The following is a 43,133-nucleotide window of genomic DNA, read 5'->3' as shown; positions in this document are numbered from 1 at the left end:
AAAGACATGAAATCATAGGAACAACATCAGGGGAATCCTGAATCTGGTCAGAGGCGACATGCTCTAGGATCTCAGATCAGCAACCCTGCCGCGCCCTCATGGCGCAGCAGGGATACTTTTGTTTCGACCCCACCCTGCCCAGAAAACCCGCCAAGCCCGCTGCCACCCAGCACCCGATGACAGGGGATGATGATCGGAATGGGATTAGCGCCGCAAGCATTGCCTACCGCCTGCGCCGAACTGCCAAGAGTCTGCGCCAGCTGACCGTAGGTGCGCGTCTCGCCAAAGGGAATGGCGGCGATTTCCGCGCAAACCGCCTGCTGATAGGCGGACCCTGCCACATCCAGCGGCAGGCTGAAGGTCTCTAACTCTCCCGCGAAATAGGCACGCAGCTGCGCCACTGCCCGGCTCAGCACCTCCTCCGTTGCGGCATCTCCGGCAGGCGCCTGCGTAGGTTCTGCGGGAGTTTCCTGCCAGCGCAGCCGGGTGATCGCCCCATCCTGCGCGGTCACGACCACCCGCCCGACCGGGGTTTTCAGATGCGCGCTCGGCTGCTGCATGCGTTCTGTCCTCTTGCGGTTGTTCACTTTGGGCATTCCCACCCTGCGGCGGGCCGAAGCGGGCCGCAAGCCCGGGCGAGCCGCTCAAGGTGCGAAATGCGCACTTTGGTATAGGTGCCTTATCCCTCTGCCGCTCTCCCCTGCCCAAGCGGGCAGGTGCCAAGCAGTTTAATTAATATGTATTAATGAAGGCACGCAGAGCGGGGTGCCTGCGTCGTGCTGCAATATCCCGGCCTCTGCCACGGACAGCCTTTCGGCCACCTGGAGGAGCAATGACAGGACAGACCAGCTGCACGTCTCGGTAAAGTAAAGGTGGGAACAAGGACATGATTCGACTGGATGCGGCCAACCTGGCCTGGAAACAAAGCTGGTCAGCCAATCAGCCGGTCATGGTCGGCCCAGTGCAGGCTGAAAAGGAGAACGCCAGCCTGTCCGAAAAGATGGGCCTCTCCGAACAATCGGCCTATCGCCTGAAAGCATTGCCCGAGAAGGAAAAGGTTCAAGCCGCGACCGAACAGGTCGATGGCAGCCAGCAGGGTCTGGCCTTCCGGCAGCAGCGCGAAGAGGCCCTGCAAAATTCGTCAAACATGCAGAATAGCAGTGTGAACTCGGTCTTCACTGGTCCGGCCAAGCCGTCCCTGGTGGTACGCGACGCGCAGCAGATGCCGGGGCAACCGGATGCATCACCCTGGGAAAAGGCGCAGGACGACATGCGCCGGGAACGTGTGACGGGCTCTGCCTACGGTGCCCAATCCGAGATTTCCGCCGCTGCCAAGGCACTGTGGCGGCAGTATATTGCGCTGCTGGCCGGCCACCCGGTTGGGCCGCTGCCGATGAACGTCATCAACGCCTGTGCCAATTACAAGGCCGCGCAAAAGGTCGTTGCTGCCTGATTCCCGCTCGCCTACCCCCTCTCCAAAGACCCGGATGTCCGACGAAAAAGCGCCGCCGTTACCCTCAGAAGGCAACGGCGGCGCAATCTGTTTTGGACCCACCCCCGCAAAAGGAGGCGGTACGTCTTAGCTCAGCGCGCTGTCGCAGCGACCGCAGACACCGGCATGGGCATGGGTGCCCACATCCGGCAGGATCTTCCAGCAGCGCTGGCACTTCTCGCCTTCGGCCTTTTCAAACACAACCGAGATGCCGTCGATCTCTGGCATGCGGAAGGCTTCGGCTGGGGCCGGATCGCCAGTCAGAACCACATCCGAAGTGATGCAGATATCGGCAAAATTCACCGATTTCAGCGCCTCCAGAACCTCCGGGACGCGCAGATGCACCACCGGCGCGGCTTCAAGCGAGGCACCGATCACCTTGTCGGTACGCTGGATTTCCAGTGCCGAGGTCACCACCCGGCGGGCCTGACGGATCGCGGCCCATTTCGCGGCCAGCGGCTCGTTCAGCCAGTCGGCCGGCGTTTCGGGGATGTCCACCAGATGCACCGAGCTGTCCTCGCCCGGGAAGCGTTCCAGCCAGACTTCTTCCATGGTGAAGACCAGGATCGGCGCCAGCCAGGTGGTCAGGCGATGGAACAGGATGTCCAGAACGGTGCGCGCGGCGCGGGCATTCAGCGTATCGCCATCGCAATAGAGCGCATCCTTGCGCACGTCGAAATAGAAGGCCGACAGATCGACGGTGGCAAAGGTGAAGACCGCCGAGAACACGCCCTGGAAGTCGAAGGCGGCATAGCCGGAGCGCACCTTGTGATCCAGTTCCGCAAGACGGTGCAGCACCCATTGCTCCAGCTCGGGCATATCGGCGGGATCAACGCGCTGGTCTTCGGTGAAATCGCCAAGGCTGCCCAGCATATACCGCATGGTGTTGCGCAAGCGGCGATAGCTGTCGGCGGTGCCTTTCAGGATCTCCGGACCGATCCGCTGGTCGGCGGTGTAATCGGTCTGGGCCACCCACAGACGCAGGATATCGGCGCCGTATTGCTGCACGACCTTTTCCGGCACGATTGTGTTGCCCAGCGATTTGGACATCTTCATGCCCTTCTCATCCAGCGTAAAGCCGTGGGTCACCACATTGCGGTAAGGCGCGCGGCCCAGGGTGCCACAGGCCTCCAGCAGGGAGGAGTGGAACCAGCCGCGGTGCTGGTCGGTGCCTTCCATGTAGACATCGGCGATACCGTCCTCGGTGCCATCTTCGCGGTCACGCAGCACGAAGGCATGGGTGGAGCCGGAATCGAACCACACGTCGAGAACGTCAAAGACCTGATCATAGGCGTCGGGATCAACGATACCGTCCAGCACCTGCGCCTTGAAGCCGTCCTCGTACCAGACATCGGCGCCATTTTCGTCAAAGGCGGCGACGATACGGGCGTTGACCTCATCGTTGCGCAGCAGGAAATCATCGTCGGTGGGCAGGGCGCCCTTCTTGGTGAAGCAGGTAAGCGGCACGCCCCAGGCGCGCTGGCGCGACAGCACCCAGTCGGGGCGCGCTTCGATCATCGAATAGAGGCGGTTACGCCCGGTCTGCGGCGTCCATTTCACCAGCTGGTCGATCGAGGTCAGCGCCCGCTCACGGATGGTCTTGCCATAGGTATCGAGCCCGTCGCCCAGTTCTTTGTCCACGGCTGCAAACCACTGCGGCGTGTTGCGATAGATGATCGGCGCCTTGGAACGCCAGGAATGCGGGTAGCTGTGCTTGATCTTGCCACGCGCCATCAGCCCGCCAACCTCGACCAGCTTGTCGATGACGGTCTTGTTCGCGTCGCCCTCGCCGCCCTTGCGGTTCAGGATGTATTTGCCGCCAAAGAACGGCAGATCGGCACGGAAGGAACCGTCGTCCATCACGTTGTAGGTGATGACCTGCTTCAGCATGCCAAGGTCACGGTAGAGTTCGAATTCCTCCATCCCGTGGCTGGGCGCGCAGTGCACGAAACCGGTGCCTTCGGTGTCGGTTACGAAATCGGCCGCGCGGAAATCGCGGATATCGTCCCATTCGCCATTGCCACCTTCGGCGCCCGCCAGCGGGTGGGTCAGACCGATGCCTTCGAGATCGGACACCGGTACATCGGCAACGCGGGTATACTGGTCTTCCTCCAGCCGCGCGCGCTTCATGACGTCGGCGGCCAGGTTATCGGCCAGAACGTATTTGTCGCCCACCTTGACCCAGGATTCCTCTGGCGTGCCGGTCACCTCATAAAGGCCATAGGCAATGTCTTCGCCGTAAACCACGGCCTTGTTCGACGGCATGGTCCAGGGGGTGGTGGTCCAGATCACCACATAGGCACCTGCCAGTTTGTGATCGGCAGGCTCGGCCACCTTGAACTTCACCCAGATGGTGAAGCTTTCCTTGTCGTGGTATTCGACCTCGGCCTCGGCCAGCGCGGTTTTTTCCACCGGCGACCACATCACGGGTTTGGAGCCCTGATACAGCGTGCCGTTCATCAGGAACTTCTGGAATTCGCCCGCGATCACCGCTTCGGCGTGGTAATCCATCGTAAGGTACGGATTCGCCCAGTTGCCAGTGATGCCAAGGCGTTTGAACTCTTCCCGCTGGATATCGACCCATTCATCGGCAAAGGCGCGGCACTCCTGGCGGAACTCGATGACCGGCACCGCGTCCTTGTTCTTGCCCTTCTTGCGGTACTGTTCCTCGATCTTCCATTCGATCGGCAGACCGTGGCAGTCCCAGCCCGGCACGTAACGCGCATCATAGCCCATCATCTGGTGCGAGCGCACGATCATGTCCTTGATGGTCTTGTTCAGCGCGTGACCGATGTGCAGGTGGCCGTTGGCATAGGGTGGGCCATCATGCAGCGTGAACGGCTCGCGGCCTTCGTTGTTTTCGCGCAGCCGGTCATAGACACCGATCTTTGCCCAGCGCTCCAGCCATGCGGGTTCCCGCTTGGGCAGGCCCGCGCGCATGGGGAAATCGGTCTTGGGCAGGTTCAGGGTGTCTTTATAGTCGGGGGTCTGAGGCGTGTCGGCGCACATCGGTGGCGTCCTTTGAATAGCTGGTCGTCGTCAGGATTATCTGTGGGATATTCGGTTCGGTGCGATGGCTCAAGCACCTTTGCCCGGCGGCTCTTAGGATTCCGTGTTCGGATCAGAGCGCCGGGTACGTAATTCGAATAATGATGGCCGCACGGTGGGACATGCGGGCCTTATAGGGCGCTGCATCAGGAGGGTAAAGCACACAACGTCGCGACACCCTGCGCTGCTGCGCAACATTCTTGCGCCTCAACAGTTGCCGGACACACCCATGCGCTGTATTTACGGAGGAATAATCAATTAAAAAAACACAACACAGGACCCTTTTTAGTGAAAACCTACATTCTACCCGCGCTGCTTTCCGCCAGCGTCACGCTTTCGGCTTGCGACACAGCAGAATCCCCCAGCGAAACCTACGCCAGCAGGCTGCAAACCGCAGAACAGCTGCCTGTCTCAAAGAATATCTCGCTGACCGCGGCCGGGAAAAGGCTGCCATTGCAAACGGCGACACAGACCCGGATCAGCTTTGCGCAAAACGAGTTGAACGAAGCCAATCCCCCCATGACCCAAGCGGACTGTACACTGACCAGCTCCGCCTTTTCGGGCGCCCTGCGGGTTCCGGGCAAGGTGAACCTGCCCAGCTTTGGTCGCGCCACACCGCCGATGACGATCGCCTGCACAGATGGCAAAAAGACTGTCACTCAAACCATAGAGGTGACGAACCTCACCAAGCTCAAGGCCCAGGAAAATGCCGCCGCGCAGGTTCTTTGGGGTGGTGGTCTGCTGGGGGCGGCTGTGCTGGCCGGAATGTCCAGTGAACGTGACAAGTCTCTGGACCTCTACGGCTACCCTCCGAAAATCCAGGTCAAGTGATCCGCGTTGCGGATCCGTCAGAAGCAAAGGTTCTGCGGCCCCCGTTGCGGGGCCTCAGCGCGCCATAAAAATGGACTGTCAGGATAACCTGACAAGGTCTTAAACCGTTTCGCACGCGAAACATTTTCCCCCGCCGGGCAGACACCGCGCCTCAAGCGTGGAACATCAACCCCACGCCGTAGGCCATGGCCGCCGCCGCGCCGCCGATCACCAGCGTTTCCCCGCCCGAGCGCCACCAGGGCGCCAGCGACCAGCGGCTTTTGAGGGCGCCAATGGCAAAGAAACAGCCCATGGTCATCCAGGACGACACGGTAAAGGCGTTGGAAAGGCCGAAGAGGAAGGGCAGCAGCGGCACCATCCCCGCCACCAGAAAGGCAGCAAAGGTAGCGATGGCGGCCTTCATCGGGTGCGGGTCCACCCCGGCCAGCCCGTATTCGCCCTCAATCATCAGATCGACCCAGGTTTCGCGGTTCTTGCAGATCTCGTCTGTTGCCTCGTCCAGCACACGACCGCTCAGCCCCTTGAGCCGCAGGATCTCCCGCACCTCCTCGCGCTCCCCATCCGGGTAGTGATCGATATGGTGGTTCTCGACCTGGCGCAGTCGGCGGGCGTCGTCCAGTTCGGCCTTGGTGCCCGAATAGTTGCCTGCCGCCATGGAGAACCCATCGGCCAGCACATTGGCCAGCCCCAGCGCCACGATCACAAAGGGCGACAGCCCCGCGCCCGCCACCCCCGCCACGATGGCAAAGGTGGTGACGGATCCGTCGATGCCGCCATAGACCACATCGCGCAGCACCCCCCGCCCCGGCGGTGCGCCGATCCGGTCCTTGATCTCCTGCGGGCTGTGGCCGTGGTCTGTCATTGTGGGGTCTCCGGGCAGGGCATTTACGCCACCCTATCGCGGCAAAAGAAGGGGCGCAGCCCTCAAATAGAAGACCGCGCCCCGTCGTTGTTTTGCCCTCAACAGCAGGGATCAGAAGATGAAATCGCTTTGGTCCAGCTGATCCGCCATGACGCCTTCGAGCAGGATCGAGGTATTGCCAAATTCCACCCGCGCGCCGCGCCCCGCATCGCTGATGCTGAGATCGGCAAAATCCATGCCCAGGGTATTGAGGCTGATCAGGTCGATCCCGTCCTCGAAATCGGTGATCCGGTCGCGCCCTTCGCGCATATCGGTATAGACGAACTCATCCCAGCCTGCGCCACCGGTCAGCACGTCGCGGCCATTGCCGCCAGTCAGGACATCATCGCCGCTGTGTCCCTTCAGCATGTCGCGTCCGGCGCCGCCCTCCAGCATGTCATCGCCGCGGTGGCCTTTCAGCATGTCATTGCCAGAGCCGCCGTTCAGATCATCGCCGCCACCGTGGCCCTTCAGGTGGTCATCCCCCTCATCACCGAACAACCGGTCGCTGCCCTTGTTGCCGAAAAGATGATCGTCGCCACCATCGCCGCGCAGCACATCGTTCTGGCTACGTCCCCAGAGCCAGTCATCATCGGCGCCGCCATCGATCCGGTCGGTCCCCTTGCCACCATAAATCCGGTCATTGCCAAGACCGCCATCAAAGACATCATCCCCCGCGCCCAGACGCACGGTTTCCGAAGCCCGCTGGAACTGGTCCTCAAGGATGTCGAGCGCCTGCGCCCGGTTGGTGCCTTCGATCTCACCCGCGGCCACGGGCAGCAGGCCGACATAGCCATCCTGCGATCCGTTGATCTCGCCGCCGGTCCCGGCGCCAAAGCCCGACCCCACATTTTGCCCATGAATAACGATTTCCCGGTTTTCCATCGGCATCAGATCCGCCGCGGTATAGTCATTACCGCTGACCGGGCTGAAGAAATTGCTGTCGTCACCCAGCTCATAGCTCTGGATGAAATTCATTGTGCCGTCCGACCGGGTCATCGGCAGCACCCCATCGCCATCGGTCAGCGGCAACAGGATGTCGCCATAGGCGGCCAGCCCTTCCAGAACTTCGACAAATCCGTCCTGATCCGCATCATCCGCAATCACCGGCATGCGGGCATCCGAGGGGTTCCCTTCGTCATCAAAGGTGCCATGCACATGCTGGGCGTGGCGCACATTCGGGGTCAGGCCCGCCGCCGAGATCGAGATATTCAGATAGCGGGTACCGTCCTCTTCGGTATTGACCGACAGCAGCGCATCGCCGGTGACGCCCGAATTATTCATCGCCCCCAGGTCTACCGACCAGAAGGCGTCGGCGCCGCGCGGGAACGTCTCGTAGGATGCATAGGATGAAGCCAGATGGGCCATAGGTATCTCTCCCTTTGTTTGAACCTCTGCCCACAGCCACGAAGCCCCCGCGCAAAAAGTTTCATGCCCGATGCGATTTTTTTTCAAACGGCTTTGGCCAGCCTAGGTCAGCCCCCTTTTTCCGCGCCTCTGGCCCGGCTATTGCTGTCCTTCGAAACCAAAGTCAGGAGCTCCCGTGACCTCCCCCGATCTGCCCACACCCCCCGCACAAAACGCCCCGCTGCGCCGCTTTGACATCAGCGGCGCCGAGATCGACGAGGTCGTGCGTGTTTTTTATGGCAAGATACGGCAGCACCCCGTGCTAGGGCCGGTGTTCGGCGCCCATGTGACCGACTGGCCGGAACACGAGGAAAAGATCGCCCGGTTCTGGCGCAACGCAATCCTGCGCGAGAAGTGCTACAACGGCAATCCGATGCGGGTGCATGTCTCTCGCCCCGATATCAAGGCCGAGCATTTCCCACTCTGGCTTGATCTGTTTCACAGCGTTCTGAAGGCTAAGCTGCCCGCACAAACCGCGCAAAGCTGGGGCGCCCTTGCCGACCGGATCGGCGAAGGTTTCAGAACCGGCGTAACCGCCATGCGCCAGCCCAAGGATGCGCCGCCCAAACTGTTCTGAGGTGCGGGTCTAGCGGTCTGCGTCCACCTTTGACTTGGATCTTGAAAACAGACCGGACAGCGCCCGCTGCACGACCCTGCGGGTCGAAGGGCGGTGGCGCGGGGAAAACGGCATCGGGCGGCAGACCTCCATCGCGGCGATGCCAACCCGCGCCGACAGTGCCCCATTGACCACGCCTTCGCCAAACCGCCGCGACAATTTCGACAGGACCGATCCGCCCAGCACGGATTCCAGCAGATCGTCCCCCGCCGCAACCGCGCCGGTGGCCACCAGATGCGCCAGCACCGCCCGCGTCAGCCGCCAGGAGCCGAGCAGGCCCGAGCGTCCGCCGTAGATCTCGGCCACCCGCCGGATCATCCGCACCGAGGCAACAAGCGCCGTCACAACATCGGCCAGCGCCAGCGGCACCAGCGCCGTCACCGTCGCCACCTGCCGCGCGGCGCCTTCGACCTCCTGCAGGGCGCGCGCATCCAGCGGCGCCAGCAACTCGTCCTCGGCCAGCTGCAACAAGGCATCGGCATCCATCACCTCGGGGCTGCGTTCCGCCAGTCGCGCGCGATGCCAGGCCAGATCCGCACGATCTCCATAAAACCGCTCCAGCCGCGCCACATAGGCGCGCGCCGCCGTAGGATCCTCCACCGCCGGGATCGCGGCCTGTCGCAGATCGTCAACCCGCTTCAGCCGCGCCAGCGCCAGCCCTTCGCGCAGCAGCATCAGCGCCGCCAGCACCAGCGCCAGCAGCAAAGCGGCAGAGATCGCCCAGCCCAGAACCGGCACCCGTGCAATCAGCCCGGTGGCAAAATCCCAGGCCGCGACGGACACCATCGCGCCGAGCAGTGCCAGAACCGTGCCCCAGAACCAGCGCGACAGCCGCGAAGGTGGCCGCGTCGCCAGCGCCGCAGCCCGCTGCATGGCAGCCGGAGGCGGCCCGCCCGGCACCTCCGGCCCAAGATCGGGAACCGGCGGCGCATCGCTGACAGCGGGGGCCGGTTTCTGGTCTTCCTCCAGATCAAAGACAACGGGTCCCTGGCTCATCACGCGGCCTCCTGTTTCGCGGCCTGCCAGGCATAGGAAATATCCGGCAGCCCTTCGTCATTGCGCGCGCCATCGCTGCGCGCCGTCTCAGTAAACCCTTCGCGCAGGTAGAACCGCTGCGCCCCGGAATTGGCCTCAAAGGTCCAGAGGTGCAGATGCCCGCTGGTCCTCTTGGCCGCGTCCAGAAGGCGTTTACCTATGCCCTGCCCGCGCGCCTCGGGCGCCAGATAGAGGGCGCAGATTTCCGCACCATCACGGGCCAAAAACCCCAGCACCCTGGCGCCCTCCTCGGCCACGGTGACCCATCCCCGGTCGATCATCACCCCGCAAAAGGAAATCGCCTCGGCCCCGGAATACAGCTCTGGCATCCAGGGCGTTTCTGCCGCAAACCGGTGCAGGATATCGCCAATCGTGCCCGCATCCGTCGGGCGCGCCGGGCGCAATTCAAGGCTCATAGACGATCTCCGATCAGGAATTCGGCGGCCCGGTCCAGTCGGATATGCGGCAGGCCATCCCCAGGTCTGAGGCTCAGGGGCGCAGGCGCAAAGGCCATGCTCTGATAGTCTCCCTCCAGCCACCTCTCCGCCCCTTGTCGCGCCGGGGTCAGCAGCTTGCCCGGATCCTCGGGCAAAGCGCCGGGGTAGAAGGCCGCTTGCCGTCCACCCTCCAGCAATGTGCCGCGCACGCAGGGCAGCTCCTGTCCCTGATGGGCGCGCATTTCCTCGGTCGTGGTCCGCAAAGAGGCCAGCGACAGAGCCGCCGTTTCCGCCCCGGCAAAGCGGGCGCGGTCCTGCGCCTCGCGAGTCAACGCCTCGATGATCGCGGTCAGCTGCGGATGCTGGACGTGGTGCAAATGGTCCGCCTTGGTGGCGGCGAACAGGATCTTCTCCACCCTTTTGCCGCCCAGGATCCGGGTCAGGAACCGGTTACGCCCGGGCCGGAAGGCGCCCAGGATATCCGCCATCGACTGGCGTAGATCCTCGACCGCGGGCGGGCCGGAATGGATCGCCCCCAGCGCATCGACCAGCACCACCTGCCGGTCGATGCGGGAAAAGTGATCGCGAAAGAACGGCTTCACCACCCGCGTCTTATAGGCCTCGTAGCGGCGCGCCATTTCCCGCCGCAGACTGCCACGCGGCGCGCTGCCCTCCCCGGCGGCAAGCGGTGCAAAGGTCAGCACCGGTGAGCCTGCGAGATCACCCGGCAGCAGGAACCGGCCCGGCGTGCAGTCATAGAACCCGGCATTGCGCGCGGCGTTGAGGTATTCGGTGAAGGAGGCCGCCAGCGCCTGTGCCTGCCCCTCGTCATGGGCGGCATGCGCATCGGTGGCCCCTGCGGCCGCGAGGAACCCCTGCGCCTCTTCCCGCCCTGCGATCCGGGCCAGCACTTCGCCGGACCACTGATCAAAGCTCTTGTCCAGCAGCGCCAGATCCAGCAGCCATTCTCCCGGATAATCCACGATATCCAAATGCAGCACCCGGGGGCCCTGCAACCCGGCAAGCAGCCCCGAGGGCCGCACCTTCAGGCTGAGGCGCAGTTCGGAAACGGCGCGGGTGCTGTCCGGCCAATGCGGATCAGCCCCGGTGAGGGCGGCCAAATGGGATTCATAGTCGAACCGCGGCACGGTGTCGTCGGGCTGGGGTTGCAGATAGGCGGTCTCGATCCGCCCATCCCGCGCCGCCGATAGCTGCACCATGCGGCCCCGGTTCATCAGATTGGCCACCAAAGAGGTGATAAAGACGGTCTTGCCCGCCCGCGCCAGACCGGTGACGCCGAGCCTCAGGCTCGGTTCCAGAAAAGTCTCCGACAGGCTGCTGCCCAGGGCCTCGACCCGGCGGGCTGCGCTGTCGGCTAGGGATGTCAGTACCACGCGCCTGCCTTTGTCCTGTTCTGCTGTACTCTGCTCTGCTTGGTCGCTCCGGCGGCCCGGCCGCTCAGCCCAAGATAGGCAGGCTCCGATCAGGATACCAGTGCCCGATGCAGCTGGCAAAGGCCCGTCGGGGCAAAGGACTTGCCTTGCGTCCAACACCGCGCTACTGCCGCGCCATGCCGCGTTTTGCTCTCAAAGTCGAATATCATGGGGCGCCTTTTGCCGGCTGGCAAAGGCAGAAGGAACACCCCTCTGTGCAGGGGGCGATCGAGGCTGCGCTGGCGCGACTGGAGCCTGGGGATCACACCATCGCAGCCGCCGGACGTACCGATGCCGGAGTGCACGGGCTGGGCCAGGTGGCGCATTGCGATCTGCAGAAAAACTGGGACCCCTTCCGCCTGTCAGAGGCGCTGAACTTCCACCTGAAGCCCAATCCGGTCGCCATCACCGCCTGCGCAAGGGTCGCCGATGACTGGCACGCGCGGTTCTCGGCGGTAGAGCGGCAATACCTCTTCCGCATCCTGATGCGCCGCGCCCCAGCCACCCATGAGGCAGGCCAGGTCTGGCAGGTGCCGCATGAACTTGATGCCGAGGCAATGCAGCAGGCCGCAGATCACCTGATCGGGCACCACGATTTCACCACCTTCCGCTCCACCATCTGCCAGGCCGCCAGCCCGGTCAAAACCCTGGACGAGCTGACGGTGGAACGGGTCGCGGGCTTCACCGGGCCGGAAATCCATTTCCACGTGCGCGCCCGCAGCTTTCTGCACAATCAGGTGCGCAGCTTCGTCGGCACGCTGGAACGGGTCGGCGCAGGCAGCTGGTCCCCCGCCGACGTAAAGGCGGCGCTTGAAGCCCGCGATCGCGCCGCCTGTGGCCCGGTCTGCCCCGGACATGGCCTCTATCTGGCCCGCGTCGGTTACCCCGATCCGGTCTTTACCGCCGAATAACCAAAACGCCCCACCATGGCACGAGGGGGCGGGCTCCCGCGCCTTTTCCCTGCATCACAGATGCGAAGCAAAGCCTTGGGCCGGGCGCCGCTGACGCGGCGCGGTTCCGAGCCGCACGCGCCGGGTCAAGGGCGGCCCTGCCGCCGCGCGGCACGCGCGGTTTACCCTTGAGGCGGCATTTCAAAAACACAATCGAAGGCGCGCGTTCAGGGCAGACCTGCCCCTGAACCGCTTCCCCAGCAGCCCTGCGCCGCGCCAGCGGCGCCACGCCCAACTGTGCGGAGCATTCGCAGAATGCTGCAAACAGGCGGGAGAGCCCCTGCCCCACCGCAACCTCAGGCGGGCGGGTGCAGCACCAAAGTCTGCAAGGCGGTTGCGACCGGCCCTTTGGTGTCCTGCAGGACCGACTGCGACATGCCGATGCCGGTGCCGTGCCAATGCGACACGGAATCGGAGGCCAGCCAGTCGCTTTCCGGGGCGCGGTGCACATGCAGGGTCAGGTCGGTGTTCATGAAACCCATCTCGGCCGGACGCGCGTTCCAGGAAATGCCATTGCCGCAATCGGCAAGCGCGCAGAGCGACTGGATCGGCGACTGCTCCTCTCCCTCCAGCAGGGTCGTCGTGCGCATCCACATCGCCTTAGGGCCAGGGCCAAAGCCCGCCCCCGGTGGGTAGGCAACATCCAGAAACTGCCCGAAATAGGGCCTGTCGTGCAGCCCGGCGCCGACGGTGAAATCGCCAGGCGTGGCCTCCTCCAGCCGCAAGGGCGTGACCGGCGCCGTCGGCACCTGCCCCAGATCCTTCTCGACCAGATGCATCGAAGAGGCCCGCACGCAGAGCGTTCCGCCGTCATCGTGGACCGTCACCGAAGTGGTTGCCAGCGTCCGGGTGTGGCGGGTGGTTTCCGCCGCCACCCAAAGCCCCGCCAGCGGCAGAGGGCGCAGGATGTCGAGGGTGAGCCGGGTCAGCATCTTGCCCGGCCCCACCGCCTGCTCTGCCGCCCGCGCCACCAGCCCGGTGACCGGACCGGCGTGGCAATGATCCGGGGACCAGGGCCCCCGGGCCGGGTCATTGCCGACAAAAGCGCCATCGGTGCGCTGGGAAAAGAACGGCGCCGCCGACAGGGCGTTCGGCGACTGCGCCTTTGACATCAGGTTCAGACCTTTTCCTGCGTGTATTTCTTCAGTTCGGTCCGTGCCACCTGACGGCGGTGCACCGCATCCGGCCCATCGGCAAAGCGTAGCGCCCGCTGCCAGGTCCAGCCCATGGCCAGCGGCGTGTCCTGGGAAATGCCCTGACCGCCATGCATCTGCATCGCCTCGTCCAGCACCTTCAGCGCGACGCGCGGGGCAACCACCTTGATCTGCGAGATATGCGGCGCGGCAGCGCGCGCATCGCCCTGATCCATCATCCAGGCGGCCTTGAGGCACAGAAGCCGCGCCATCTCGATCTCCATGCGGCATTCGGCAATGATGTCGTAGTTGGCCCCCAGCTGCGCCAGCTTCTTGCCAAAGGCTTCTTTCTCGAGCGAGCGGCGGCACATCAGCTCCAGCGCCGACTCGGCCTGACCGATCGAGCGCATGCAGTGGTGAATGCGGCCCGGCCCAAGGCGCCCTTGGGCGATCTCGAAGCCGCGTCCTTCGCCGACCAGCAGGTTCTCGGCTGGAACGCGCACATTGGTAAAGCGCAGATGCATGTGGCCATGGGGTGCATCATCGTGGCCAAAGACCTCCATCGGGCGCAGGATCTCGATGCCCGGCGCATCGGCAGGCACCACGATCATCGAATGGCGCCCGTGCTTGGGCAGATCATCACCGCCGGTGCGCACCATTACGATATAGACCTTGCAGCGCGGATCGCCCGCACCCGAGGCCCAGTATTTTTCACCATTCAGGACATAATCATCGCCATCGCGTACGCAGGACATGTCGATATTGGTGGCATCGGAAGATGCAACTTCCGGCTCGGTCATCAGGTAGGCGGAGCGGATTTCCCCCTCCAGAAGCGGCGCCAGCCATTCCTTCTTCATCTTTTCGGTACCGTAGCGCTCAAAGACTTCCATATTGCCGGTATCGGGCGCAGAACAGTTGAACACTTCGGAGCCCAGCGGCGTCTTGCCCATTTCCTCGGCAAAGTGGGCATATTCCACGGTGGTGAGGCCAAAGCCACGGTCGCTGTCGGTCAGCCAGAAGTTCCACAGACCGGCAGCTTTCGCCTTGGCCTTCAGCCCTTCAAGGATCTCGGCCTGACGTTCGGTATAGGCCCAGCGGTCGCCCTTGCCGATCTCAGCCCGGTATTCGGCTTCCAGCGGCATGATCTCATCGCGCACCATCGCTGCGACCCGATCCAGCAGCTTGCGGTTCTCGTCCCGCATCCCAAAATTCATATCCATGACCTTCCTCCCTGCGCCTTTCGCTTTGGCTGAAATCATGGCTTAGTCGCGCGAACGCTGTCCAGCACTGTGACGGAACGTAACAGGCTGACGGTACGGAAGTAACGGAAGGAAACAGAGCGAATGGCACTACTTATCAGCATCGGACATGGCGGCTGGTTCACCGAAGAAGAGCTGGCAGAAGAGCTGCGCGCGCTCAGCCCCGGCGCGGATATCCGCCCGGCCTCAAACCCTGGCAACCTGGATGAGATCACCATGCTGGCCGTTTCTTCGCTGAAAACCGACATCGCCGCACAGCTGCCCAATCTGCAACTGGTGCAGAAACTGGGCGCCGGGGTCGAAACCATCGTCAATCACCCCACCGTGGCGCCGCATGTGCGCGTGGCACGGCTGAAGCCGGAAGAACCCGCGCGCGAAATCGCGGAATACTGCCTCGCCTATATTTTGCGCGAACAGCGCAATCTCCTGCATCACGCGGCGGCGCAGGCCCGGGCTGAATGGGATTCGGTGGCCCCGAAACGCACCCATGTGACAACGGTCGGCGTTCTTGGCCTCGGCCATATCGGCGGGTTGACCGCACGGCTGATGGCGAGCCTTGGCTTTCAGGTTCACGGCTGGAGCCGCTCCCCCAAGGAGATTGAAGGCATCACCTGTCACCACGGCGCAGAGGCACTGCCGCAGATGCTGGGCCAATGCGATTATGTCTGCGCCATCCTGCCCTCGACCGCCGATACGCGCGGGCTGATGGATGCGGAACTGCTGGCGGCGATGAAGCCCGGCGCGGTGCTGATCAATGCCGGGCGCGGCGATCTGATCGACGAGGCCGCCCTGATCGCAGCGCTGGATCGCGGCACGCCCGGTCATGCGGTGCTGGATGTCCTGTGCACGGAACCCCTGCCCCAAGATGATCCGCTGTGGCGCCACCCGCGTGTGACCATCACCCCGCATGTGTCGGGCTGGCATCTGGGGGATGCACTGGGGGATGTGGTGGAGAACCTGCGCCGCCTTGGCACCGGTCAGGCGCTGCTGCACGAGGTGGACCGGGCGCGCGGTTACTGACGCGCCCGGAAACCGGTCTTCAGATCGGGGCGAGGCACTGGAACCCCGACCGTTCATACAGCAGCGGCTCGCCATCGCCGTGGGCGATATCGGTGATCTCACCGATGAATACCGTATGGCTGCCCGCCTCGGTCGCTTCGCGTACCTCGCAGGAAAAACACAATAGCGCAGAGGTAAGGCGTGGCAGGCCGCGGGAGTCCTCCTGCCAATCGCCCTCGGCGAATTTCTCTTCGCCGGTGACCCCGCCCTGCCCCGCGAATTGCAAGGCCAGCAGGCCATCGGGTTTGGCCAGCAAGTTGACATTGAACCGCCCGGTGTCCCGGATCGCGGCGCCAGTGCCGGTGGCGCGGTTGACGCAGACCAGAAGGCTGGGCGGCTCGGCCGAAACCGAACAAACGGCGGTGGCGGTGATGCCCCGACGTTCCCGGCCCGCATCTGGCCCCGACAGGGCGGTGATCACCGTCACCGCCCCCGGGAACCGCGCCATCGCCGAACGGAAGCTGGCTGGATCGACGCTCATGCCCATGCCTCAGGCCGCCTGCAATTGCGACAGATAGGCCTCTGCCGCCTGCGGATCGGCAAACCACGGGAAGAAGTCGCGCGGATCGTCGAACCCGTTGGTGATCCGGTTGGCCAGACGCGGCTCGGCGCAGGCGGTGCCCATGATATTGAGCACATGCGGCGGCGGCGGCAGCAGCATCATGTTGGTCCAGTTCACCACCCATTGCGCATAGTCCCAATAGGCGTTGAAGGTGCCCTGCATCCAGGCCTCGTCAAAGGGCAGATCATCCCGCGCGAGGATCCGGTCCATATAGACCTTGGCCGCCTTGGAGGCGTTGTTGGAGCCCTGCCCGGTGATCGGATCGTTGAGGCAGACCGCATCGCCGATGCCCAGCACCTTGGCGCCCGAGGGCAGCGTCGCCACCGGTTTGCGCACCGTCGGCGGGAAGCGGCCCGCGAGGATGCCGTTGTCGTCGGTCAGCTCGATATTGGTGCACCGCTCGGCCTCCCAGGGCAGGAAGGTCGACAGGATTTCCTTGGATTTCGCCAGATGCTGCTCGGGGGATTTCACGTCGCCCCAGCAATCCATCGGACCACCCGGCACGCCTTCAAACACCATGATCTCGCAAGGGCCGGTGGTGGTCAGCGCCGGGAAGACGAAATATTCGCCAACGCCCGGGATCAGGTTGAAACAGACCGCCGAATGATCGGGGCGCGGGGTCATGCCGGTGACATAGGTCAGCGCCAGCGCGCGCATCGGCTTGTCATAGGGGGATTTTTCCGCGTCGCGTTCGAACAGCCGACCCACGTCGCCCTTACCCGAGGCGACCAGCACTAGATCGTCTTCACGCGCATAAAGCTCCAGATCGCTGATGCCGGCTTCCTTGATGACCAGCTGGCCGCCGAGGCGTTCGAACTCCTCCAGCCAGACCGGGATCTTGACCCGCTGGTCCACCGAATAGGCAAAGCGGTCCAGCCGCCCGGTCCAATCGATTGCCTTGGCGCCTGCCTCTTCGGGGTGCGGCACGGCAAAGGAAATGCCTTCGACCGGGGGGCACTGGTCCTCGGTCCAGAAATCGATACCGAGATCGCGCTCGTTCTGTACCGATTCGCCAAACATGCACTGGCTGGACATGACGCGGCCGGTCTTGATGTCTTCGGCGGTGCGGTTCTGCACGATGCGGACCTTGTAGCCCTGTTTCAACAGGCCAAGCCCCAGTTGCAGTCCGGACTGGCCGCCACCGATGATGGTGATCTTTCTCATGGTTGTTACTCCCTGTCGGTTTGTTTTTATGCGCAGGCTCAGGCCATCAGCTGGGCGATGGCTTCTTCGTCGCGTTCCGGACCCATCGCGGTATAGCCGCCGTCGACGCGGATATCGGTGCCGGTGATGAAGCCCGCCTCGTCCGAGCAGAGGAACAGCACCGAATTGGCGACTTCCTCGGGGTTGCCGGTGCGCCCCAGCAGGTGGAACGGCTTGGCCACGCTGTCGGTCTTCTCCCGGTCGCCGCCGGTCAGCTCATCCATGATGTTCGACCAGGTCCAGCCGGGGCTGACCGCGTTGACGCGAATGCCATCGGGCGCCAGATCCATCGCCTGGTTGCGCGTCAGCTGCAGGATTGCCGCCTTGGACACCGGATAGAGCCAGCGACCCTTTTGCGCGACGCGCGCCGAGATCGAGCCGAAATTGACGATGGCGCCGCGGTTCTTAGCCAATTCTTCGCGCGCGGCCTGCATCAGCATGACCGAGCCGACGATGTTCACATCAAGGCTTTCCAGCCACTCCGCCCGGGTCGATTCCGCGCCATTGTCGAGGTAGGAACAGGCCACGTTGACCAGAAAGTCGATGCGCCCGAATTCTTTCTTGGTGGCCGCGACCAGCGCCGCGATGTCATCGTCCTCGCGCAGGTTGGTCTTGCAAAAGGCGATGCCATCCGCGACCAGCGCCTGACCTGCCTCTTCATTGATGTCGGCGATCATTACCTTTGTGCCCGCGGCGCGAAACGCCTGTGCGATGGCTGCGCCGATCTTGGTGGCGCCGCCTGGAATGATGGCAACCTTGCCGTCCAGTCCCTTCATCTGTCATATCCCTGTCGTGCTGTTGTGGTTCTTGTGCAGTTGTGAAAGACAGGTTTCCCGCCGCATCGGTCTCCGGCTATCCGATAGGCGCAGCCATTATCCAAAAAACGAAGAAATCTGCGTCGCCCTAGGTGGAATGGCGGAACCCGTGCTATGCAGGGGCAGGTTCAACAGGACGACAGATGCCAGGCCCGCAGGAGACATTCCGGGAACCGGCAGTACCGCTTGCGCGGTTTGCGCGTTTCCGCACCCACGATCTGGACGAGGCCCGGGAGGCCGTCGGCCGCATTTTCTGTCCGCATCAGCTCAATACCATCGGCAAGGCGCCATTCCAGGCGCGGCACCACCATGTGCCAGGGGAACGCGTGTCGCTGAACTACATCGAATATGGCGCCAAGACGCAGATCGCGCCGGGATGTCTGGACCAGTTCTATCTGGTGCAAATCCCGGTCAGCGGCAGCGCCGCCATCGTCAATGGCACCGATCGCTACACCAGCGATGCGGGGCGGGCGGCGGTGCTGAACCCACACCTGGAAACCACGATGATCTGGGAGGAAGGCTGCAAACAGCTGCTGTTGCAGATCAGCCGCCGGGCGCTGACCGCCCACGCCAATGCCAATCTCGGCCTCACCACCGATCAGCCCATCGCATTCGAAGGGGCGCTGGATCTGACCAGCCCCGCCGGGACCCGGCTGCTGCGCTTGGTGCATCTTCTGGTGGCAGATGCGGAACAGGCGCGGGATCCTGCCCTGCCCCCCAGCGCCCCATTCCCTGCCCCGTCCGCCGTTTCGGCAAATCCCAGCCCGCTGCTGACGCATTACATGGAAAACACGGTGATGACCGGCCTGCTGGAGGCGCACCGGCACAACTATTCCGGCCAGCTGCGGCGGGTGACCTCTTCGGTCATTCCCGGCCATGTGCGCCGGGCGCAGGCCTATATGCTGGCCAACCTCGACCGCCCGCTGGATATCGACGAGATCGCCGCCTATGCCGGTGTCAGCGCCCGCAATCTGCAACTGGGGTTCAAACGCTTCCTGTCGATGGCGCCCATGGCCTATCTGCGTGACATCCGTCTGCAGCGGGCACACGAGGATCTGCTGCAGGGGCGGCGCGAGGCCAGCGTCACCGAAGTGGCCGAACGCTGGGGCATGACCCATCTCGGGCGGTTCTCACAATACTACAAGACACGCTATGGGTGTACCCCACAGGAAACGCTGAAGAACGCCCGCGCCCGCGACTTTCTCGGCTGAATTTCCACCCCTTTCCCGTTTTCCATTGGATTTCTGCAGGTTTGAGGCTGAAGCCCTCCGCCTGCACCCTCAGTGCTGCGATGCAGCAACTGACCTTGCGTCAGCCGCCTGCGCCAATCGACACAAGAATCCTGTTGCCTTTCTCCCAATGATCAGCCAAGAATTTCCCTATATCGGAACTTAATTCTACATAGTGGAATATCTCTGGGAGGAGACCGTCATGAATACCCCGTTTAAATCACGCCTGAAATCCGCCCTGCTGCCCGCTGCGCTGATGGCCTTTGCCGGCGTTGCTTCGGCGCAGACCACCCTGATCCACGGCGAGGCCGGCCCGAATCGCGGCGCCCGTGCCGCCGCGCTGCAATGGTTCGCCGATACCGTCGGCGAGACCTCGGGCGGCGATCTGAAGGTGGACGTGCAATGGGGCGGCGCCCTGTTCAAGGCCAATGCCGCCGTGCAATCCATCGGTGACGGCGTTGCTGACCTCGGCACCGTGATCGCAGTCTACTACCCGCAGGAAATGCAGTCCTATGGCATCGCGGATCTGCCGCTCGACAACCCCGACGCCTGGGTCGGCATGCGCGCAACGGATGAGCTGATGCGCTCTTCCCCGGTGATTGCCGAGGATCTGGCCAAGAAGAACCTCGTTTACATCGGCACCTTCACCACCTCCGCCGTGCACATCGGCTGCACCGGCGATGCGATCCGTTCGGTCGAAGACATCAAGGACCGCAAGATCCGCGGCACCGGCGCCTACGGCAAAGTCTTTGGCGAGCTGGGCGGCAACATGGTCAACATGAGCATCTACAAGGCCTACCAAGGTCTGGACACCGGCCTGCTGGAATGCTCGCAGGGTTATTCCTACGCTGTCACCGCCCTGAAACAGCAGGAAGTCATGGACAACTACACCCTGCTGAACTGGGGTCAGGTCGGCGGTCTTGGTATCCTGATGAACAAGGACGTCTTTGACAGCCTTTCCGAAGACCAGCAGCAGGTCCTGCTGGATGCCGGTCGCGGCATGGCGGATGAATTCGGTCGTCTGATCACCACCGCGAACGATGCTGCCATCGATACCATGAAGGAAAAGGGTATCGAGGTCTTCACCCTGCCCGAGGAAGAGCGTGCCAAGCTGGTCGCCGCCGGTACCAAGCACATCGACGCCTGGGTTGAGCAGATGAACGCATCCGGCATGGACGGTGCGGCCCTCCTGGAGGAATACCGCGGCCTGATCGCCAAATACACCGAAGAGCGTGACAGCAAGGGTTATCCCTGGACCCGCTAAACCGTAGGTCCCGCCTCCTCATGACTGGTGGCAACACCACACCGGGACCAACGACTGCGGGGGCGGGCCTCTTGCCGCCCCCGCTTTTTCTCCTGCAATGCCTGACCCACACGAGGCTCTGATGCTGAAAGCACTGGAAACTTTCCTGCTGAACCTTGCGGTGGCAGCCGTCATCGCCCTGGGGCTGATGATCACCGCCAGCGTATTTTCGCGGGCCATCTTCAACGTGGCCCTGCCCGACACGATCGTCATCGTGCGCGAACTGATGGTCGCCGCCATCGTGCTGCCGCTGGCCGCTGCCACCCTGGCGCGCAGCCACGTAGCGGTCGAATTCCTCGCCAACCGCCTGCCGCCCCGAGCACAGGCCTGGCTGGCGGTCTTCGGCTCAATCGTAGGTCTGTTTGCCCTGATGCCGCTGATCTATGCCGGCGGGCGCGAATTTGCCCATAACTTTACCTCGGGCGGGTTTTTCTACGGCGATCTGGAACTGCCGAAATGGCCCGGCCGCCTGATTTTCCTGATCGGGATTTCCCTGTGCTGGCTGCGCCTTCTGGTGCTGGTGGTGCAGGACATCCGCGCCATCCGCGCGGGCGATTACAGCTTTGCCGACACACATGCCGAGGGACTGGACTGATGGACGCCTCTACGATTGGGCTGATTGCCTTTGCCGCCGTTCTGATCCTGCTGGCACTGCGGGTGCCGATCAGCTTCACCCTTGCCGCTGTGGCGGCCGTCGGCACCTTCTGCATATTCGCCTTCCGCACCGGCACCTTCATGCCGGAACGCGCCATCCGGGCGACCACCTCGATGGTGTTTTCCAACTCCTTCGACCTTATTCACTCCTATGATCTGTCGATGATACCGTTGTTCATCGCGCTGGGGCATATCGCCTATAAGGCCGATATTACCACGCGGATCTACCATGCGGCGCGGGTCTGGCTGTCGGCGGTGCCCGGCGGCGTTGCCATGGCCTCGGTCATGGGCTGCGGCGGCTTTTCCGCCATCACCGGATCCTCGATTGCCTGCGCTTCGACCATGGGCCGGATCTGCACGCCGGAAATGCTGCGCATGGGCTATGACAACCGCCTGGCCACCGCATCGGTCGCAGCGGGCGGCACCCTGGGATCCCTGATCCCGCCCAGCGTTCTGTTCATCATCTACGGCATCTTCACCGAAACCTCGATCAACCGGCTGTTCGTCGCTGGCATCCTGCCCGGTCTTCTGACCCTCGCCGGGTTCGTTTTGGTGATCTTTATCTGGGTGAAACGCGACCCGGCAGCCGCCCCGGTGGACACGGCCGAAATTTCCTACGCCGACCGGTTCCGCGCCGCGGCGCTGGCCTGGCCAGCCTTCGTGCTGTTCATCGTCATCATCGGCGGCATCTACGGCGGCATCTTCACCGCGACCGAGGCAGCAGCTGTCTGTCTCAGCCTTGCGGTGTTGATTGGTGTGCTGCAGCGCAAGCTGACCCTGACCTCGATCTGGGAGGCCTTCCGCGAAACCTGCCTGCAGACCGCGTCGATCTTCTTCATCGCGGCAGGGGCCAAGATCTTTGTCGCCTTCGTGGCGCTGACTGGCGTCGCCCCCGCGATTGTCGATGTGGTGACCCAGGCCGAGCTGTCGGTGTTCTGGCTGCTGCTGTCGATTGCGCTGATCTACCTTTTGCTGGGCATGTTCCTCGATCCCATCGGGATCATGGTTCTGACCCTGCCGCTGGTGGTGCCGCTGGTGGAAACCTACGGGATGGACCTGATCTGGTTCGGCGTCGTGATCATCAAGCTGTTGGAAATCGGCCTGATCACCCCGCCGGTGGGTCTCAACGTCTTTGTCATCGCCAATGTGGTGGGCAAGGACGCGCCGATCGACCGGATCTTTGCCGGAATCGCACGGTTTCTGTCCGTCGACGTCATTGTCCTGATCCTTCTGATGGCCTTTCCCGCGATTTCGTTGCTTCTACCGAACTCGATGATGTAATCCGGTCTGAAGCAAAAACATGACGGGATTGACACATATGGCCAAGGAAGCTCCGACGGATCGCCGGTTTGCAACCACCCTGGCGCGCGGGATGAGTGTTCTGCGCGCCTTCAGGCCCAGCGATGACGGGCTCAGCAATCAGGAACTGTCCGAGCGCACCGGTCTGCCGAAATCCACCGTGTCGCGGCTGACCTTCACCCTGCAGGCGCTTGGCTACCTGTCGCACGGGCACCGGCACGACCGCTACCGCCCCGGCCCGGCGCTGCTGGCCCTTGGCAATGTGGCGGCGGCCTCGGTGTCCTTCGTCGATACCGCCACCGACATCATGCAGCCGCTGGCGGATGAAACCGGCACCCTGGTTCTGATCGGGGTGCGGGACGATCAGAAGATTCTACTGACCAAGACCTGGCGCCCGCATCAGGCGTCATCGATCTGGCTGGAGGTCGGTCACCGTATCCCGCTGACGCACTCCTCCTCGGGGCAGGCGCAGCTTGCGGCCCAGTCGGATCGGGAATTCGCCAGCTACGTCGACACCTATGGCGAGATGGTCGAGGATTCCGACGTCACCGTAGCCAGCCTGCGCGAGGATGCCTATTCGCAGCTGGTCGCCCGGGGTTTCGTGATTGCCGGGCACGGGCTGCGCTATGCCAGCACCGTCAACGCGGTTTCCGTTCCCTTCCGCAGCCATGAATTCGACGAGCCCGTAGTCTTCACCTGCGGCGCCACCCCCGAGATGTTGACGGTCGAGCGGATGGAGACCGAAGTGGGACCGAAACTGCAGGCCGCCGTGCGTACGCTAGAGCGAATGACAGGCAAAAGTCCGGCGCTTGTTCAGCGCGGATAGTTCCGCATATTGGAACTGAATTTTGTTTATTGAAATGACTGACGGCCCTGTTAAGGTGCCGCAAAACTGGCTGTGCCCGCCCGTATGATGCTCGCATCCGGCGCCACACAGCAGCGCAGACCAAGGAGCCTTTGATGTCCACTGACGACCTGATCATCCACGCCGAAACCGGCCCGCAGCGCCTGATCGGCTATGTTCTGGACGTCAGCAACAGTGCAGGCGATGGCGGCGCGCGCTGCTGGCTGGACCTGAAGGATATCCATCTGAACCGCCACGGGGTTCTGCACGGCGGCATCGCCACCACGCTGCTGGACAGCGCCAGCGGCGCCACCGGCTCGATGAGCGTCGATCCCACCGGGCGGGCGCCATTTCTAACCATCTCCCTGACCACCCAGTTCATCGCCCCCGCCTATGCCGGACGGGTTACCGCAACCGGGCAGATCACCGGCGGCGGGCGCAGCACCCTGTTCATCGCCGGGCGGCTGGAGGCAGAAGACGGCACCCTGATCGCCACCTCGAACGGGGTATTTCGCCGGGTTCCCACCGACCGGCTGAACAGCGGCTCTGCTGCCAAAGACTGACCCGCGTGCACCACTCCTGAACACTCACCACTGATCCCGGACCCAGCTCATGACCGACTATACCCGCATCCACGAAACCGTTGAGCATTGGGCCGTGACCTCTCCCGAGGCGCTGGCTCTCATTGATTTCGACGGGCGCCCGCTGAGCTATGCTGAACTGCAGCAGGCCAGCAAGGACGCCGAGGCGGATCTGCGCACCGAAGGCGTGGCGCCAGGGGACCGGGTTTTGATCGTGTCGGAAAACGCGGCGGCGACTGTGGCTTTCCTGTTTGCCTGCAGCCGGATCGGCGCCTGGGCGGTGCCGGTCAATGCACGGATGAGCGCGGATGAAATCACCCGCGTCACCTCCCATGCCACCCCGCGCGTGATCGTCCTGACCACCGCCTCGTCAAAGGACGCCGCCGCCCATGCGCTCCGGCTGGAGGCGCAAAGCCGGTATGGACTTTATGGTCAGGTGGCCATTGCCGTGGCTGGTCCCAGCGCGCCGGAACCGGTTCAGGACGGGCCGGAGCAGATCGCGGTCATGCTCTATACCACCGGCACCACCGGCGATCCCAAGGGCGTGATGCTGAGCCATGCGAACCTGCTGTTTGCGGGACAAGCCTCGGCCAATCTGCGCGGGATCAAGCCCGGCGACCAGGTCTATGGCGGCCTGCCGGTCACCCATGTCTTTGGTCTGGCTTCGATGATCGTCGCCTCGGCTCGCGCCGGGGCCGCGGTGCGGTTGCAGGCCCGCTTCACCCCCGCCGCTCTTTATGAGGCGCTGCAGGATGGCGTCACCGTGCTGCCCGCCGTGCCTCAGATGCACGCCCTGCTGATGCAATACGCCCGCGAACAGGGCGTCAGCAAACTGGAAGACAGCAAGCTGCGCTATGTCTCCTCCGGGGCGGCGCCGCTGGATCCAGCCTGGAAGCGCAACGCCGAGGCCTTTTACGGTCTGGCGCTGCAGAACGGCTATGGCATGACCGAATGCACCGCCGGCTTGTCGGCCACCACCAATCTGATCGGCGATCCCGACACCAGCGTCGGCACCGCCCTGCCCGGTACCGAGGCCCGCATCAAGGACGGCGCCGAAACCGGCGAGATCGAGGCCCGTGGCCCACATGTCATGGTCGGCTATTACCGCAACCCCGAGGCCACCCGCGCCACCATCGACGCGGATGGCTGGCTCAGCACAGGTGACATCGGCCGGTTCGATGAACAGGGCCGGTTGCATATCGTCGGGCGCAGCAAGGAAATCATCATCCGCTCAGGCTTCAACGTCTACCCGCAAGAGGTCGAGGCAGCCCTGAACGATCACCCCGCCGTGGTACAAAGCGCAGTGGTGGGCCGCGCGGCGGATGGCAATGAAGAGGTACTGGCCTTTGTGCAGGTGGCCGATCTTGCTGCCACCGATGAGGCCACGCTGAAGGCGCATGTGGCCGAGCGGCTGTCGGGCTACAAACGCCCCTCGCGGGTGGTACTGACCCTGCAGCTGCCTGCTGCCCCGACGGGCAAGATCCTGAAGCACAAGTTGATCGAAACCTTCGCAGCGGATTTGGACTGAGCCGCCACTGCGGTCAGCCCAGCATGGTTCAACTCTGATCCGGGCGCGGCGCGATTGCGCTGCCGTCCGAGATCAGGTCCGAAGGGTGCAGGATGACCTGATCACCGGGGGAGAGCCCTTCCAACACCTCGGCGCTGCGGTCGTTGCGGCGGCCCAGCCTCACAGCTTTGCGCCGGGCGATGCCCGCCTCATTGACAAAGACTGCCCAGCCTGCGCCCTGACGGAACACCGCGCTCAGCGGCACCGACAGGACATCCATGCCTTCCCATTCGACGATCCGCAGGAAGACGGCATAGCCATCGCCCATGCCCGCGTAGTCTTCGGGCGCAGAGGTCAGGTCAAGGATCACATCGACCCGCTGTTCCTCGATCCCGAGGGCAGAGACCTTGGTATAGGCTGCCGGTTCGATGCGCCGCACCCGCGCTTCCAGCAGCGCATCGCGGCCCCAGCGTTCCACGATGGCCCGGTCGCCTTCCTTCAGCCGCACCGCATCGGTGGACAGAAGATCGGCAACGATCTCCAGATCCTCGGGGTCCCCGATGGAAATCAGCCGGGTTCCGGCCAGCACGGTCTGTTCGCTCAGCACATCGACGGTCAGCACCTGCCCCGACATCGGCGCGGTCACGGTTAGGCAGCAGGTCTGCCCCGCCTCGGCGGCGCCGGGTTCGATCAGCGCAGCGCGGGCGCGGTCCAGCGTGCCCTTGGCCATTTCCAGCGCCGACACTGCCGCCGTCATCGCCGCCCGGTCGATATGCAGCTTCTGTTCGAGCTCCTCCAGCCGGGTGCGGGAGACCACGCCGCGCTGCACCAGCGTATCGGCGCGGCGGAATTCGCTTTCCGACAGAGTCAACGTTTCCGAGGCCTGGCGCATCTTGCTGCGCGCCACCGCCAGTCCTGCTTCGGCCTCGCGCACGGCGGCCTCGGCTTCGGCCTGGCTGCGCGCATCGAGCAGATTTGCGGCGGCGGGCGTCAGCACGGCCACCACGGTTTCCCCGGCCACCACGCTATCCCCTACCCGCACCGGCGCGCGCTGCGCGGTGCCGGTGATCGGCGCCGCGACATCGTAGATTTCGCGGATGCGGGTCTTGCCATCGGCATTGACCGTCACCTGCAAAGGCTCGGTGCCGATCTGGTGCAGATCCACCGCCACCGGATCGGTCCGCATGGCAACAAAGGCCAAGGTTCCGGCAACCAGCGCCGCCCCTGCGGCCATGACAACGGTTCGCGTTCTCAGCATCGTCTTTCTACTCCCGCGTTTTCATGACCTGGACCAGATCCAGTCGGTCCAGGCGCCGCCGCACCAACAGCACCGACACCAGTGCCGCCCCCAGCACCACAAGGCTGGCCGTGGCGAAGCCCGCCGGTTTCAGGACCAGTGGAATCGAATAGAGGTCACTGGACGACCCATGTGCCAGCAGCGCCGCAATCCCCGCGCCCAGAAGCCATCCGACCGGCTGCGCCAACAGCGCCAGCAGCATGGTCTCCCCCACCAGAATGAAAGAAACCTCGGCCCGGGTGAAGCCCAGGATGCGCAGGCTGGCCAATTCGCGGGCGCGTTCGGACATCTGGATGCGGGCACCGTTATAGGCCACCCCGACCGTGATCAGCACTGCGATCACGCCGTAGACCGTGGTCATCACGATGACATTCTCGCGGATGGTTTCGCGGAACGATTGGCGGATCTCGCTCATCATGCTAAGCCCGCTGAGCGAGGGCGTTTCCTTCAGCAGGGCGTGCAGCTCTGGCACCGCGTTCTGATCCAGCCGCAGATGCGCCACCGTGATGCGCGGCGCCTGCCGCAGCAGCGCGCTCAACGTGTCGAGGTCCATATAGGCACCGATGCCGAAATACTGTGTCACCGTACCCGAGACCCGCACCATGTGCGTTTCGTTGCGCCCGCCCTTGAACTCGACCTCGATCACATCGCCCGCGCGCGCCTCCAGCTGCCGGGCCAACCGTTCGGACAGCAGGATGCCACCTGCAGGCGGCTCCACCACCCGGCCGTCGCCATCCAGAATGCGGGCCAGGTCGGCGCCGGGGCGGCGGGCCTCGATCGAGATATCCTTGCTGAGATGACCATGGCGCAGCACCGCCGCCTGATAGAACTGCCCCTCGGCCTGCAACACGCCGGGCAGGTTTGCCACTTCGGGCAGGGCCGTTTCCGGGATTTCAGGCGTAAAGATCAGCGCCGCATCCTGCCGGTTCGCCTGATAAAACGAGGTCTCCATGATCTCGTCCAGCGCGTCCTGGAAAAAGCCCGAGGCCACCAGCACCGACACCGCCAGCGACAGCCCTAGAATGCTGAGCCCCGAGCGCACCGGCCAGCGCACCAGACTGCGCAGGATCATCATCACCGCCTGCGAGGGACGCAGCCGGGTCAGCATCCGGTCCAGAAGATTGCGTTTGAACCGGGGCGGCGCGGGCGGCGACATCGCCACCGCAGGCGCCATACGGGCCACATGCAGCGCGCTTTGCGCCGCGCCAAGACCCGCAGTCAGCAGCGCCAGCACCCCGGACAGCGCATAGGCATCAAGCCGCGTGTGGAAGATCAGATAGGGAAATTCGAAGAACTGCGCGTAGATCTGCGCCAGCGACCGCGACAGCCAGGTGCCCGCAGCCCAGCCAATGAGCACCCCAAGGCAGGCGATCAGCCCGGCCAGCAGCAGATAATGCAGGCAGACCTCATAGTTGGAATAGCCCAGCGCCTTCAGAAGGCCGATCTCACTGCGCTCCAGCAGCACGATCCGCCCCACCACCATATTCACCAGAAAGGCGGTGATCCCAAAGAAGATCGGCGGCAGGATCAGCGCGGTATTGCGCAGCTCGCTCAGTTCGGCATCGATGAACTGATCCGACAGTTGCAGATCGCGGCCATGCGCGCCAAGCCCGCCATAGGGCGCCAGAATATCGTCGATCCGGTCGATCACCTCATCCTGCCGGGCGGCGGGGTTGAGCTTGACCGACAGGCTGTTGAAGGCGCCCTTCATATCAAACGCCGCTTCGGCCACCCGTTCCGGCAGCCAGATAATGCCAAAGGTTTCGTTGTCCGGCAGCAGCGCACCCGGCCCCAGAGTATAGATGAATTCCGGCGACAGCACCGTGCCAGTCACCCGCAGGTCGCGCCGCTGGCCGTTCAGGTTGGCGCTGAACCGGTCGCCGGGACGCAGCCCGTTGGCGCGGGCAAAGGGATCATTGATCGCCACCTCGTCCGAGGCATCCGCATCCGGCAGGCGCCCGCTCCGCAGGAGTGGCACGTTGAGCGACGGCCCGCCATTTCCGGGCAGCGACAGTACCAGCCCCGTCACTGTCTCGACCTTCTCCGGCAGATCGAGGATGGCGTAGTGTTCGACCCGCGCCTCGGCAGCGCGCACACCGTCGATGGCCTGCACCCGCCCCATCTCGTGATCCGGCACCCGCGTTGCGCGGGCAAAGACATCGGCAAAGCGGTTTCGCTCGTAATAGGCGGCGCGGGTGTCATCCAGAGCCCGCTCCATGCCAAAGGCCATCAACAGGATCGAAACCCCGCAGGCCAGCACCAGTGCAATGGCCAGCGCCTGCGCCCAAAGACGGCGGAAACTGCGCAAGAGTTTGAGATCCAGCGCCTGCATCGCCCTACCACTCGATCTCGGCAGGGGCGAGCCGGGTGGCGTTTTCCTCCACCAGACGGATCTTGCCATCCTGGAACCAGATCACCCGATGCGCCATCTGCCGGATCGCGGCATTGTGGGTGATCACCACGGTCGTGGTACCGGTGCTCTCGTTGATGCGGCGCAGCGCCTCCAGCACCTGCACCCCGGTCTTGCTGTCGAGCGCCCCAGTGGGTTCATCGCACAACAGGATCTCCGGGCGTTTGGCGATGGCGCGGGCAATTGCGACGCGCTGCTGCTCGCCGCCGGACATTTCCGCCGGGAAGTGATCCATGCGGCTGCCCAAACCGACCTCTTTCAGCGCCTCTTCGGGCGGCATCGGGTCGCGCGCCACGTCCGTCACCAGCTGCACGTTTTCCCAGGCGGTCAGACTGGGCACCAGATTGTAGAATTGAAAGACAAAACCGACGTGATCGCGCCGGAACCGGGTCAGCCCCCGGTCGCCCATGCCCGTCAGTTCCTGATCGCGGAACCAGACGCGGCCGTCGGTGGCGTGATCCAGCCCGCCAAGAATGTTCAGCAGCGTGGATTTGCCACTGCCCGACGGCCCCAGCAGCACCACCAGCTCACCAGAGTATAGTTCAAGATCGACCCCCGCCAGCGCATGCACCTTTTGCTGGCCGGTATCATAGACCTTGGTCAGGTCCTTGGTTCTGAAGACGACGTCGGGCATGTTCACCTCTTGGCCCCCATCGATAGGGGCACGGCGCGCCCTGAACTTTGACATGGCTCAACCCCGAATACAAAGCCCCGGCAGATACCCCCCCTACCGTTGCAGCCACAACGCCCGCACCTGCCCCGCAAAAGGCACGCAACGTGACGGAGGGTTCTGCCCGTCCAAAGGCTTGACGCCCCGGCGACATCGGGCAGGATCTCGCCAGAACCAGGGAGGACAGAATGACGACACAGACCGAAGCGGAGCTTACCGCCACCATCGCCCGTGCCCGCAGCCAGCAGCTGGGCGATCTCTTGCGCCGCAGCGCCGCCCGCACGCCGCAAAAGACCGCGCTGGTGTTCCGCGGGCAGCGCGACAGCTTTGCCGAACTCGATGCAGCGGTGAACCGCGCTGCCAACGGTCTGGCCGCGCGCGGCATCACCAAGGGCGACAGGGTGGCGCTCCTGTCCCACAACAACCGCGCCTTCGTGGTGTTCCGACTGGCTCTGGCACGGCTGGGGGCGGTGACGACGCCCGTCAACTTCATGCTGAACGCCGAAGACGTGGCCTATATCCTGGATCACTCCGGCGCCCGGGCCATCATCGCCGAGGACGCGCTCTGTGCCACTGCCGATGCGGCGCTCGCCCAGCTGAAACAGCCGATGCTGTTCCGCCTGTCGATTGCCCATGCCGCCGACGCGGTTCCCGCAGGCTGGGAAGCCGCCGAAACCGTGCTAGGGCATGCCGACGACAGCGCGCCGTATGTGGAGATCGCGGGCGATGATCCGATCCAGATGATGTATACCAGCGGCACGGAATCCCGGCCCAAGGGCGCGCTGCTTTCCTCGGACGCGCTTTATGCGCAATACGGCAGCTGCATCAGCGATGGAGAGATGGCTGCCGACGACATCGAGCTGCACTGCCTGCCGCTGTTCCACTGCGCCCAGTTGGACTGCTTCCTGACACCCGACATGTATCTGGGTGCCACCAGCATCCTGATGGAGGCCGCCGATCCGGGCAAGATGCTGGAAGCCATCGCCGCCGAGGGCGTCACCAAACTGTTCTGTCCCCCAACCGTCTGGATCGCGCTGCTGCGCCACCCGGATTTCGACAAGACCGACCTCAGCTCCCTGCGCAAGGGCTATTACGGTGCCTCGATCATGCCCACGGCAATCATCGAGGAGCTGACCAGCCGCCTGCCGAACCTGCGCCTGTTCAATTTCTACGGCCAGACGGAAATGGCCCCTGTCGCCACCATCCTGCTGCCGCATGAACAGCTAAGCAAGCTCGGCTCGGCCGGTCGGCCCGCGCTGAACGTCGAAACCCGCGTGGTCGATGACGATGGCAACGACCTGCCCGTTGGCGAAGTCGGCGAAATCGTGCACCGCAGCCCGCATCTGATCCTTGGTTACTACAAGGATCCCGCCAAAACCGCCGAAGCCTTTCAGGGCGGCTGGTTCCATTCCGGCGATCTGGGCCGTTTTGACGAGGAAGGCTACCTTTATGTGGTCGACCGCAAGAAGGACATGATCAAAACGGGGGGCGAAAACGTCGCCAGCCGCGAGGTGGAGGAATGCATCTTTCACCACCCCGCCGTGGCCGAGGTCGCGGTCTTTGGTATTCCGCACCCCAAATGGATCGAGGCGGTAACCGCCGTGGTGGTGGCCAAACCGGGCGAAGACACCAGCATAGAGGCGCTGATGGACTATTGCCGTGAAAACCTGGCCCATTTCAAAAGCCCCAAGCATATCGCCCTGGTCGAGGCGCTGCCCAAGAACGCCAGCGGCAAGATCCTGAAGCGCGACCTGCGCATCGCATACGCGGGCGTCTTTGAAGAAGAGAGTGCCTGACCAGTAGATCCAGGCCCCCAGACCCCGCCCGAACCACGGGCGGGGCGCCCCCATCCGCATCCTCCATCTGACGTTTTGAGTGGCGAAAATTCTTGCCTTTGCCCACAAATTAGGCGAAGGCTCAGAAGGATACATGTCCAACATATGACCGCTTGCCTGATCGGCGCGGTGTTTCTACCGATTGGACAATTGTCCCGTGTTTCAGGGGCTTATTCAACAGGGGGATTGTTCCATGACAAATGAATTCAAGGGCGCCGTATCGCGCCGCCAGTTCCTGGCCACCAGCGCTGCCGCTGCTCTGACTGCAGGCGCCTTTGCCGCGCCGGGCCGCCTGATGGCCTCTGAGCCGTTGAAAGTTGCCGGCATCTATACCGTGCCGGTCGAACAGCAATGGGTCAGCCGTATCCATGTGGCCGCCCTGACCGCGCAGGACCGCGGCGACATCAGCTATACCTATTCCGAGAACACCTCGAACTCGGACTATTCCCGCGTGATGCGCGAATATGCCGAACAGGGCTACCAGCTGATCATCGGTGAAATCTTCGGTGTCGAAGCCGAAGCGCGCGAAGTTGCCGCCGAATACCCCGATGTGGCCTTCCTGATGGGCTCCTCCTTCAAAGAAGACCCGGCAATCCCGAACTTGTCCGTTTTTGACAACTACATTCAGGATGCATCCTATCTTTCTGGCATTATCGCAGGTGCAATGTCGAAATCCGGCAATATTGGCATGGTCGGCGGCTTCCCGATCCCGGAAGTAAACCGCCTGATGCACGCCTTCATGGCCGGTGCGCGGGAGATGAACCCCGAGATGAAGTTCCAGGTCTCCTTCATCGGTTCCTGGTTCGATCCGCCGAAGGCCAAGGAAACCGCCTTTGCCATGGTCGAGAACGGCGCCGACATCCTTTACGCCGAACGCTTTGGCGTGTCGGATGCGGCCAAGGAAAAGGGCCTTCTGGCCATCGGCAACGTCATCGACACCCAGTCGGATTACCCCGAAACCGTGGTGGCCTCGGCGATCTGGCATTTCGAACCGACGCTGGATGCGGCCATCGCAGCGGTCAAGGACGGCAGCTTTACCGCCGCTGACTACGGCATGTATTCCTTCATGAAGGAAGGCGGCTGTTCGCTGGCGCCCTATGGCACCTTCGAAGGCAAGATCCCGCAAGAGGCGCTGGATCTGGTTGCCTCCCGCACCGCCGCGATCAAGGACGGTTCCTTCACCGTTGCGATCAACGACGAAGAACCCAAATCCTCCTGATACGGGCCTTTCGGCTATGACAGAAACAGACAAGGCGCAGGTTGTCCTGCGCCTTCAGAACATTACGAAACGGTTCGGTCCCGTCACCGCCAACGAAGACGTCAGCTTTGCCCTGCACCGGGGTGAGGTGATCGCGCTTTTGGGGGAAAACGGCGCGGGCAAGACCACGCTGATGAACATCCTGTTCGGCCAGTACACCGCCGATGAAGGATCAGTAGAGCTGTTCGGCCAGCCCTTGCCTGCGGGCAATCCGCGCGCGGCGCTGGACGGTGGTGTCGGCATGGTGCACCAGCATTTCACCCTGGCGGGGAACCTGACGGTCTGGGAAAACATCGTGCTGGGCGTTGATGCCCTTAGCGCTGCCAGCCTGAGGCCCGCCGCAGCCAAGGCGCGCATCCGCGACCTGTCGGAACGCTTCCACCTGAAGGTCGATCCCGACGCCAAGGTCGGCCGTCTGACCGTCGGCGAACGCCAGCGGGTCGAGATCCTGAAGGCGCTTTACCGCGATGCAAAGATCCTAATCCTGGACGAACCCACCGCGGTTCTGACCCCGCAAGAGGCCGACGCGCTGTTCGCCACCCTGCGCGAGGCGATTGCCTCGGGGCTGTCTGTGATCTTCATTTCCCATAAATTGCACGAAGTCATGGCGATTTCCGACCGCGTGCTGGTGCTGCGCCATGGCCGCCTAGTGGCCGAGCGCGCCACCGCAGACACCAATGGCGAGGAACTCGCCGCGCTGATGGTCGGCGCTGAGGTCAGCGCGCCAAGCATTGCCCCCGCTACCCCCGGCACACCGCTGCTGTCGTTGCGCGATGTCACCACGCCAGGCGCCGGATCGGCGCCGGGGCTGGCACGGGTGGCGCTGGACCTGCGCGCAGGCCAGATCACCGGGCTTGCCGGGGTGTCCGGCAATGGGCAGGCGGCGCTGTCGGATCTGATTTCCGGCCTCATCGCCCCATCCAGCGGCACAATCACCCTGCACGGGCAGGCACCGCAGGGCTGGTCGCCCCGCGCCGCCATCGCAAACGGTGTCGCCCGCATTCCCGAGGACCGGCACAAGACCGGCACCATCGCCGATTTCGACCTGACCGAGAACGCGATCCTCGAAACCTACGCCACACGGTTCAGCCAGCGCGGCTGGATGAACTGGAAAAAGGCCCGCGCCTTTGCCGAGAGCCTGATCAAGGGCTATGACATCCGCTGCCCGGGGCCGGATATCCGCATCCGCCTATTGTCGGGCGGCAATATGCAGAAACTGATCCTCGGCCGGGTGCTCGAAGGCGCACCGGATATCATCCTCGCCAACCAACCCGTGCGCGGGCTGGACATCGGCGCGGTGAACTACGTGCATGAACAACTGGCCAAGGCCCGCGATCGGGGCGCCGCCGTTCTGCTGATCTCTGAGGACCTCGATGAAATCATGCGCCTGTCGGATGTGATCCACGTGATCTCCGAAGGGCGGCTCAGCCCGGAATTTGCCCGTGGCACCATGCGCCCTGAGGATCTGGGCCGCTGGATGGCGGGCGAAGGCTTTGACAAGGACATGACCGATGCGGCTTGAACCGATTGCAGCGCCCTCCCTTGGGCGGCGCGTGCTACCGCCAGCGCTGGCCATCGCCGCGACCTTTGTGGTGGCGGCCCTGCTGGCGATGATCGCGGGCGGCAACCCCTTTGCCGTCTTTGGCCTGATCCTAAAAGGCGCGTTTGGATCGAAATTCGCCATTCTGGAGACGCTGAACAGCGCTACGCCGCTGATCTTTACCGGGCTGGCCATCGCCGTCGCCTTCCGCGCCAAGCTATGGAACATTGGCGCCGAGGCGCAGCTCTATGCCGGGGCGGTGATCACCGTGGTTCTGGGCACCGGTGCCCTGTCGCTGCCTGCGCCGCTGATGCTGGCGCTCTGCGCCATCTCTGCGATGCTGGCCGGGGCGCTGATCCTCTTGGGTCCTGCCCTCTTGAAAACCCGGCTGGGCGTCGATGAGGTGGTGACGACGCTGCTCCTCAACTTCATTTTCCTGTTGTTTGTCAGCTACCTGCTCGAAGGACCGTTGAAGGATCCCATGGGCATGGGCTGGCCCAAATCCGCGCGACTGCTGCCAGAGGCTCGCCTGCCCCGCATCGTCGAGGGGCTGCGCCTGCACTGGGGCTTTGCGCTGGCGCTGATCGCGGCCCTTGGCGTCTGGGTGATCAACACCCGCACCACCCTGGGCTATGAAATGCGCGCCGTCGGCCAGAACGCCGAGGCCGCCGGTTTCGCCGGTATCCCGGTCACCAAGGTGATCCTCAAAACCGCACTGCTGTCCGGTGGCCTTGCGGGTCTTGCGGGCTTTTCCGAGGTCTCCGGCCTCAAGGGATCGCTGACGCTCGATCTGTCGCCCGGCTTTGGCTACACCGGCATCGTGGTCGCCATGCTGGCGCTGCTGCACCCGCTGGGCGTGGTTGTCGCGGCGCTGTTCGTGGCCGCCATCTTTGTCGGCGCCGACAGCATGAGCCGCGCCGCAGGCGTGCCCAGTTACCTTGCCGATATCATGCTCGCCTCGGCCCTGTTGTTCATGGTGCTGGCGATCCTTCTCACCAAATTCCGCCTGCGGAGGGACTGACATGGATCTCATCGACATCCTGCTGTCGGCCAGTTTCTGGGCTGCAGCCATCCGCATCGCATCGCCGCTGATCTTTGCCACCATCGGAGAGCTGATCTGCGAACGCGCGGGCGTTCTGAACCTCGGCATCGAGGGCATCATGGTCGCGGGCGCATTTGCGGGCTGGATCGCGGTTTGGGGCGGCCTGCCGCTTTGGGGCGGGGTCGCGGTGGCCATGCTGACCGGCATGATGCTGGGGCTGGTGCATTCGGTGTTTTCCGTGCCCTTTGGCCTGTCGCAGCACGTGGTCGGGGTCGGGCTAACGCTGTTGGCGACCTCGCTGACCTTCTATACCTACCGGGTGATCCTGCCCGAGGTGTCTTCGCCGCCGAAAATCACCGCCTTTCAGCCCTATGAGATCCCGCTTCTGTCAGATCTGCCCCTCGTAGGCCCTGCGCTGTTCTCGCAAACGCCGCTAACCTATGCCGCCTTTGTGCTGGCGGGGCTAACGGCGCTGGTGCTTTACCGGACGCCCTTGGGCCTTGCGGTGCGGGCGGCCGGGGAAAACCCGCAAGCCGTGGCGGCGCAGGGCCTGTCGGTCACCGCGATCCGCATGGGCGCGGTGGTGGTCGGCTCGGGCTTCATGGCCATTGGCGGCGCCTTCCTGACGCTGTCGGCTTTTGACAGCTTCTTCTTCGACATGGTGAACGGGCGCGGCTGGATTTGTATCGCGCTGGTCGTCTTTGGCGCCTGGAAACCGGGCAAGGCGGTGCTGGGCGCGGTGCTGTTTGCCGCCTTTGATGCCTTGCAGATCCGACTGCAACAAACCGGCATCGGCGCGGTGGTGCCCTATCAGGTCTTCCTGATGATGCCCTACATCCTGTCCATTCTGGCGCTGGTGGTGATGTCCCGCCGCGCCGAGATCCCGGCGGCGCTGATGGTGCCCTTCAACAAGGGGGAAAGATGATGTTCGACCTGATCGTCAAGGGCGGCACCCTGCCCGATGGAACAACCGCCGATATCGGCATTACGGGCGGCAAGATCACCGCCATCGAAGCCCGTCTGGAGGCGGAAGCGGGTGAGGTCATCGACGCAAGCGGCGATCTGGTAGCGCCGCCTTTCGTCGATCCGCATTTCCACATGGATGCAACGCTGTCTTATGGCAAACCCCGGCTCAACGCCTCGGGCACGCTGCTGGAAGGGATCTCCCTTTGGGGGGAACTGCGCGACATTGCCACCGTGGATGAGATGGTCGAGCGCGCCCTCACCTATTGCGACTGGGCGGCCTCGATGGGGACGCTGGCGATCCGATCCCATGTGGATACAACGCCAGATCACCTCAACACCGTTACCGCCATGCTGGAGGTGAAGGAGAAGGTCAAAGATTACATCGACCTGCAACTGGTCGCCTTCCCGCAGGATGGTCTTTACCGCACCAAGACGGGGCGCGAGAACGTCATCCGCGCGCTGGATATGGGCGTCGATGTGGTGGGCGGCATCCCTCACTTTGAGCGCACCATGGCGGACGGCGCCGAGTCGATGCGCGACCTCTGCGAGATCGCCGCCGAGCGGGGTCTGATGGTCGACATCCACTGCGATGAGACCGACGATCCCATGTCCCGCCATATCGAGGCGCTGGCCTATGAGACCCAGCGGCTCGGCCTAGAGGGGCGCGTTGCGGGCAGTCACCTGACCTCGATGCATTCGATGGACAACTACTACGTCAGCAAACTGCTGCCCCTGATCGCCGAGGCCGGGATTTCCGCGATCCCGAACCCCTTGATCAACATCATGCTGCAGGGGCGGCACGATACCTTCCCCAAACGCCGGGGTCTCACCCGTGTGAAGGAAATGCAGGCGATGGGCATCCCCGTCGGCTGGGGTCAGGACTGCGTGCTGGATCCCTGGTATTCATTGGGCACCGGAGACATGCTGGACGTCGCCTTCATGGGTCTGCACGTGGCGCAGATGAGCCACCCGGACGAAATGGCCCGCTGTTTCACCATGGTGACCGAGGTCAACGCCCAGATCATCGGGCTGCAGGACTATGGCCTGAGGGTGGGCAACGACGCCTCCCTCGTGGTTCTGGATGCCAGCACCCCCACCGAAGCCGTCCGCCTGCGCCCCGCCCGGCTGGCGGTGGTCGCCAAGGGCAAAGTGATTGCCCGCAGCGCCCGTGGGGACGCGCGCCTTATGCTGCCGGGACGGCCCGAGACTGTGCGGCGGCGGCATGAGGCGGGGTAATCGAGATACATAACGCTGGCTCGCGCATCCCAAGCACTACAAAGCTCAGTACCAACAACACGGTTTTCTAACAGCCACAAGTCAATAGAGCATGCGCCGCCCGGCAAGGCCGACCAGCGCCCGTCCGCCCCGTCAAACCGAAGGTTTGCCTACGGTAAAGGGGCGGGCGCTTCTCTTACGCCCGCGGACGTGCTCTGCCCTCAGTAGTTTCCTAAACCCCCAGATACTGGTCCGTCAGGTCCGGGGTCAGCTCCTCCATTCTCCCGGTCCACACACTTTGGCCCCGGTTCAGGATCACCGCGTGATCGGCGATCTGGGCGAGTTCCTTCAGCGTCTTGTCCACCACCAGGATCGACAGACCCGCCTCACGCTTCAGCTGGGCAATCGCCGCCCAGATCTCCTGCCGCACCACCGGGGCCAGCCCCTCGGTCGCCTCATCCAGGATCAAAAGGCGCGGGTTGGTCATCAGGGCGCGGCCAATGGCCAGCATCTGCTGCTCGCCGCCCGACAGGGAACTTGCGGTCTGGTCGCGCCGCTCCTTGAGCCGTGGAAACAGCCCGGCGACGCGCTCAAAATCCCAGGGGCCCGGGCGGGCGGCGGCGGTCAGGTTTTCCTCCACCGTCAGCGGGCCGAAACAGCGGCGCCCCTCGGGCACCAGACCAATCCCCAGCCGCGCGATCTTGTGCGAGGGCAGCTGCCGCAGGTCGTGCCCGTCAAAGCGAACCTCGCCCGCAGAGGGATGCACCATGCCGCAGATCGATTTGATGGTGGTGGTCTTGCCCATGCCGTTGCGGCCCATCAGGGCGACGACCTCGCCTTCGGCCAGATCCAGCGAGACGCCGAACAGCGCCTGCGAGGGGCCGTAGGAGGCCTCGACTTTGTTCAGGGACAACAGGCTCATGCGGCGTCCTCCTCTCCGAGGTAAGCGCGGCGCACCTCCGGATTTGCGCGGATTTCATCAGCGGTGCCGGTGGCGATCACCGCGCCATAGACCAGCACGCTGATCCGGTCAGCAAGGGCAAAGACCGCATCCATATCGTGCTCCACGAGCAGGATCGGCGCCTCGTGACGCAACTCATCCAGAAACCCGGTGAGGGTCTTGGAGCCGCTGGCGCCAAGACCGGCCATGGGTTCGTCCATCAGGAACAGTTTGGGATTGAGCGTCAGTGCCACCGCGACCTCCAGCTGACGGCGCTGGCCATGCGACAGATCGGCAGTGCGCCGCTGCGCCTCATCCTGCAGACCGACGCGTTCCAATGCGCGGCGGGCAGGTTCCAACAAGGTCTTGTCCTTCATCACATTGCGGAAGAAGGAAAACACCCGGCCCTGCGCGCCAAGGGCGCCCAGCACCACGTTCTGCAGCACGGTGAACTCCATCGCGAGCGAGGAGATCTGGAACGTCCGCCCCAGCCCCAGCCGCGCCCGCGCCACGGTATCAAGATCGGTGACATCGCGGCCCAGAACCTCGATCCGGCCGGTGTCGGGGCGCAAACTGCCCGAGATCTGCTTGATCAGGGTGGATTTGCCCGCGCCATTGGGGCCGATCAGGGCGTGGATTTCACCGGGGCGCAGGTCGATGCTGACATTGTCGCTGGCCTTGAGCGCGCCAAAGCTTTTGCTGATGCCTTCGACCTTCAGCACCGGGTTTGTGCGCGGATCAGTCATGGGCCACCTCCCGTCCTGTCAGGGCACCGATCAGGCCGCCGCGGGCAAACAGCACCATAAGGAGCAGCAATAGCCCGAGGAAGATCTGCCAGTATTCACTGATCCCGCCCAGGAGATGCTCCAGCAGGATATAAACGGCAGCGCCCACAACAGGGCCGAACAACCGCCCCACCCCGCCGATGATGACAAAGACCATGATTTCACCGCTGGTGTGCCAGCTCAGCATGGTTGGGCTAACAAAACGGTTGAGATCAGCATAAAGCGCGCCGGCAAGACCGGTGATCGCGCCCGAGATGACAAAGGCCACCAGCCGCAGATGAAAGGGCGTCAGCCCCACGGTCATCACCCGTTCCTCGGTCTGGCGGGCAGCCGCCAGCGCCAGGCCAAAGGGCGAACGCCCCAGCCGGGCAGAGAAGACCAGCACCAGGCAGAGGATGACATAGGCGATCATGAAGAACTGGATCGGGTCCAGCGTGTTGAGGCCGGGAAATTCGTTGCGCACCCAGATCGACAACCCGTCCTCACCACCATAGGCGGACCAGGAGATCGCGAAATAGTATAGCATCTGACCAAAGGCCAGCGTGATCATGATGAAATAAACGCCCGAGGTGCGCAGCGACAGCGCCCCGATCACCAGCGCCACCAGCGCGCTGGCCAGGGTCGCGACCAGCCAGATTATCGGCATCTGATTGGTGCCTTCGATCAGAAACGGCACCTGCATCAGCGGCTCATAGTTCAGGGCATGGGCGGCCAGAATGCCCATGGCATAGCCGCCGATCCCAAAGAACGCCGCATGGCCAAGGCTCACCAGCCCGCCGATGCCCAGCGCGATATTGAGGCCGACACCGGCCAGCGCCAGGATCGCGACCTTGGTGGCGAGGGTAATGATAAAGGGCTCGTCCATGGCATTGGCCCAGAGCGGCACCGCCAGCAGTGCCAGCGCCAGCGCCCAGTTGAACAGGTTTTCGCGGGTCATGCTCATGCGCTCCCCCCATAAAGCCCCGAGGGGCGCACCAGCAGAACCGCCGCCATCAGGATGTAGATCAGCATCGATGCCAGCGAGGCCCCGACCGAGGCAGCACTGGCCGGTTCCAGGAACAGACCGAAAAATTGCGGCAGGAAGACCTTGCCCAGCGTATCCGTTAGCCCCACCAGCAGCGCGCCGACAAGCGCGCCCTTGATCGAGCCGATGCCACCGATGACGATCACCACAAAGGCCAGGATCAGAACCGGCTCTCCCATGCCGACCTGAACCGATTGGATGGCTCCGACCAGCGCGCCCGCAAGGCCCGCCAGCGCGGCGCCAAGGGCAAAGACCAGCGTATACAGCCGGGAAATATCCACCCCCAGCGCTGCGATCATCTCGCGGTCGGCTTCACCGGCGCGGATCTGGATCCCGATACGGGTGCGGGCGATCAGCCAGAACAGCAGCGCCGCCACCACCAGCCCGATACCTATGATAGCAAGGCGGTAGGCCGGGTATTCGATACCACCCGGCAGGCTGAGCGGCCCGGCCAATGCGGCAGGCACATCCAGAAACAGCGGGAAGGAGCCAAAGATCCAGCGGGTGCCTTCGGAGAAAATCAGGATCAGCGCAAAGGTCGCCAGGACCTGATCAAGGTGATCGCGATCATAAAGCCGCCGGATCACCGCGATCTCGACCACGGCCCCGGCCGCAGCAGCCGCAGCCAAACTGGCAATCAGCGCCAGCAGGAAGGAACCGGTCAGCCCGGCCACCGCCGCCGCCGCAAAGGCCCCGACCATGTAAAGCGCACCATGGGCGAGGTTGATCAGGCCCATGACGCCAAAGACCAGCGTCAGGCCCGCAGCCATGAGAAACAGCATGACCCCGAACTGCAATCCGTTCAGGATCTGCTCAAGAATGAGAACAATGGACATGGGAGATTTCCGTTCTGACGGGGGCGCCGCATTGGCGCCCCCGCAGGGAGGATCAGATTACATCTTGCACTCTGCCGCATAGGCGTCGGAGTGATCCGTAAGGCTGGTGCCGATGATCTTATTGGTGAAGATATCACCTTCCTTGATGACCTCACGCACGTAGATGTCCTGAATCGGGTGCTGGTTCGGGCCAAAGCTGAACTTGCCGCGCACCGATGCGAAATCAGCTTCTTTCAGGGCAGCGCGGAAGGCGTCCTTGTCCGACACTTCTGCCTTGTCCAGCGCGCTCAGGATCAGGTTGGCGGTGTCATAGCCCTGCGCCGCATAAAGCGACGGCAGGCGGCCGTATTTTTCCTGGAAGCCCGAAACGAATTCGGCGTTGGCCGCGTTGTCCAGATCCTTGTTCCATTGCGAGGTGTTCTTTACCCCCAGCGCCGCATCGCCCACGGCCTGCAGGATACCCTGGTCAAAGGAGAAGGCCGGGCCCATCACGGGCAGATCGATACCGCTGGCGGCGTATTGCTTGAGGAAGGAGATCCCCATTCCGCCGGGCAGGAAGAAGAACACCGAGTCGGCGCCGCTGGCACGGACCTGCGCCAGTTCGGCGGCATAATCGGTCTGGCCCAGCTTGGTGTAGATCTCACCCGCCAGTTCACCCTTGTAGAAGCGCTTGAACCCGTTGAGGGAATCTTTCCCGGCCGGATAGTTCGGCGCCATGATGAAGGTCTTCTTGAAATCGGCGCTGGTGGCATAGGCACCGGCCGCTTCGTGCAGGTTGTCGTTCTGGTAGGAGACCGAGAAATAGTTCGGGTTGCAGCCCTTGCCCGCCAGCTGTGCCGGCGCGGCATTGGTCGACAGGTAGAAAAGCCCCTGCCCGGTCGCCGAGGGCACCACGGCCATGGCCAGGTTCGACCAGACGATACCGGTCAGGATATCCACCTTTTCGGACTGGATCATCTGATCGGCGATCTGCACCGCGGTTGCAGGTTTGCGCTGATCGTCCTCGATCACCACTTCGACGTCATCGCGCCCGGCGTTTTCCATCGCCAGCATGAACCCGTCGCGGGTATCCACGCCAAGGCTGGCGCCGCCGCCGGACAGGGTGGTGATCATGCCGATCTTGGTCTCGGCCTGCGCCGCGACGGCCAGAGCGGACACCGCTGTCGCCAGCGCCAGTGTTTTGATTGCTTTCATTTCCTATAGTCTCCCTATTGCAGTTATCGACCGGATCCGCGTTGGCCGCGGTTATTCCTGTGCCCCCACTATTTCCGCTTCGCGCGGGTGGCGCCAGTCCTTGATCGCCTTTTCCCTCTGACGGGGACACCTTCTGCCGTTTGCCGTGCAGTGGTGGATTTCACATCCTGACGTTTCATCCGCCGCCCGGGGCAAGGCTGCCGCATCCGGCAGGCCCTCCGTCTGGTGGCTGACCTCAAAACTCTAGGCGGCTTCTCTGTTTTGTTTCAAGATTAAAATATTAAACCCTAAAACATAATTTGAGACCGGGACGGCGCAGGGGCCGCATCGCCCAAGGGTTTCGCGACATTCAGGCGCGCCAGAAGAGACGCAACCAACACTCAATCAATTGATATAATTCAAATATTGCAAAACCATGCTTTCGTGCCCATCCACCCGGGCGACGCCATGACCAGACCGCCCGGACCGCTCATTTCGCGGTCAAATACCATCTGCATCAGGCCCATTCCGCGGATCACTCGGG

At 63.6% G+C, this 43,133-nt stretch carries 38 protein-coding genes; 18 read left to right on the top strand and 20 right to left on the bottom strand.

Going from position 1 to position 43,133, the window contains the following annotated elements:
- Positions 1-71 precede the first annotated feature (71 nt).
- Positions 72-560, bottom strand: coding sequence for a methylated-DNA--[protein]-cysteine S-methyltransferase (locus tag C6W91_RS08145; RefSeq protein ID WP_370570711.1), 489 nt, complete (start codon positions 558-560; stop codon positions 72-74).
- Between the two features lie 326 nt (positions 561-886).
- On the opposite strand from C6W91_RS08145, the gene C6W91_RS08140 reads away from it, so the two are divergent.
- On the top strand, positions 887-1,453 hold the full coding sequence (locus C6W91_RS08140) for a hypothetical protein (protein WP_274837631.1): 567 nt from the start codon (positions 887-889) through the stop codon (positions 1,451-1,453).
- Positions 1,454-1,579: 126 nt separating this feature from the next.
- Here C6W91_RS08140 and ileS read toward each other — a convergent pair whose 3' ends face one another.
- Positions 1,580-4,501: an isoleucine--tRNA ligase gene (ileS, locus tag C6W91_RS08135; protein WP_370570710.1), complete on the bottom strand. Its 2,922-nt coding sequence runs from the start codon at positions 4,499-4,501 to the stop codon at positions 1,580-1,582.
- A gap of 327 nt (positions 4,502-4,828) precedes the next feature.
- On the opposite strand from ileS, the gene C6W91_RS08130 reads away from it, so the two are divergent.
- Positions 4,829-5,371 carry a hypothetical protein gene (locus C6W91_RS08130; protein WP_347509069.1) on the top strand — a complete coding sequence of 181 codons (543 nt, stop codon included), beginning with the start codon at positions 4,829-4,831 and terminating at the stop codon, positions 5,369-5,371.
- 151 nt (positions 5,372-5,522) lie between these two features.
- Here C6W91_RS08130 and C6W91_RS08125 read toward each other — a convergent pair whose 3' ends face one another.
- Positions 5,523-6,233 (bottom strand): VIT1/CCC1 transporter family protein, encoded by a 711-nt coding sequence (locus C6W91_RS08125; protein WP_274827710.1) that lies wholly within the window; start codon positions 6,231-6,233, stop codon positions 5,523-5,525.
- Between the two features lie 111 nt (positions 6,234-6,344).
- Positions 6,345-7,640 (bottom strand): calcium-binding protein, encoded by a 1,296-nt coding sequence (locus C6W91_RS08120; RefSeq protein ID WP_370570709.1) that lies wholly within the window; start codon positions 7,638-7,640, stop codon positions 6,345-6,347.
- Between the two features lie 175 nt (positions 7,641-7,815).
- On the opposite strand from C6W91_RS08120, the gene C6W91_RS08115 reads away from it, so the two are divergent.
- Complete coding sequence (locus C6W91_RS08115; RefSeq protein ID WP_370570708.1) at positions 7,816-8,256, top strand: group III truncated hemoglobin; 441 nt, start codon at positions 7,816-7,818, stop codon at positions 8,254-8,256.
- A 9-nt stretch (positions 8,257-8,265) separates the two neighbouring features.
- Here C6W91_RS08115 and C6W91_RS08110 read toward each other — a convergent pair whose 3' ends face one another.
- Genes C6W91_RS08110 through C6W91_RS08100 form a run of 3 tightly spaced genes read right to left on the bottom strand, consistent with a single transcriptional unit; the run spans position 8,266 to position 11,161 of the window.
- Entirely contained in the window at positions 8,266-9,291 is a 1,026-nt protein-coding gene (locus C6W91_RS08110; RefSeq protein WP_370570707.1) for a YcjF family protein, read from the bottom strand.
- A complete protein-coding gene (locus C6W91_RS08105; RefSeq protein WP_370570706.1) occupies positions 9,291-9,746 on the bottom strand; it encodes an N-acetyltransferase family protein in 456 nt (151 codons plus the stop codon). The genes C6W91_RS08110 and C6W91_RS08105 overlap by 1 nt, the downstream gene beginning before the upstream one ends.
- Positions 9,743-11,161 (bottom strand): YcjX family protein, encoded by a 1,419-nt coding sequence (locus C6W91_RS08100; RefSeq protein WP_370570705.1) that lies wholly within the window; start codon positions 11,159-11,161, stop codon positions 9,743-9,745. The genes C6W91_RS08105 and C6W91_RS08100 overlap by 4 nt, the downstream gene beginning before the upstream one ends.
- Positions 11,162-11,337: 176 nt before the next feature.
- Between C6W91_RS08100 and truA the strand changes: the two genes are divergently transcribed.
- On the top strand, positions 11,338-12,111 hold the full coding sequence (gene truA, locus C6W91_RS08095; protein ID WP_370570716.1) for a tRNA pseudouridine(38-40) synthase TruA: 774 nt from the start codon (positions 11,338-11,340) through the stop codon (positions 12,109-12,111).
- A 335-nt stretch (positions 12,112-12,446) separates the two neighbouring features.
- On the opposite strand, the gene C6W91_RS08090 is transcribed toward truA, so the two are convergent.
- Entirely contained in the window at positions 12,447-13,262 is an 816-nt protein-coding gene (locus tag C6W91_RS08090) for a thioesterase family protein (protein ID WP_370570704.1), read from the bottom strand.
- A 5-nt stretch (positions 13,263-13,267) separates the two neighbouring features.
- Positions 13,268-14,503, bottom strand: coding sequence for an acyl-CoA dehydrogenase family protein (locus tag C6W91_RS08085; RefSeq protein ID WP_370570703.1), 1,236 nt, complete (start codon positions 14,501-14,503; stop codon positions 13,268-13,270).
- A 123-nt stretch (positions 14,504-14,626) separates the two neighbouring features.
- Between C6W91_RS08085 and C6W91_RS08080 the strand changes: the two genes are divergently transcribed.
- A complete protein-coding gene (locus C6W91_RS08080; protein ID WP_368998664.1) occupies positions 14,627-15,562 on the top strand; it encodes a 2-hydroxyacid dehydrogenase in 936 nt (311 codons plus the stop codon).
- 19 nt (positions 15,563-15,581) lie between these two features.
- Here the strand turns inward: C6W91_RS08080 and C6W91_RS08075 are convergent, their stop codons facing one another.
- Genes C6W91_RS08075 through C6W91_RS08065 form a run of 3 tightly spaced genes read right to left on the bottom strand, consistent with a single transcriptional unit; the run spans position 15,582 to position 18,142 of the window.
- Entirely contained in the window at positions 15,582-16,082 is a 501-nt protein-coding gene (locus C6W91_RS08075; RefSeq protein ID WP_370570702.1) for a flavin reductase family protein, read from the bottom strand.
- A gap of 9 nt (positions 16,083-16,091) precedes the next feature.
- Positions 16,092-17,327, bottom strand: a complete 1,236-nt coding sequence (locus C6W91_RS08070; RefSeq protein ID WP_274834537.1) for a styrene monooxygenase/indole monooxygenase family protein — start codon at positions 17,325-17,327, stop codon at positions 16,092-16,094.
- A 38-nt stretch (positions 17,328-17,365) separates the two neighbouring features.
- Positions 17,366-18,142: an SDR family oxidoreductase gene (locus tag C6W91_RS08065; protein ID WP_274827699.1), complete on the bottom strand. Its 777-nt coding sequence runs from the start codon at positions 18,140-18,142 to the stop codon at positions 17,366-17,368.
- A 182-nt stretch (positions 18,143-18,324) separates the two neighbouring features.
- On the opposite strand from C6W91_RS08065, the gene C6W91_RS08060 reads away from it, so the two are divergent.
- The 7 genes from C6W91_RS08060 (at position 18,325) to C6W91_RS08030 (ending at position 25,619) form a co-directional block, all read left to right on the top strand.
- Positions 18,325-19,392: an AraC family transcriptional regulator gene (locus C6W91_RS08060; protein ID WP_370570701.1), complete on the top strand. Its 1,068-nt coding sequence runs from the start codon at positions 18,325-18,327 to the stop codon at positions 19,390-19,392.
- Between the two features lie 220 nt (positions 19,393-19,612).
- Positions 19,613-20,674, top strand: a complete 1,062-nt coding sequence (locus C6W91_RS08055; protein WP_368947211.1) for a C4-dicarboxylate TRAP transporter substrate-binding protein — start codon at positions 19,613-19,615, stop codon at positions 20,672-20,674.
- A gap of 121 nt (positions 20,675-20,795) precedes the next feature.
- The gene (locus C6W91_RS08050; RefSeq protein ID WP_274837619.1) at positions 20,796-21,308 is read left to right on the top strand and encodes a TRAP transporter small permease; all 513 of its coding nucleotides are present in this window, start codon (positions 20,796-20,798) and stop codon (positions 21,306-21,308) included.
- Positions 21,308-22,648 (top strand): TRAP transporter large permease, encoded by a 1,341-nt coding sequence (locus C6W91_RS08045; RefSeq protein WP_065272635.1) that lies wholly within the window; start codon positions 21,308-21,310, stop codon positions 22,646-22,648. Before C6W91_RS08050 ends, C6W91_RS08045 begins: the two co-directional genes overlap by 1 nt.
- Positions 22,649-22,667: 19 nt before the next feature.
- The gene (locus C6W91_RS08040; protein WP_274834541.1) at positions 22,668-23,492 is read left to right on the top strand and encodes an IclR family transcriptional regulator; all 825 of its coding nucleotides are present in this window, start codon (positions 22,668-22,670) and stop codon (positions 23,490-23,492) included.
- Positions 23,493-23,626: 134 nt separating this feature from the next.
- Positions 23,627-24,073, top strand: coding sequence for a PaaI family thioesterase (locus C6W91_RS08035; protein ID WP_274834542.1), 447 nt, complete (start codon positions 23,627-23,629; stop codon positions 24,071-24,073).
- Positions 24,074-24,122: 49 nt separating this feature from the next.
- On the top strand, positions 24,123-25,619 hold the full coding sequence (locus tag C6W91_RS08030) for a class I adenylate-forming enzyme family protein (protein WP_370570700.1): 1,497 nt from the start codon (positions 24,123-24,125) through the stop codon (positions 25,617-25,619).
- 28 nt (positions 25,620-25,647) lie between these two features.
- On the opposite strand, the gene C6W91_RS08025 is transcribed toward C6W91_RS08030, so the two are convergent.
- Genes C6W91_RS08025 through C6W91_RS08015 form a run of 3 tightly spaced genes read right to left on the bottom strand, consistent with a single transcriptional unit; the run spans position 25,648 to position 29,939 of the window.
- Entirely contained in the window at positions 25,648-26,856 is a 1,209-nt protein-coding gene (locus tag C6W91_RS08025) for an efflux RND transporter periplasmic adaptor subunit (RefSeq protein WP_370570699.1), read from the bottom strand.
- A gap of 7 nt (positions 26,857-26,863) precedes the next feature.
- A complete protein-coding gene (locus C6W91_RS08020; protein WP_370570698.1) occupies positions 26,864-29,227 on the bottom strand; it encodes an ABC transporter permease in 2,364 nt (787 codons plus the stop codon).
- Positions 29,228-29,231: 4 nt separating this feature from the next.
- Entirely contained in the window at positions 29,232-29,939 is a 708-nt protein-coding gene (locus C6W91_RS08015) for an ABC transporter ATP-binding protein (protein ID WP_370570697.1), read from the bottom strand.
- Positions 29,940-30,163: 224 nt separating this feature from the next.
- Here C6W91_RS08015 and C6W91_RS08010 point away from each other — a divergent pair, with 224 nt between their 5' ends.
- From C6W91_RS08010 to C6W91_RS07985, 6 genes are all read left to right on the top strand, one after another.
- The gene (locus tag C6W91_RS08010; RefSeq protein WP_370570696.1) at positions 30,164-31,771 is read left to right on the top strand and encodes an acyl-CoA synthetase; all 1,608 of its coding nucleotides are present in this window, start codon (positions 30,164-30,166) and stop codon (positions 31,769-31,771) included.
- 232 nt (positions 31,772-32,003) lie between these two features.
- The gene (locus C6W91_RS08005; protein WP_274839444.1) at positions 32,004-33,029 is read left to right on the top strand and encodes a BMP family protein; all 1,026 of its coding nucleotides are present in this window, start codon (positions 32,004-32,006) and stop codon (positions 33,027-33,029) included.
- Between the two features lie 16 nt (positions 33,030-33,045).
- Complete coding sequence (locus tag C6W91_RS08000) at positions 33,046-34,590, top strand: ABC transporter ATP-binding protein (protein WP_370570695.1); 1,545 nt, start codon at positions 33,046-33,048, stop codon at positions 34,588-34,590.
- A complete protein-coding gene (locus C6W91_RS07995) occupies positions 34,580-35,629 on the top strand; it encodes an ABC transporter permease (RefSeq protein ID WP_370570694.1) in 1,050 nt (349 codons plus the stop codon). The genes C6W91_RS08000 and C6W91_RS07995 overlap by 11 nt, the downstream gene beginning before the upstream one ends.
- 1 nt (position 35,630) lies before the next feature.
- A complete protein-coding gene (locus C6W91_RS07990) occupies positions 35,631-36,575 on the top strand; it encodes an ABC transporter permease (protein ID WP_065272625.1) in 945 nt (314 codons plus the stop codon).
- Positions 36,575-37,852: an amidohydrolase family protein gene (locus C6W91_RS07985; protein ID WP_370570715.1), complete on the top strand. Its 1,278-nt coding sequence runs from the start codon at positions 36,575-36,577 to the stop codon at positions 37,850-37,852. The genes C6W91_RS07990 and C6W91_RS07985 overlap by 1 nt, the downstream gene beginning before the upstream one ends.
- Positions 37,853-38,063: 211 nt before the next feature.
- On the opposite strand, the gene C6W91_RS07980 is transcribed toward C6W91_RS07985, so the two are convergent.
- The 5 genes from C6W91_RS07980 to C6W91_RS07960 are packed head-to-tail and all read right to left on the bottom strand — an operon-like array spanning position 38,064 to position 42,610.
- Positions 38,064-38,753 (bottom strand): ABC transporter ATP-binding protein, encoded by a 690-nt coding sequence (locus tag C6W91_RS07980; RefSeq protein ID WP_370570693.1) that lies wholly within the window; start codon positions 38,751-38,753, stop codon positions 38,064-38,066.
- Entirely contained in the window at positions 38,750-39,517 is a 768-nt protein-coding gene (locus C6W91_RS07975; protein WP_370570692.1) for an ABC transporter ATP-binding protein, read from the bottom strand. The genes C6W91_RS07980 and C6W91_RS07975 overlap by 4 nt, the downstream gene beginning before the upstream one ends.
- Positions 39,510-40,493, bottom strand: coding sequence for a branched-chain amino acid ABC transporter permease (locus tag C6W91_RS07970; protein ID WP_370570714.1), 984 nt, complete (start codon positions 40,491-40,493; stop codon positions 39,510-39,512). The genes C6W91_RS07975 and C6W91_RS07970 overlap by 8 nt, the downstream gene beginning before the upstream one ends.
- A 2-nt stretch (positions 40,494-40,495) precedes the next feature.
- On the bottom strand, positions 40,496-41,416 hold the full coding sequence (locus tag C6W91_RS07965; RefSeq protein ID WP_065272621.1) for a branched-chain amino acid ABC transporter permease: 921 nt from the start codon (positions 41,414-41,416) through the stop codon (positions 40,496-40,498).
- A gap of 57 nt (positions 41,417-41,473) precedes the next feature.
- Positions 41,474-42,610 carry an ABC transporter substrate-binding protein gene (locus C6W91_RS07960; protein WP_370570691.1) on the bottom strand — a complete coding sequence of 379 codons (1,137 nt, stop codon included), beginning with the start codon at positions 42,608-42,610 and terminating at the stop codon, positions 41,474-41,476.
- Between the last annotated feature and the right edge of the window lie 523 nt (positions 42,611-43,133).

It is taken from the genome of Phaeobacter sp. SYSU ZJ3003 (genome assembly GCF_041300735.1).
GTDB lineage: Bacteria > Pseudomonadota > Alphaproteobacteria > Rhodobacterales > Rhodobacteraceae > Phycobacter > Phycobacter gallaeciensis_A.
Note: the sequence above shows the minus strand (reverse complement) of the source record. Positions and strands in the feature narration are given on the sequence as shown.

Excerpts from the sequence above, each read along its gene's own strand:
- C6W91_RS08145 (WP_370570711.1), bottom strand. The coding sequence starts at position 560 with ATGCAGCAGCCGAGCGCGCATCTGAAAACCCCGGTCGGGCGGGTGGTC.
- C6W91_RS08140 (WP_274837631.1), top strand. The coding sequence starts at position 887 with ATGATTCGACTGGATGCGGCCAACCTGGCCTGGAAACAAAGCTGGTCA.
- ileS (WP_370570710.1), bottom strand. The coding sequence starts at position 4,501 with ATGTGCGCCGACACGCCTCAGACCCCCGACTATAAAGACACCCTGAAC.
- C6W91_RS08125 (WP_274827710.1), bottom strand. The coding sequence starts at position 6,233 with ATGACAGACCACGGCCACAGCCCGCAGGAGATCAAGGACCGGATCGGC.
- C6W91_RS08120 (WP_370570709.1), bottom strand. The coding sequence starts at position 7,640 with ATGGCCCATCTGGCTTCATCCTATGCATCCTACGAGACGTTCCCGCGC.
- C6W91_RS08110 (WP_370570707.1), bottom strand. The coding sequence starts at position 9,291 with ATGAGCCAGGGACCCGTTGTCTTTGATCTGGAGGAAGACCAGAAACCG.
- C6W91_RS08105 (WP_370570706.1), bottom strand. The coding sequence starts at position 9,746 with ATGAGCCTTGAATTGCGCCCGGCGCGCCCGACGGATGCGGGCACGATT.
- truA (WP_370570716.1), top strand. The coding sequence starts at position 11,338 with ATGCCGCGTTTTGCTCTCAAAGTCGAATATCATGGGGCGCCTTTTGCC.
- C6W91_RS08090 (WP_370570704.1), bottom strand. The coding sequence starts at position 13,262 with ATGTCAAAGGCGCAGTCGCCGAACGCCCTGTCGGCGGCGCCGTTCTTT.
- C6W91_RS08085 (WP_370570703.1), bottom strand. The coding sequence starts at position 14,503 with ATGGATATGAATTTTGGGATGCGGGACGAGAACCGCAAGCTGCTGGAT.
- C6W91_RS08080 (WP_368998664.1), top strand. The coding sequence starts at position 14,627 with ATGGCACTACTTATCAGCATCGGACATGGCGGCTGGTTCACCGAAGAA.
- C6W91_RS08075 (WP_370570702.1), bottom strand. The coding sequence starts at position 16,082 with ATGAGCGTCGATCCAGCCAGCTTCCGTTCGGCGATGGCGCGGTTCCCG.
- C6W91_RS08070 (WP_274834537.1), bottom strand. The coding sequence starts at position 17,327 with ATGAGAAAGATCACCATCATCGGTGGCGGCCAGTCCGGACTGCAACTG.
- C6W91_RS08065 (WP_274827699.1), bottom strand. The coding sequence starts at position 18,142 with ATGAAGGGACTGGACGGCAAGGTTGCCATCATTCCAGGCGGCGCCACC.
- C6W91_RS08060 (WP_370570701.1), top strand. The coding sequence starts at position 18,325 with ATGCCAGGCCCGCAGGAGACATTCCGGGAACCGGCAGTACCGCTTGCG.
- C6W91_RS08055 (WP_368947211.1), top strand. The coding sequence starts at position 19,613 with ATGAATACCCCGTTTAAATCACGCCTGAAATCCGCCCTGCTGCCCGCT.
- C6W91_RS08050 (WP_274837619.1), top strand. The coding sequence starts at position 20,796 with ATGCTGAAAGCACTGGAAACTTTCCTGCTGAACCTTGCGGTGGCAGCC.
- C6W91_RS08045 (WP_065272635.1), top strand. The coding sequence starts at position 21,308 with ATGGACGCCTCTACGATTGGGCTGATTGCCTTTGCCGCCGTTCTGATC.
- C6W91_RS08040 (WP_274834541.1), top strand. The coding sequence starts at position 22,668 with ATGACGGGATTGACACATATGGCCAAGGAAGCTCCGACGGATCGCCGG.
- C6W91_RS08035 (WP_274834542.1), top strand. The coding sequence starts at position 23,627 with ATGTCCACTGACGACCTGATCATCCACGCCGAAACCGGCCCGCAGCGC.
- C6W91_RS08030 (WP_370570700.1), top strand. The coding sequence starts at position 24,123 with ATGACCGACTATACCCGCATCCACGAAACCGTTGAGCATTGGGCCGTG.
- C6W91_RS08025 (WP_370570699.1), bottom strand. The coding sequence starts at position 26,856 with ATGCTGAGAACGCGAACCGTTGTCATGGCCGCAGGGGCGGCGCTGGTT.
- C6W91_RS08020 (WP_370570698.1), bottom strand. The coding sequence starts at position 29,227 with ATGCAGGCGCTGGATCTCAAACTCTTGCGCAGTTTCCGCCGTCTTTGG.
- C6W91_RS08015 (WP_370570697.1), bottom strand. The coding sequence starts at position 29,939 with ATGCCCGACGTCGTCTTCAGAACCAAGGACCTGACCAAGGTCTATGAT.
- C6W91_RS08010 (WP_370570696.1), top strand. The coding sequence starts at position 30,164 with ATGACGACACAGACCGAAGCGGAGCTTACCGCCACCATCGCCCGTGCC.
- C6W91_RS08005 (WP_274839444.1), top strand. The coding sequence starts at position 32,004 with ATGACAAATGAATTCAAGGGCGCCGTATCGCGCCGCCAGTTCCTGGCC.
- C6W91_RS08000 (WP_370570695.1), top strand. The coding sequence starts at position 33,046 with ATGACAGAAACAGACAAGGCGCAGGTTGTCCTGCGCCTTCAGAACATT.
- C6W91_RS07995 (WP_370570694.1), top strand. The coding sequence starts at position 34,580 with ATGCGGCTTGAACCGATTGCAGCGCCCTCCCTTGGGCGGCGCGTGCTA.
- C6W91_RS07990 (WP_065272625.1), top strand. The coding sequence starts at position 35,631 with ATGGATCTCATCGACATCCTGCTGTCGGCCAGTTTCTGGGCTGCAGCC.
- C6W91_RS07985 (WP_370570715.1), top strand. The coding sequence starts at position 36,575 with ATGTTCGACCTGATCGTCAAGGGCGGCACCCTGCCCGATGGAACAACC.
- C6W91_RS07980 (WP_370570693.1), bottom strand. The coding sequence starts at position 38,753 with ATGAGCCTGTTGTCCCTGAACAAAGTCGAGGCCTCCTACGGCCCCTCG.
- C6W91_RS07975 (WP_370570692.1), bottom strand. The coding sequence starts at position 39,517 with ATGACTGATCCGCGCACAAACCCGGTGCTGAAGGTCGAAGGCATCAGC.
- C6W91_RS07970 (WP_370570714.1), bottom strand. The coding sequence starts at position 40,493 with ATGACCCGCGAAAACCTGTTCAACTGGGCGCTGGCGCTGGCACTGCTG.
- C6W91_RS07965 (WP_065272621.1), bottom strand. The coding sequence starts at position 41,416 with ATGTCCATTGTTCTCATTCTTGAGCAGATCCTGAACGGATTGCAGTTC.
- C6W91_RS07960 (WP_370570691.1), bottom strand. The coding sequence starts at position 42,610 with ATGAAAGCAATCAAAACACTGGCGCTGGCGACAGCGGTGTCCGCTCTG.